This is a genomic window from Aporhodopirellula aestuarii (genome assembly GCF_023701485.1).
In the GTDB taxonomy this organism is placed as follows: domain Bacteria; phylum Planctomycetota; class Planctomycetia; order Pirellulales; family Pirellulaceae; genus Rhodopirellula; species Rhodopirellula aestuarii.
In genome coordinates this window covers 1-41,472 of sequence record NZ_JAMQBK010000097.1, presented here as the reverse complement: position 1 = coordinate 41,472, position 41,472 = coordinate 1, and the positions used below count along the sequence as shown (strand labels likewise).

Annotated in this window: 34 protein-coding genes; 8 read left to right on the top strand and 26 right to left on the bottom strand. The window is 56.9% G+C overall.

Annotated elements, in window-relative coordinates; translation table 11 throughout:
- Positions 1 to 241 precede the first annotated feature (241 nt).
- The 7 genes from NB063_RS29340 to NB063_RS29310 form a co-directional block, all read right to left on the bottom strand.
- Positions 242 to 406: a hypothetical protein gene (locus NB063_RS29340; protein WP_250932835.1), complete on the bottom strand. Its 165-nt coding sequence runs from the start codon at positions 404 to 406 to the stop codon at positions 242 to 244.
- A 226-nt stretch (positions 407 to 632) separates the two neighbouring features.
- Positions 633 to 2,105 (bottom strand): decarboxylating NADP(+)-dependent phosphogluconate dehydrogenase, encoded by a 1,473-nt coding sequence (gene gnd / locus NB063_RS29335; protein ID WP_250932833.1) that lies wholly within the window; start codon positions 2,103 to 2,105, stop codon positions 633 to 635.
- Between the two features lie 381 nt (positions 2,106 to 2,486).
- Positions 2,487 to 3,551, bottom strand: coding sequence for a helix-turn-helix transcriptional regulator (locus NB063_RS29330; protein WP_250932831.1), 1,065 nt, complete (start codon positions 3,549 to 3,551; stop codon positions 2,487 to 2,489).
- A gap of 108 nt (positions 3,552 to 3,659) precedes the next feature.
- The gene (locus tag NB063_RS29325; protein WP_250932829.1) at positions 3,660 to 5,678 is read right to left on the bottom strand and encodes a DUF4340 domain-containing protein; all 2,019 of its coding nucleotides are present in this window, start codon (positions 5,676 to 5,678) and stop codon (positions 3,660 to 3,662) included.
- Between the two features lie 138 nt (positions 5,679 to 5,816).
- The gene (locus tag NB063_RS29320) at positions 5,817 to 8,693 is read right to left on the bottom strand and encodes a Gldg family protein (protein WP_250932826.1); all 2,877 of its coding nucleotides are present in this window, start codon (positions 8,691 to 8,693) and stop codon (positions 5,817 to 5,819) included.
- A gap of 114 nt (positions 8,694 to 8,807) precedes the next feature.
- Positions 8,808 to 9,527: an ABC transporter ATP-binding protein gene (locus NB063_RS29315; RefSeq protein ID WP_250932886.1), complete on the bottom strand. Its 720-nt coding sequence runs from the start codon at positions 9,525 to 9,527 to the stop codon at positions 8,808 to 8,810.
- A gap of 267 nt (positions 9,528 to 9,794) precedes the next feature.
- Positions 9,795 to 9,971, bottom strand: a complete 177-nt coding sequence (locus NB063_RS29310; RefSeq protein ID WP_250932824.1) for a DUF6800 family protein — start codon at positions 9,969 to 9,971, stop codon at positions 9,795 to 9,797.
- A 72-nt stretch (positions 9,972 to 10,043) separates the two neighbouring features.
- On the opposite strand from NB063_RS29310, the gene NB063_RS29305 reads away from it, so the two are divergent.
- Together NB063_RS29305 and NB063_RS29300 are read left to right on the top strand one after the other, a co-directional pair.
- Complete coding sequence (locus NB063_RS29305; RefSeq protein ID WP_250932822.1) at positions 10,044 to 11,000, top strand: 3-keto-disaccharide hydrolase; 957 nt, start codon at positions 10,044 to 10,046, stop codon at positions 10,998 to 11,000.
- Between the two features lie 334 nt (positions 11,001 to 11,334).
- Positions 11,335 to 12,648: an Hpt domain-containing protein gene (locus tag NB063_RS29300; protein ID WP_250932820.1), complete on the top strand. Its 1,314-nt coding sequence runs from the start codon at positions 11,335 to 11,337 to the stop codon at positions 12,646 to 12,648.
- A gap of 15 nt (positions 12,649 to 12,663) precedes the next feature.
- Here NB063_RS29300 and NB063_RS29295 read toward each other — a convergent pair whose 3' ends face one another.
- Both NB063_RS29295 and NB063_RS29290 read right to left on the bottom strand, forming a co-directional pair.
- Positions 12,664 to 13,599 (bottom strand): serine/threonine-protein kinase, encoded by a 936-nt coding sequence (locus tag NB063_RS29295; protein WP_250932818.1) that lies wholly within the window; start codon positions 13,597 to 13,599, stop codon positions 12,664 to 12,666.
- A gap of 115 nt (positions 13,600 to 13,714) precedes the next feature.
- On the bottom strand, positions 13,715 to 15,886 hold the full coding sequence (locus tag NB063_RS29290) for an alpha-amylase/4-alpha-glucanotransferase domain-containing protein (protein WP_250932816.1): 2,172 nt from the start codon (positions 15,884 to 15,886) through the stop codon (positions 13,715 to 13,717).
- Between the two features lie 435 nt (positions 15,887 to 16,321).
- Between NB063_RS29290 and NB063_RS29285 the strand changes: the two genes are divergently transcribed.
- A complete protein-coding gene (locus tag NB063_RS29285) occupies positions 16,322 to 17,584 on the top strand; it encodes a DUF4013 domain-containing protein (protein ID WP_250932812.1) in 1,263 nt (420 codons plus the stop codon).
- 408 nt (positions 17,585 to 17,992) lie between these two features.
- Here the strand turns inward: NB063_RS29285 and NB063_RS29280 are convergent, their stop codons facing one another.
- Positions 17,993 to 19,393: a chromosome condensation protein gene (locus NB063_RS29280; protein WP_250932810.1), complete on the bottom strand. Its 1,401-nt coding sequence runs from the start codon at positions 19,391 to 19,393 to the stop codon at positions 17,993 to 17,995.
- A 226-nt stretch (positions 19,394 to 19,619) separates the two neighbouring features.
- On the opposite strand from NB063_RS29280, the gene NB063_RS29275 reads away from it, so the two are divergent.
- The 4 genes from NB063_RS29275 to NB063_RS29260 all read left to right on the top strand — a co-directional run bounded on the left by NB063_RS29275 (position 19,620) and on the right by NB063_RS29260 (position 25,888).
- Complete coding sequence (locus tag NB063_RS29275; protein ID WP_250932807.1) at positions 19,620 to 22,109, top strand: DUF1592 domain-containing protein; 2,490 nt, start codon at positions 19,620 to 19,622, stop codon at positions 22,107 to 22,109.
- A 28-nt stretch (positions 22,110 to 22,137) separates the two neighbouring features.
- Complete coding sequence (locus NB063_RS29270; protein ID WP_250932805.1) at positions 22,138 to 23,475, top strand: DUF1552 domain-containing protein; 1,338 nt, start codon at positions 22,138 to 22,140, stop codon at positions 23,473 to 23,475.
- Complete coding sequence (locus NB063_RS29265) at positions 23,468 to 25,012, top strand: ankyrin repeat domain-containing protein (RefSeq protein ID WP_250932803.1); 1,545 nt, start codon at positions 23,468 to 23,470, stop codon at positions 25,010 to 25,012. Before NB063_RS29270 ends, NB063_RS29265 begins: the two co-directional genes overlap by 8 nt.
- A 612-nt stretch (positions 25,013 to 25,624) precedes the next feature.
- On the top strand, positions 25,625 to 25,888 hold the full coding sequence (locus tag NB063_RS29260) for a hypothetical protein (protein ID WP_250932801.1): 264 nt from the start codon (positions 25,625 to 25,627) through the stop codon (positions 25,886 to 25,888).
- On the opposite strand, the gene fbaA is transcribed toward NB063_RS29260, so the two are convergent.
- From fbaA to NB063_RS29230, 6 genes are all read right to left on the bottom strand, one after another.
- Positions 25,885 to 26,967: a class II fructose-bisphosphate aldolase gene (fbaA, locus tag NB063_RS29255; protein WP_250932799.1), complete on the bottom strand. Its 1,083-nt coding sequence runs from the start codon at positions 26,965 to 26,967 to the stop codon at positions 25,885 to 25,887. The two genes, NB063_RS29260 and fbaA, sit on opposite strands and share 4 nt — an antisense overlap.
- Positions 26,968 to 27,503: 536 nt before the next feature.
- On the bottom strand, positions 27,504 to 28,229 hold the full coding sequence (locus NB063_RS29250; RefSeq protein ID WP_250932796.1) for an NYN domain-containing protein: 726 nt from the start codon (positions 28,227 to 28,229) through the stop codon (positions 27,504 to 27,506).
- 868 nt (positions 28,230 to 29,097) lie between these two features.
- Positions 29,098 to 29,559: a hypothetical protein gene (locus NB063_RS29245; protein WP_250932794.1), complete on the bottom strand. Its 462-nt coding sequence runs from the start codon at positions 29,557 to 29,559 to the stop codon at positions 29,098 to 29,100.
- A gap of 192 nt (positions 29,560 to 29,751) precedes the next feature.
- Entirely contained in the window at positions 29,752 to 30,282 is a 531-nt protein-coding gene (locus tag NB063_RS29240; protein WP_250932793.1) for a hypothetical protein, read from the bottom strand.
- A 376-nt stretch (positions 30,283 to 30,658) separates the two neighbouring features.
- Complete coding sequence (locus tag NB063_RS29235; protein ID WP_250932791.1) at positions 30,659 to 32,077, bottom strand: family 16 glycosylhydrolase; 1,419 nt, start codon at positions 32,075 to 32,077, stop codon at positions 30,659 to 30,661.
- A gap of 219 nt (positions 32,078 to 32,296) precedes the next feature.
- On the bottom strand, positions 32,297 to 32,515 hold the full coding sequence (locus NB063_RS29230) for a hypothetical protein (protein ID WP_250932789.1): 219 nt from the start codon (positions 32,513 to 32,515) through the stop codon (positions 32,297 to 32,299).
- Between the two features lie 39 nt (positions 32,516 to 32,554).
- Between NB063_RS29230 and NB063_RS29225 the strand changes: the two genes are divergently transcribed.
- Positions 32,555 to 34,120 carry a polysaccharide lyase 6 family protein gene (locus NB063_RS29225; RefSeq protein WP_250932787.1) on the top strand — a complete coding sequence of 522 codons (1,566 nt, stop codon included), beginning with the start codon at positions 32,555 to 32,557 and terminating at the stop codon, positions 34,118 to 34,120.
- 398 nt (positions 34,121 to 34,518) lie between these two features.
- On the opposite strand, the gene NB063_RS29220 is transcribed toward NB063_RS29225, so the two are convergent.
- From NB063_RS29220 to NB063_RS29175, 10 genes are all read right to left on the bottom strand, one after another.
- Positions 34,519 to 34,884 carry a hypothetical protein gene (locus NB063_RS29220; RefSeq protein ID WP_250932784.1) on the bottom strand — a complete coding sequence of 122 codons (366 nt, stop codon included), beginning with the start codon at positions 34,882 to 34,884 and terminating at the stop codon, positions 34,519 to 34,521.
- A gap of 199 nt (positions 34,885 to 35,083) precedes the next feature.
- Entirely contained in the window at positions 35,084 to 35,521 is a 438-nt protein-coding gene (locus tag NB063_RS29215) for a hypothetical protein (protein WP_250932782.1), read from the bottom strand.
- 120 nt (positions 35,522 to 35,641) lie between these two features.
- Positions 35,642 to 35,980, bottom strand: coding sequence for a hypothetical protein (locus NB063_RS29210; RefSeq protein WP_250932781.1), 339 nt, complete (start codon positions 35,978 to 35,980; stop codon positions 35,642 to 35,644).
- Between the two features lie 231 nt (positions 35,981 to 36,211).
- Positions 36,212 to 36,664 carry a hypothetical protein gene (locus tag NB063_RS29205; RefSeq protein ID WP_250932780.1) on the bottom strand — a complete coding sequence of 151 codons (453 nt, stop codon included), beginning with the start codon at positions 36,662 to 36,664 and terminating at the stop codon, positions 36,212 to 36,214.
- A 162-nt stretch (positions 36,665 to 36,826) separates the two neighbouring features.
- Positions 36,827 to 37,318, bottom strand: coding sequence for a DUF1569 domain-containing protein (locus NB063_RS29200; RefSeq protein WP_250932777.1), 492 nt, complete (start codon positions 37,316 to 37,318; stop codon positions 36,827 to 36,829).
- A 934-nt stretch (positions 37,319 to 38,252) separates the two neighbouring features.
- Positions 38,253 to 38,543, bottom strand: coding sequence for a hypothetical protein (locus NB063_RS29195; protein WP_250932775.1), 291 nt, complete (start codon positions 38,541 to 38,543; stop codon positions 38,253 to 38,255).
- A gap of 396 nt (positions 38,544 to 38,939) precedes the next feature.
- Positions 38,940 to 39,422 carry a hypothetical protein gene (locus tag NB063_RS29190; RefSeq protein ID WP_250932773.1) on the bottom strand — a complete coding sequence of 161 codons (483 nt, stop codon included), beginning with the start codon at positions 39,420 to 39,422 and terminating at the stop codon, positions 38,940 to 38,942.
- A 118-nt stretch (positions 39,423 to 39,540) separates the two neighbouring features.
- Complete coding sequence (locus tag NB063_RS29185) at positions 39,541 to 40,050, bottom strand: hypothetical protein (RefSeq protein ID WP_250932771.1); 510 nt, start codon at positions 40,048 to 40,050, stop codon at positions 39,541 to 39,543.
- Positions 40,051 to 40,354: 304 nt separating this feature from the next.
- A complete protein-coding gene (locus tag NB063_RS29180; protein WP_250932769.1) occupies positions 40,355 to 40,567 on the bottom strand; it encodes a hypothetical protein in 213 nt (70 codons plus the stop codon).
- Between the two features lie 502 nt (positions 40,568 to 41,069).
- Positions 41,070 to 41,324 carry a hypothetical protein gene (locus tag NB063_RS29175; RefSeq protein ID WP_250932767.1) on the bottom strand — a complete coding sequence of 85 codons (255 nt, stop codon included), beginning with the start codon at positions 41,322 to 41,324 and terminating at the stop codon, positions 41,070 to 41,072.
- Positions 41,325 to 41,472 lie beyond the last annotated feature (148 nt).

Sequence of the window (41,472 nt, the reverse complement as noted above, 5' to 3'; positions counted from 1 at the left end):
GCAAGTGAATGCCGGAACTCGCAACGCCTCGGTCCGGCCTACAGTTCTTAGCGGAACGGCGCGAGCCGTCCGGTTCCGCGTTACCGGACGGCTTGCGCCGTTCCGCTACATTTGAAATCCCGGCAGTAATTAAATCGATGCCCCAACGCATGACATGTGTCACCCCGGACCTGCGTCCGAGGCTCCTGCCCATCATCACTGTCGAAATGCTCTCACGGCGTGTCGACCCGCGGTCCCGTCTTCAACGCACCATGTGCGCCGTGATTTGAGGTTTCTCGATTTGTGCTTTGCTGCTCCGCCAGTGGGAACAGACGAGCGTGGAGGCGATCAGCAGCACCAGTGACAACAGCAGGGCGACTCCGGAAATCCACAGGTCGATCTGTGACAGTTGGGGAGTCCCTTTCATGCGACGGTCTCTGGCTTCGAGTGAGTGATGAAATGCTGGCACGTGGGGCGGGGTGCCCAATTAACGCGCCAGCGAGCAAGTTCACCATTAAAACGAAACACTCGGCCACGCCAAGCTGAGCCAAATTGACGCAGTCGGTCTTATGGTGCGAAACGCGGTGGTTTTGACATCGCCGTGCGACGATCCACCGCGTTTTTTCGTCCCGGTTGCCAAGGCAACCGTTGAATTAGGGTTGCTTACGCAAGTCGAGCCACTCGCTGTGGAAGGTACCCTCGCGGTCGACACGCTGGTACGTGTGGGCGCCAAAGTAATCTCGTTGGGCTTGCAACAGGTTTGCGGGCAAACGTTCGAGGCGGTACCCGTCGAAGTAGTTCAACGCCGCACTGAAGGCGGGAACCGGGATGCCGAGCAACGACGCCGCCGACACAACGGCACGCCATCCGGCTTGAGCGTTTTCGACGGCTTCTTCGAAGTACGGATAGAGCAGCAAGTTTTCGAGATCGGGCTGTTCGCCGAACGCTTCTTTGATGCGATCGAGGAACTGAGCACGGATGATACATCCGCCCCGCCACAACAAAGCGGCTTGCCCGTAGTCGAGTTTCCAATCGTGTTCTGCCGAAGCGGCTTGGAGTTGCACAAAGCCTTGGGCGTAGCTGACGATTTTGGACGCATACAATGCGTCATGAACGGCATCGATGAACGCTTGTTTGTCGCCAGTGAGTTTCTTGGCAAGTGCCGACATTTCAGGGTTGAGCGAATCCGAAGGTCCGTTGAGCGTTTTGCTCGCTCGGGTGCGGGCTTCTTTTTGTGCCGATAGGCCACGGGCGAAAACTGCCGTAGTGACCAGCGTGCTTGGCACACCGAGGTCGAGGGCGAGTTGGCTCATCCACTTGCCGGTACCCTTCGCACCGGCGACGTCGAGGATCTTGTCGACGAGATAGCCGTCGCCGCCTTGGTCGTCCTTGGCGCTAAAGATGTCCCGGGTGATTTCGATCAGATAGCTTTGCAGAACGCCTTCGTTCCACTTCGCGAACACGTCGTAGAGTTCTTCGTTGGACAACCCGCCGAGTTCGTGCAGCAATTGGTAGGCTTCGCAGATCAACTGCATGTCGCCGTACTCAATGCCGTTGTGAACCATTTTGACGTAGTGGCCTGCACCGCGAGGGCCGACCCATTCGCAACAAGGGATGTCGTCGTTGGGACCAACCTTGGCCGCGATGGCTTGGAACATGTCTTTGATGTGGGGCCAAGCGGCTTCGGTCCCGCCGGGCATCAGACTTGGACCCTTGAGGGCTCCCTCTTCACCGCCCGAAACACCGGCACCCACGTACAACAGTCCGGCGGCTTCGACGCGTTTGGTTCGTTCTTCGGTATCGACGTAATAGGTATTGCCACCGTCGATGAGGATGTCACCTTCGTCGCACAGCGGAATGAGCGAGTCGATCAGTGCGTCGACCGCCGGGCCGGCTTTGACGAGCATCATCAATTTGCGAGGACGGGCGACGGCGGCGACGAATTCTTCGAGGGTGTGGGTGCCGACAAAGTTCTTGCCTTTGGCACGGCCGGCGAGCAGTTCGTCGACCTTGCTCGTCGTACGGTTGTAAACGGCGACCTTGTAGCCGCGGCTTTCTACGTTGAGAGCCAGGTTTTCTCCCATCACGGCCAAACCAATCAGCCCGAAATCACAGTCACCGCTCATTGTTCAATTCCACCAAGTAGGTTGTCTAAATGTGTACCTTCTGAATAAGAATTGAGATTCTAAATGCAAAGGGACGGCCCGAGAAGGTGAGAGGCATTCATCACCCTCCCGTTCGCGTGTGCGAGTCCGCAGCGAACTCTATGGAGATGGGGCGGGCGGGGCCTCGACTGAGAGCTCGCGAGCTAGCCAGCGCCGCTTTCTGGCAGGCGTATGGGAGTGATCGCGTCTCACGTAGCTGAGCCTTTCCAAGGCTCCGGAAGCGGATGACGCCCGCAATTCTCGGTCTCGGAGAGACATCGATTTAATTACAGCGGGATTTCAAAAGTAGCGGAACGGCGCGAGCCATCCGGTAACGCATCGAGCTGTAACGCTGGCAAAGAACTAGCCTTCGCCGTAACGGCTCGCTAGTGTGCTGACGACCGCCGCTACCGCGTCTCGGTATTCGGCGGGCGACAAGACTTCCGCGTCAGCACCGAGGGCCAGCACCTTGGGTAGCAGTTCGCGGGGATGCGAAGCCGGGACGGTCAAAATGAAATCGGTATCCATTTCGTCGGCGTCCTCCACCGATCCGGCGGCGTTGTCACCCGATGGAGTCACCGGTTCGAGGACTTGATCAGGGTGCCAAGGGTCTTCCTTGACGTACGACGCCGACCGTGGGCCGAGCCGAATTTGCACCTGCGTGGAGGTTTCGCCTGAAAAAATTCCGATGCTTTTGCTCAGAAATTTTGCCAAATCGACCTTCGGATCCGGCTTGAAATACTCGTCCGTGACGCGAGCCAATTTGAACCGGTCCAACTTCCAGTTCCGCAATCGTTCCGATGCGTCGGTAACTTCCGGTGCCGCCGCGACGACGTAGATGCTGCTCTGGTGGACGGCGAGGGCGTAGGGTTCGATCTGGCGGCGAGTCGATGGCCGCCCGACCGATTTGTATTCGATCTCGACGACGCGGTGTTCCAGAATGCTGCGCGTGATCGTCTTGAGCATCCCGGCCTGGGCGGCGTACGTTTTGGCCGGTGTCCCGGACACGTACAGCACCTTGCGGTATCGTTGGTAGTGTTCGTAGACGCCTTCGGGAATCGCCTCTTGGACTTTGTTCCAGAACGTCTCGATCCCTTGCCAGTACTGGGTGCCCATCAGCGGCGTGAGCAGCTCGCGTCCGATCGCGAGGGCGATCAACTCCGTCGCCGAGAACGCGATTTCGTGGACCGCGGTATGGTTGCGACCGAGCCGATAAACCTTGCCGCGATCGACCATCTCGTTTTGGATGTCGTACCCTGCGGCCTGCAACGCTTCGATGTCTCGGCGAACCGTCCGGCCGTGCAGCGTCGTCAAACCGAGGTCCGCCACGAGGTCGTACTTCAGCTCATCGATCGTCCGTCCGAAACGTGAGTCTTCGAGCAGTTGCAGCAATTTGTGCTGGCGGATGAGCTGTTCGTTGCGTGCCACGTGGGGTCCGTCCGGAAAAGGGGGCCAAGCAATCAATCGGCAGGCTCCCGCGCCCGCCGTGGCGTGGAGGCCGGCTGATCAAAATCCAGTCGGCCTCCTCGATTGGGCTCAGCGAGGAGCGTTGAGACCAGGGATCTGCATCGGGCCGCCGGCACCAAAGCCCGCGTTTGGAGCCGGGGTGGCGTTATCCGATTCGGCTTCGGTCAGCAGTTCGGCGCGGTCGATGCGGAGTTCGCGATAGGTGGTTTCGGGAATCACGTAGTACCAATCGGCGAACCGAGCGTTGAGGTCACTGACACGGCGCTTCGCTTTGTTCAAACGATCCTTCCTCGCGTCGAGCATGCGAGTGTTCTGTTTGAGAATCTTCTCTTGCTCGGCTTCGAGTCGCTCTTGCTTTTCTTCGTCGCTGAGGTCGGCAAAGGCGATCTCGTCGGACTCTTCTTCTTCAACAACTTCTTCTTCGTCAGATTCCATTTCAGCGCCTTCGCTGTCGGCGTTTTCTGTTGCGTCAGCGTCAGCCTCAGCCGTTTCGTCTGCTTGGGCGCCTTGGCCGGTACCGGTCGCCTCGCCGCTGCCTTCCACTTCGACTTCGCCGACTTCGCTTTCGGAGGTCGCAGGAGTCTCTGTCGACTCAGGAGATTCGGTGTTGTCGGAAGTTTCTTCGGAGGCGGGTTCCGTCTCCTCGGTTGGCGTTTCTTCGGTCATTTCAGGTTCACCGGACTCCGGTTCGCCTTCTTCCGCTGCATTTTCTTCTGACGGGGAATCTTCGGCGGAGGTCTCTTCCGTTTTCATTTCCTCGGCGGGTTCTTCTGAAGCCGGTTCTTCCGTCGCCGGGGTTTCAGGCTCTTCGACTTTTGGTTCGTTGGTCGCTTCCACGCCGAGCATTGCGGCGAGTTCTTCGATCGTCTGTGGAACGACTCTCAGTTCCGGTGCGGGGAACTGCGATTCGTCCACCCGTGCGGTCACGAGTAGATAGCGGTTCACGGCGGTCGACGAGCTCGAGTCATCTGAATCGTCTTCATCCTCCTCGTCCGTCAGGCCCGAAACGTTGCCGAAGCGGAGGACGTACTCGACACCGTCGTTGAGCGTCACGTCGAGCTCACCGTTGGCCGACAGGACTTCGACGGGAGCATCGGGGCCGGCTTGAACAGGAAGGAAGCCTCGATCGACGAGAGACTGCACCGCTTCGTTATCCGAAACGAGGTCTTTGTCGGCGCGGAGGTTGGCACTCATTCCGTCGGGCTTGCGGACGACGTCGACAATCTTGAGGTCGTCGAGGGCGTTCTTGATGTCGTTGAGTTTGTCTTTGTTGACGACTTGAGTCGGATCAACTTTGACTTCCACAGGATCGGCGAGCGGGTTGTCCGAAGGGTATTCGAGCAGTTGTTCGAGCTTCCAATCGCTGCCATCGGCGGCGACAACGGCGGTGTAGTTTCGGTCGACCGAGAAACCACGCGTCGACATCGAGGCGGCATAGTCTTCGATCCGCATCGACTTGATATCAATGCTGCTGAGTTGCAACAGGTCGTCTTCGATCCAGTCTTGGAATTTGGTCGAGAGTGCGGACTCGTCGAGTTCGACCACGTACACCGGGTCCTGGCCTGGTTTGCGGACATAACGACGACCCTCTTCGCCTTTGACCGGGTTGCCGATGATCAACGACGCGAGGTCTTTTTGTGATTCATCGCGGAACGTCACGAGACGACCAACGCCGACATCGCCAACTTCAAGGATTTCGAGCTTGGGCTCGATCACGCCGAGGGCTTCGTGGTCTTCGGCGTTACGGGTTTGGACGTCGAGAATTTGCAAGCCGACCAACGCGTTGGCTGCGTTCTTCATCTGTTCGACCGCGTCGGCGGGATAGCCTTTGCGGGACGGGATCGTCCACGCACCGGTTTCGCGGTCACGCCGTACCTCGAACGTTTCGACTTGCCCTTGGACTTCGTCGAACGAAACCATCTTCAAACTGGCCGCGGCTAGCGGATCTTTGAAGTTCTCGAATAGCTCCTTGCCGGGCTGGAAGGACGTTTCTTCACGCTCCGAAGCGGGCCATGAAACGAATAGACCGACGGATAGCATGACCACGCCGATCACACAGAACAGTCCGGTTTTTTGTCCTTCGTTCACTTTTGATCGTCTTTATTGAGGGAGTTCAGATGAGGGAGGTCGCCAACATTGCGATTGGCCGTCGCCCTTCCGCGGAGCGACAGCCGGCTAGGAGCGGTCGCCACGATCGAGGTGACCGTGGCGACGCTTGGGGTTCCATTACTTCAATCGGCTCTTGCTGATGTTTTCGCGTTCACGCAAACGGCGTGAGGCGAACACCATGATTCCGACAATCAACGGTGGGAAACAAGGCAACGCGACGGCCAAGGTTTTGACTTGGTTTTGAATCGCCGTGACGTCTTGGTCGGCTTCCCGACGAACGTCACGGATCTTTTGATCGCGTTCACGTTCCATCCGCTCGCGCCGCACGGCGAGCATCCGCTGTTGGTTTTCTTGTTTGATCTGGAAGGCCGTCAGCTTCTCTTGCAGAACGCTCTGTGGGACTTCGCCGTCTTCGCGTTCTTCTTGGAGTTTTTCGACTTCCTCACGTAGCGATTGCAGCTCGGTGTCGATCTTTTCTTGAGCCTCTCGGATCGTTTGGTCGAATTCCGTTTGGAAGGCACGGCTGCGGCTTCGGACTTGGCTGTTGGCCTGCTCTTTCCGTGCGTCGATCATCTTCAAGCTGGCAAAGTTCAGCTCGTGATTCCGCACGTCGATGAAGCTCGTGTCGCCGGTCAACCAATCGATCGCGTTGAGTGCGAATGTGACGTTTTGCAACTGCAGTCGCAATTCCATCTGTTTCGGGTCAGCCCGGATGATCAAGAACTCAGGCAGGATCACGTCCGTGTCAGAGACATAAACGACTTTGATGCCGTTGTTGGCGTTGGAGCTTTCTTCCGAATCGCCTTCTTCGGAGGCCGCTGATTGGCCCTCGATCGCCATCGCGATCGGCATCCGCGGGTTGATGCCTTGGATCTCTTGAGCCAGCGTCGCGGAACCGCTCAGGATTTGCCGTACCGAGTTGGCATCGAGCGTTCCCGAAACGGGGCCGGTTTGCAGCAGCGGGGTGTGTTTGAGTTTGCCGCCCTCTTTCGCTTCGACGCCACCGGCGAAGATCGCGAGCACTTGGCTGAGTCCGGCGGTGATCGGGTTGGCATCGCTCAGTGATTCGCCGGGTTCCGTGGCGAGTGCTTCGTCGATGAACAACCACAGTTCGTTTGCCGATTCGAGAGCCGGGTATGGGTTGTGCTGTTGCCAAACGAGGTCGGGAGCATACATGCCTTGAGCGGCAGCCGAACCGGGCACGTTCAGTTCCAGGACACTCCACAGCGTTCGGATGTCACCCTTGGGTTGTGGCCCGCCACCGCCCATGCCCATGAATCCGCCTGCGGATTGTTTGGGATCGCCGGTCGCGGTGATGTACGAAGCACCCACGGGACGTGGATCTTCGAAGATCGCGGTCGGCACGCCGGCTTGGATCGCGGTGACCAGCCGATCGAATTGTTGCGGATCGAGCGACGAAGGCTGCACGGCGAGCAACGCGTCGAACATGTCGGGCGAGATCGGAGCGGTCAGATCCACCTCTTCGACTTCGTATTGTTTCGCAAGTTCGTCGATCAGCGGGTGCTTCTCAATCCGCTGCATCTGCATACCCGACATCGAAACGCCACCCATCAGGTTCGCGTCCGACTTGACGATGCCGAGACGTTTGCGATTGCCGCTGGCCACGGTATTGATCGAGCGGACGAGTTCGTACTCAACCGGGATCCCGTACTCGAAAATCGGCACGGTGACCTTCTCCAAACCGGATCGGAATGCGGCCCCGAGGATCAATTGTTTCTGGGTATAGGCACCTTTCTCGCGGAAGGTACGCGTGACCGGTTCGATCCCGAATCGCTCGGCCGCGAGCGCCGCGTCTTCGCTGAACAGATCGATGCCGTCGTACAGATTGACTTCGATCGTCCGGTTGCGTTTGGCCGCCTCGGCGCGGAATTCCTTGAGCAGGTTGATCAGCTCATAACGAGTTTGGGCGTAGAGTTCCGGGACTTCGTTGCTGATAAACGCGTCAATCACGATCGGACGATCGTCGTCCAAATTGCGGATCAAGTTCTTCGTTGCGTCGGCGAGCGAGCTGACCTTTCCTTCGGTCATGTCACGGCGGCCGATTTCGTGGTTGCGGAACAACATCACGCCGCCAACGGTGAACATGACCATCGCGAGTACTCGGACGACGTAGTGCCACGCCATTTGGTTGCCGTCTTTACCACCGGTCCAGTGACGGCGTCCGATTAAGACCATGCAAACGTACAGAGCAACCGAAGCGACGAGGATGAAGTAGATCACCGACGAGGAGCTGATCACACCGCGGCCGAAGTCATCGAACGGGCGAGCGATTCCGCTGCCTTGAACCCATTCGGCGAACTTCTTGCTCGGGCTGACCGCTTCGGCTAGCGATGCGAACGCGAGTGGTGCGTTGAACAGCGCCCCGAGGATAAAGCCGACGGTCAGGTTGCCGGTCAAAAACGACGCGATCATGCCGATCGCGATCATCGCCAAACCGACGAACCAGTATCCCAAGTAAGTCGTGAAGATCAGCCCGATGTCGAGCGACCCTTCGGTCAAAATCGCCAGCGTCGTGAAGGTGCTCAGTTGGCTAAAGAGCAGCGAGGCGGTGAAAATCGATGCCGCCGCCATGTACTTACCGATCACGATGTCGAAATCGCTCGCCGGCAGCGTCAGCAGCAATTCGTCGGTGCCCTGCCGTTTTTCCTCCGCCCAAATGCTCATCGTGATCGCCGGGATGAATACCAGCATGATCATCGGGAACCAATAGTTGAGTTGGTCGAGCGTCGCGAGGTTGGCGTTGAAAAACTCATACGGCCAAAACGCAGCCACCGACGTCAAGAAGACGAAGATGCACAAGAACACATAGCCCGTCGGGTTGCTGAAATAGCCGATGAAGTTTCGTTTCATCACCGCGAAAGCGGCCCGTTTGGTTCCCGCGAGCAGCAGGACGATGCCGAGCAACAACAACAGGAATACTGCGTCATAGACCAGTACACTGAGAAGGGCCATCGAAACGTAGTTAAGAGCCATGGACTAAGAGCTGAGTGAGGGCAGAGGAATAAGGATTGGGGAGAAGGGCAGATGCCTGAGTGAACGTCGAGGGCGAACATGAAACGGCGATGATGCCGTCGCCGCCCTCACGGCTCAGCCTTCTTTTTGGCCGGTGAGTTCGTGGAACGCTTCGTTCAAGTCACCGTGGCCGGTCGTACGCAAGCCTTCGACATCGCCATCGTAGACCTTGCGTCCTTCATTGATCAGGATGACGCGGTCCGCCATCGCTTCGACTTCTTGAAGGATGTGCGTCGACAGCAAAATCGTTTTCGTTTCGCTGAGTTTACGCATCGTGCGGCGAACGCCTCGGATCTGGTTGGGATCCAAACCGGCGGTCGGTTCGTCGAGGATCAAAACATCCGGTTCGTGCAACAACGCTTGGCTCATCCCGACACGCTGTTTGAAACCTTTGGATAGTTTGCTGATCGGTTTGTAGATCACCGAACTGAGGTCGCAGATGTCGATGACTTTGTCGATCTGGTCTTTCTTCTTCGCACTCGAAAGGCCCCGCGCGTCGGCAAAGAATTCGAGCATGCCCAGGGGCGTCATCTCGGGATAAAGAGGTCCGTTCTCGGGCAAATATCCCAACCGATGGCTGCCGGCGATGCGGTCGTCCATCATGTTGTGCCCGGCGATTTTCGCATAGCCTTCGCTGGGGGCGATGTATCCCGTGAGCATCTTCATCGTGGTGCTTTTGCCGGCACCGTTGGGGCCCAGGAATGCAACCAGTTCGCCTTTCTTGACCGAAAACGTGACGTCACGTGCGGCGGCGAACGGACCGTAGAATTTGCTCAGCCCGACGGCTTCGATCATCGTCGTTTGGGCATCTCGTTTGGCCGACGACGTGTTCTTGGAAAGCTCGATTGCGGCCGAATCGGTTTGGCTTGCAGGTTCTGCCATCGAGTCAAAATCCGGAATTCATGGGGAAATGGGAAATCAGCGGAGAATGTCCGTAAAGGTTTTTTGGCTCGTGCCTACGCCAGACACGCGCCGATGGTTCAACGAAAACGCCACACGGGCGAAAGAGCCCGGATGAATTGTCACCGGTGGATTCACCGGTGACAGCTCGTTCAAAACGGATTAGGCGAGGCCTTCTCGCTTGATGATGACGTCCGCACCTGGGGTCATCCGGCGGAATTTGCGGGCGGCTTCGGCCTTGTCGATCGTCCCTGCTTTCACGCGGTTGAGCAACTTGGTGGTCTTTTTGCGGCGGGCACGCAGGCGGCTGATTTCTCGACGTCGTTCTGTTCCAGGCATAGTCTTTAGATCGGTGGAAAGGAATGATGGGGGAGGTCGCAATGGTGCGATCTCGGTGAGGATTATCGCGCGATGGGCGAGTTGCGAAAGGGGGCGACGCGGCGGGAGCATCAGGGATGTGCTATTTTGCTGCAAATTCTCGCCACACTACCATTTCAACCCGCTGATCCGCTGATGAAACTGACTGCCTTGCTGACGTTGCCGATCCTTGTTTTGTTCGCCGGTCAGTGCGGTGGGGTGAACGCCCAAACGCAATCGCCCGCCGACTCGGCCCGCCCGGGCGACGAGGTCACCGTGAGTGACTCCCCTCCGAATGCTGGTGTCCCCTCAGGCAGTGAATCGTTGATAACCCCGGTCCTCGCCGACGGATGGACCGGATCGCTCTCCGATTGGCGGGTCGAGGACGGTGTCCTGATCGGGACCGCGGACGGTTCGCTCAAGCAAAACCGATTTATCGTTTCCAAAACTCCGCCCGTCGAAGATTTCGAGCTCAGCGTCGACGTTTGGGTCAGCGCGGCGGGAAACAGCGGGCTGCAATATCGCAGCGAAGTGCTCGACGAGATCGGTCCCGACGTCATGACCGGCTACCAATGCGACGTCGTCGCCGCGGTGCCGAAGTACAACGGGATGCTCTACGAAGAGCGGGGCCGCCGGATTTTGTGTCACACCGGCGAGAGTGTGATCACCGACGCGTCGGGGCAAGGCTGGGTGTTGCCCGACGCGACCTCGCCGCCGCCGGTTTTTCCCGCCGAGCAGTGGCATCGCTATCACGTGATTGTTCGTGGAAATCACCATCAACATTGGATCGACAATGTTTTGACCGCGGATCATCTCGACCTCGACCCGAAAGGTCGCAGGCTGTCGGGCAAAATCGGAGTTCAGGTCCACGTTGGGCCGGCGATGGAGGTCCGCTATCGCAATTTTTACTTGACGCGACTGACGCCCACGACGCCGCCGGACGAGGTTGCCGAAATCCCGAAGGACGCGGGCAAGATCGTCCCGCAAGGCGGTTGGAAGAAAAAGAAGTAGCCGTCTGTGCTCCGAAAATAGCGGATCTTCCAGATAATCCGATCGCGGGGTGATTATCGACCGACCGATCGTCGCCTCAGGGGCCTGTTCAGGCGTCCTCGTGCGTTTTGTGGGTTAAGTAACCCTACTGATTTCATCGCGGATGGGATTCACGTCGCGGAAAAACGGGGCGTGTGCACGACAGAACGCCGTCGCTCGGGCAGTCTCGCGTCGCGGTCAAGCGTCAGCTCTCCGCGTAACGCTACTCAGGAGGCGCCTTCCTCGCCATCGTCTGAGAACCGCGGGCGGCCCGCTCTCGGGTTGGTTACTCTGATAACAACGAAGAACTTGATCGATGGACGATTCGGAATTGCATGCGGTCTTGATCGAAGAGGCGCGTGAACATCTCAGCGACCTCGAAACGCGGTTGCTCGAAATCAAATCACCTCACTCGCACGACGCGGACGTGTCGGTGCAGGCCGGTTTGCGTGTCATCGGTTCGCTGCAAGACGTTGCCAGTTCGCTCGGGCTCAGGCAAATCAGCGAAGTCGCGTGCCGTCTCGAAAAAATCCTCACCCGCTACCGCGACAAAACGCTGCTGCCCGATTCGCTCTCGGTCAACGTGATGCTGGCCGCGGGCGATCATTTGAAAGAGGTGATCGATTGCGTCGAAACGGGTGACGACATCGACGGTTCCGTCGTTTGTCGGCGTCTCGATGCGATCTTGTTGCAGTCGTCTGCCGACCAGCTTACCCCGACCAGTCGTCGGGGATCGGCCGCCCAGCCCAAGACGCCGGCGCCGAAGGGCCGAAGCACGATTGAGCGAAAGCCGCCGGTCCAGCGAAAGCCTTCGCCGAGAAAAATCGATTTCGTGACCGATCGAGTCATCGATTCGCTCGATCGAGTTGATTCGCACGTGGGCGACGTTCTGATGGGCTGTGACGTGCCGCCTGCTCCAATACCGTCCGGTGTCGCTCCGGATCACCAGGGCTCGACCGGGCGAATCGGCTCCAAGGTTTGTGTCAACGCGGCGATGCTCGATCGTCTGACGCTCTTGGCTGGCGAACTCGCGACCAACCGCGATCAATGGATGGCCTTGCTCTCCGATGGGACGTTGCCAAACGCCATCGATTCGTGTTCCGCCGATGCTCGCGGCAGTCTGCCAGCGATTGCCGGCCAGCTTAATCGCGTGGCGGACGAACTGCATGACACGATCGCGCAGGTTCGCATGCAACCGATTGAAAACCTATTTGCGCGATTGAAGAACGAGGTCCGTGATCTGGGCGTTGCTCTGGGCAAGACCATCGAACTGAAAACCCAGGGCGGCGAAGTCGAGGTCGACAATGCGATTCTGCAAACGCTAGCCGATCCGCTAACGCATCTCGTGCGAAACGCGTGCGTCCACGGCGTGGAGTCCTCCGCAACACGTCAGGCGATCGGCAAACCCGCAGTCGGTACTGTGTCGCTGTGCGGTTATCAAGACGCCGGCAGTCTCACGGTCGAGGTCGCGGACGACGGTGCTGGATTCGATCCCGATGTTTTGCAAGCGAACGCCGTGGGGCGATTGCACAACGCAATGAAGATCGACGTGGTCTCCGCGATCGGTACCGGAACCACGGTTCGTGTCACCGTGCCCCTGACGCTTCGAAAAGGCGAGACCGCCTCTTAAACGATTGCGTTTGAGCTAGGCAGCGCGCCGCGTGGATCGGCGGGCTGATTTGGACGCGGTCGATTTGTCCGTGATCACGCTGCGGATTCGCTCGAGCGCGTTGTGCATCGCGACGCCATCACGGAACCGTTTGCTCGGCGTCGGGTGAATCGCTTTGCGAACCCAATCGACGAAATCTTGATTGAGTCCCTTGCGGAACTTTGCGTACGACGGAAGCGGTGGTTCGAACGGGTACTCGGGCAAAGCGCCTGCCAACATGCGGTAGACGATCAAACCGAGCGCGAATACGTCGCTGCGAAACGTCGGTTTCCCCATCGCTTGTTCGGGTGCGATGTATCCGAGCGTTCCCGACGCGGATACGGCGTGTCGCCGCGTTTGATTGCGGGCCAATCCGAAATCTGTCAAACAGATCCGGTTACCTGGGAACAGGATAAAGTTTTCGGGCTTGAGGTCCCGGTGCAGCACATTGTTCTCGTGTGCGTGAGCCAGCGAGGCGGTCATCTGCCGGATGTAATCGACTGCGGTCACTCGGGACAGCCGGCGGCAGAGGCGATCGTGTAGGCTTTCTTCGCCGAGCGGGAAGACCATCACGAATTGGCCGTCGATATAGCGAGCGTCCTTCAGTGGCAGGACGTTCGGGTGTGAGAGTCCCGCCATGATACGCACCTCACGCTGCACATCGTCGAACGATTGTGACAACGCGTCATTAGTGAGGTCAGGCAATTTCAATGCCACCGATCGGTCTTCGATCGTATCGTGAGCCTGAAAGACGACGGCAAATCCGCCCTCACCGAGTCGACGCACCAAACGATATTTGTCCAATCGCGTACCCGCACGCAAACGGCGTGAAGGCTCGTTGTCAGGCATCACCAATCGAAGCTTTGCGGTCACTCGCAGGTTCTCTGTCAAGAGTTCAGGGACGATCCTCGTCGCGCGGGCAGCCATCGTCATCCTGACGGTGGTCCATGTTCCCGGAAATGTTGCATTCCGCAATCCATGGCGAGGCTCTTATGTCGTTCCGAGCGGGCTTGGCGAGGTACCGCCTACGCGTCGTCGGAACGCGGAGTTAATTGTTGGTTTGCTCGGCAAACATCCGATGCGTTGCCAGCTCTTCTGACTTGCCGCAACGCGTGGACACATCGATCCGAACAGCCCATCGGCCTTCGGCGTCCGCTTGCACGATCCAGTGTGGCATTACGCAGACGCTTTGGTGGACAAGTTCGAAACCTGCTTCGCTCTGGCTGACCGTTTGGATGGGGAACGCCCAGATGCCGCTGTCGCGATCACACTTCAAATCCACGTCCACGTCGAGCCATCGGTCCGAAAGTGACAAGCCACGGGTGTTGGGCAAGTCAATGGTTTCGCCGAGTTGGCCGAGTTGGTTGCCGTCGGCGTCGCTGAAGTAACGGTCATCGGCGCCCGATGGCAAACCGGCAAAGTTCCATTCAATTGCGAAGTGCAGCGGTCGTCCTGGTGGGAGATTTTCGAGCAGATACGCGACCGACATCGTGTCGCTGTCTTGGCAAATCGTCACCGCTTTGGTGATCGTGATCGGAACACCCCAGGCGTTGCCGTCGCGTCGCATTTGCACCTGCACGCGATCACCGCCGCGACGCAGTTTTGCTTCGAACGGCAGTTCGACGAAATCACCTCGCTCGAGCGAATCACCCGACATCACCGACTCAAGAGTCGCTTCGTTGTCAAAGAAGTGATCCATCATGCTCTTGCGAGGGTAACGATCGTATTGCACGCATTCGTCGAGGCCCTCTTGTTTGAAGACCACGCGGTCGTGGATGCTGGCCACGTCTCCATCGCCGGCGCCGGGACCCGCCAACACTTTGCGGTGATAAGCTTCGGGGCGTCGTTGCAACGTGGCGAGTAAGTTGTGATTGAGATTGCGAAGGTCCCACTCGTACATCCGTCCGCCGCAGGCCGGGTCGAACCACAGCACCATATCTTCGTTCGACAATCGGACTTCTTGGTGGCCGTCGAAGTCATAATCCGCGGCTGTGGCGATCGCGCTGCTGGCGGTTCCTTCGAGTTGTTCGAGGATCGTGTCGGCGGCGATCAAGTGTTCGAAAACGGCGTTGCGAAGGTGTGGCAGATAAATGCCGCCGAACGCGCCGTGCCAATACGGGCAGTTGCACTGGCCGCGGTACAGATGATCGCGGGCTTCGGCGATCACGCCGGCGTCGAGACCCGCCTCTTCTGCCTTCGCCAATCGATCGCTGACATACATCATCCGTGCGTACATTTCGTTGGTCTCTTCGTACTTCGTTTTGAAGTTACGCCAGAAACCGCCCCGCACGAAAGTTTCCAAACGAGACCACTCGGGGCTCTTCTCGAGCGAGTGCGTGACGTCTTCGAGAGTTTCTTGGGCTTCGACCGGAAGCGACCATTCGGTCATCTCGCGGTAGCTGCAGTCGGGCAGATACGCTTTGCCGGCTGCGGGAACCCGGTGGATCGCTTCGGCAAGCGATACCGTGTGCAGCCATTCTTGGTTTTCGGTCAGTGCGTCAAAAAACGAACGCAACCAACCTTGATCGTAGACGTGGGCTTTGGTGTCGGGCCAAGTGCCGAATTTTTCGCCGTCGTCACCGAACGTCATGACCGCACCGGGGTGACGATTGGCGACGTCGTGCAAGTAAGAAATCGTTTCGTCCACCGGACGGAACGGGATCGTGTAACGCAAGTGTTCACTGCCGGGGAATATTCGCAGCAACCGGCCTTGGTCTTCGACGAGGTAGTAGCTCGTCAGGTCTTCGTTTTTGAGGCCGGCGGCTTTGAAGTGGTAATCGTCCAAGACGGTGTAGTGCATGCCGGCGTCGACCACGTCCGCAGTCAAGCTCGATTCCCACACCCGCTCCGGTGTCCACATTCCGCCAGGCGTGACACCGACGGTGCGTTGCAGCCAGCGACTATACGATTGGATTTGCCCGATCCGGTCACGGCTCGGCAGCATCGTCAAAATCGGCTCGTACTGCGGCCCGCCGATGATCTCGATCCGTCCGGCTTCGACGAGCAATCGAATGCGGTCGAGATACTCGGGGTGACGATCGGCCAGCCACATCATCAGCGGCCCGGACGTGTGCAAGGAGATCTGTAACGCTTCGTAAGGTTCAAATACCTCGAGAAACGGCAGGTAGCTATCTTGATAGGACTGCTCAAAGACGCCGTCGAAGTTGCCGATCGGTTGGTGATTGTGCAGAACCAAGCAGAGATGAACGTGCGGCGTCATGGCGTTTTGCAAAAACGTGGAAGGGGAGGTTTGAGGTCTCGATGGTGCGTATTCTAGGGTTACTTTCGTTCGTTCCGAATCCCATCGATGATCGGATTGGAACGAATGCTCCGGTTTTTTTACCCGGTAGCCCGGCTTTGCCCGGATATCCCGACAAACTTGGGTAATATCGAGAAACCACGCAATCACTAAACTCGCGTGACCATCAACGCTTGTATCGTCGTTTTCGACGGAAAAGTTGAACGATTGCCAAGATCCGCGACAGGTCGACGAATGTCACCTCGGTAGAATAAATGCTCCATCCTTTGCCGCTCCGGTGTGAAACGCCCACTGCCGGCCGAGAGCGTCAAAAGGATCCGGTCGGAATGATTCCGCCCGAGGTACGCGAACGAACCAGGCAATCGCCATCCAATCCTCTCCACCCCAAATAGCACGATGAGTTGGGCCAGCACCGCAGTGGAGCACGAGAGTGCCCCTCGCACGGAGTTTTTTCCTGAATTTCGGACCGCGGAGGCTGCGGAGTCGATCGGCTCAAACCATTGGATGAAACGGACGTGGGCGTTCGCGTCCGCCTCGGTATGGAACCTGTGGTGCCTCGCGAGTTTGATCGTATTGCTCGCGATCGTTACCGCGATCCCGCTGCTACAGCTGACCGTGCTCGGTTACCTGTTGCTGGTCGCAGGGCGATTGACCCGTGGCATGACGATCCGGCAGAGCGTTCCGGGGCTGGGTGCCGCGGGGCAAATGGGGATCGTGTTCGGGTCGCTCGGCCTCGCATCGTTGCCGATCCGCTTGTTCGTTCACTGGGAGTCGGTGGCTGCGATTATTGAGCCGGACTCGGCCCGGGCCAGCATTCTGTGGTCGGTCTCGATCGCGTTTTCAATCGCCGCCACGGTGTATCTGTGGTGGGCATGGGCCAGAGGCGGGCGAGTGCGGCATTTTCTATGGCCTGAACCGATCCGGTTCCTCCGTGAATCGTGGCGACCCTCGACGTGGTCGGACATTTCTGACCGGCTGTGGCGGTTCCTCGTTTCACTCAAACTGCCGATGTTGTTTTGGCTCGGAGTTCGTGGGGCCGTCGGCACGCTGATCTGGTTGTTCCCCGCGATGGTGATCATGAATGTGACGCGGGAAGGCGCCGCAGCGGCCGCGGGACTGCTCGGGGCGATCGCGTTTCTCGCTCTCGGGTACGTGATGTTGACGCTGCCGATGCTGCAGGCCCATTTCGCTGCTGAAAACCAGTTTCGAGCGATGTTCCATTGGCGACGTGTCAGGCAAGATCTCCGCTACGCGCCCTGGAGTTACGCTGCCGCGATGCTCGTCGCACTGGTCTTGTTACCCATTCCGCTGTACCTGCTCAAGATCGAAGCGACGCCGCAAGAGATCGCGTGGCTGCCGTGCCTCGTTTTCGTCGCCTTCATGTTGCCCGCCCACATCGCAACCGGGCTGGCGATGCGGCGATGCCGCCGGTTACACGCCATCGCCGATGCGTCTGCCGATGACGCACCCATTCCCGGAAACTTTCGTCGCCGATGGAACGCGTTTTCACGATTCGCAGTGCGTTTCCTCGTTGCCCCCGCAATCGTGATCGTCTATCTCGTCGTGCTGTTAGCGAGCCAGTACACGAGTTGGGACGGGGTCGACACCTGGATCCGCCAACACGCCCTCCTCGTCCCGGTGCCATTTGTGGGCATCTAAAAATGCCAGCTGTACGCCTCGCGATAACCGTGGACGCAAGTCATTAGGACAGGTGTGCGAACCAGTAGTGGTGGCTTCCAGCCGCCGTCGGTCCTGCATTGGCGGCTAGAAGCCACCACGACATCGAAAATGCAGATGCTCTTACTGGACACCGCAACTTTCTGGCACACGTATTGGCGTTTGTCTCTCACGTAGCTGAGCCTCTCGGGACGTCGATTGTATTACTGAAAGATTTCAAATGTAGCGGAACGGCGCGAGCCGTCTGGTGACTCGGGACCGGACGGCTCGCGCCGTTCCGCTAAAAAAGGCACTAAAACAATCAACGTCCCCCGAGGCTCAGAAAGTGGGTAACGCGCGCAATACTCGGTCTCGGAGAGCCCGAGCTAAGTGATTGGTGACGCTGTCCGTTTAAGCATCCGCGAGTAGATTTTCAATCGATGCCACGTAGTGGTTCAAGAAATCACGGCTGTCTTCGACAGAGAACCGCTGCGGATCGCAGCGCAAGCAGATCTTAAGCACACGACGATAGGTAAACACCGAAATCGTCAGACGTGTGCCGTTACGCATCGGAGGCACACCGTTGATGTCGGTCATCAACAGGTTGCCAGCCTTCAGCAAACCTTTCACGCTCGGGAACGAGACGCTGAACCGCTTCGTCGGATCACCCGTGTTCGAAACGATCGCCGTTGCCAATCGGCGGCGTCCGGCGAAGCCCCGTTTGAGCCACGTCGGCACGCGGGTTAAGAACGCCATCACGTTCATGAACGGGGTGGTGTGTCGCGTGTGTTTGAGTTTGAGTAGTTCTTGAGCGAGTGAATCGATCAACTGAGGTGTGTCAACACATTCGCTCCGCCGGCGACGAATCAATGCGTATGTGACCAAGTTCGCAGCCGTCGACAATCGCGTGTCGGCTTCCCGCAAGTCCATCGGCATCATGATGCAGTACTTGCCGCGATGTCGATCGCCTTGAAGATCGCTCCACGTGTTCAAGGAAACCAGCAGTTGTTGGATCAATAACTCGTTGGTTGCTTGGCCTCTCGCTTCGGCAACATGTCTGAGTTTTTTATAGCGAAGCTTATCAAATTCGAAGTCGCATAGACCGGGGAACAACGGCTCAGGTTTGTCTCCCGCGGGAGTTTCTCGCTTGCCACGTTTGGTCGACAGCGAATGCATTGTTTGAATGGCGAGTCTGTAAGCCTCTGGGCGATCAAACGTGATCTTGCCATTGGCGTCGCGATAACGCTCAACGTTGTACGACGCTTTGACTCGCATCCGTAATTGCAGCGGATCGAAGTCCGGTAACGGTGCATCGACGGGTTCACCAACCAAATCGGCATAGAACCACAACCAATCACCGAGCAGTTGGTAGGCACCGATGCCATCACAGGTGGCATGGTGAAACTGCGTCGTGATCACGCAGCGGCCCTCACCCGTTCGAATCCAAACTCGCAATCCGACTTCGCTGCGCAAGTCGATCGCTTCGCCTTTGGGGAGTTCCAATGGCTCGCCAATCTCGCCCCATGAGATCTCTACATGAGGATTCGGCGCCGCGACCCAACAATCGCGATTGCCTTTGGCCGGTTGCACGATCGCTTGTAACAACGGGTGGCGATCCAAGGCCAACGGCAAGGCGCGGGTGATCGCATGGCGATCGATTTCACCGTCGAACTCCATTTTGACAATAAATGTCATTGGATAGTCCACCCGGTCGTCCCATAACATATATTCTTCGAATGGCGTCAGATATAATGGGAACAATCGGGGCGATCGAACCGGGGTGGCGGCTTGAGTGGCTTGGGCTGTGGACATGGAATCTCTCCCGCGTTCATGCGGTGAGTTGGTTGAAACGGCTCGATTGATGCGAGCAACGGCGATAAGAAAATTGCCAACCCAGCCTGAAATTGAGGGGCGTTTTCAGAGCAAGAGGCGTGATCCAGTGCGTCGTTTGACGCAAAAACGTAGCTCGCCGAAAGATCTCGAACCTAAACAATAGTAAACTCGATATCAGATTTTATCGGTTTTTTGGCGGTTTTGTATGATTCAAAAGTTTTGGGGCACGTTTCCGCGGAGCCCGTACAGTCGTCTTCTACTGGGCTTTCTGCTGCTCGAGACGCTCACCGCGTTCTCGCCCACGTCGGTTATTGCGGCAGACCATACAGTCTCAAACGGTCTCATCGCCGACCAATCGGCGGTCGAGTCGTTCGTTGATCAATATTGTATGGATTGTCATAACCAAGCCGACGCGATCGCGGACTTTGACGTCGAATCGGTCCCGCTCTCGCAAGTCGATTGGTCGCCTCAACGAACGGCAACCGTAGCCTCCGATCCGCTCGCCGATTGGGAGACCGCGTTCAAACGGATCGCTTCGCGACAGATGCCGCCGGCCGACGCTGATCGACCCACCGATGACGAATATCACGCCGCCATCGAATCGCTCGGTCGTGTGCTCGATTCCGTCGCCGCCGACACGCCGCGAATTCCCAACGTCGATTCGCTCCGCCGGCTCACCCGCACCGAATATCAAAACAGCGTCCGCGATCTGTTGGGCATCGAAGTCGACATCACCGCGTGGTTACCCAAGGATGAATCCAGCGGCGGATTCGATAACATCACCGTCGGTGATCTGTCGCCATCCTTAATGAGTCGATACTTGACGGCGGCGGAACAAATCAGCCGTATCGCGATCGGACGGCAAGTCGGCACGCCGATGGGCATCAACGTTCGTTTGCCCGCCGACCTCACCCAAGAGCAACACATCGCAGGATTGCCGTTGGGCACGCGTGGCGGCACGAACATCCGGCACACGTTTGCGGAGTCCGGCGTTTATGAAATCGCCGTTCGATTAACCCGCGACCGGGATGAAATGATTGAAGGGCTATTCCGTCCCCATGACCTCGACGTGCTCATCGATCGCAAACCCACGCATCGCTGGACGCTCGAGCCGCCCAAGGGCAACCGCGACGACACGTTGATCGACGCGAACCTCAACGTGCGAGTCCCGATCACCGCGGGGCCGCACGACATCGCGGTCACCTTTGTTAGCCAAGGTGATTCGCTGCTCGAAATCAAACGTCAACCGTTCGATTCCGCCTACAACCGACACCGACACCCGCGACAACAACCGGCCCTGTTCGAAGTCGCCATCGTCGGACCGCTCTCGCTGCCTGAAAACGATACGGAGTTGCCCGCCGGCGCCGCCGACACTCCGAGTCGGCGTATCATTTTCGCCGAACGTCCACAGTCGTCGGACATCGAATCCCAACTCGCGGCCGCGGATTCCATTTTCCGTCGACTTTCACGGATCGCTTTTCGCCGGGACGTGACCGATGCCGACATCGCCACTGCGATGAACTTTTTCGAAGAAGCGATCCGTGAGGACAACGATCTCGACCCGAATGACCGATTCGAACTGGGCATCGAACGCGGCGTGGCGTCGATTCTCGTTAACCCCAACTTCCTCTTCCACGTCGAACGGCCCGTGGATCCCGGTTCCTCCGAGCCGATCGTTCGGATCAGTGAATTCGAACTCGCCTCGCGGATGGCGGCGTTCCTGTGGAGCAGTTTGCCGGACGAAGATCTCCTCGATCTCGCCGCCTCCGGATCGCTGTCGGATCCCGCGGTGATTCATGATCAAGTCGCACGGATGTTGGCGGATCAACGTTCTCAAAGTCTCGTCGATCACTTCGCCGCCCAGTGGTTGTACTTGCGAAACCTCGACGCGATCACGCCCGACCTGCGGTTGTTCCCCGACTTTGACGAGAACCTCCGGCGAGCCTTCCGTGGCGAAACGGCATCGGTGTTCGCTCACGTTTTGCAAACCGACGCCAGCATCTTGGCGATGATCGACAGCGACTTCACGTTCCTCAACGAACGACTCGCCCGACACTACGACATCCCCGGCGTCCTGGGTGACGAATTCCGCCAAGTCGCTTTGCCGGCGGACTCGCATCGCGGCGGGATCCTGCGTCACGGCAGCATCCTGTCGGTGACCTCGTATGCCACGCGAACCTCGCCCACGATTCGCGGCAACTGGATCTTGGAAAACATTGTCGGCACGCCCCCGCCGCCTCCGCCCCCGGACGTTCCCACGCTGAAGGAAAAATCGGCCCTGACGCCGACGACGTTCCGCGAGCGTCTCGCCCTGCATCGCCAGAACGACGCTTGTGCGTCCTGTCACGCCCTGATCGATCCGGTAGGTTTTTCTCTCGACCATTATGATGCGGTCGGCCGATGGAGAACGTATGATGGCGAATACCCGATCGATGCGTCTGGGACACTGCCTGACGGAACGGAAGTGGATGGTGTCGAAGACCTCGAAGCGAGCCTGCTCGAACATCCCGAAATGTTCGTCAGCTGTTTCGCTGAGAAACTGATGACCTTCGCACTCGGCCGGGTCGTCACGCACCACGACGCCGCCGCGATCCGCGGCATCGTTCGGCAAGCCGCGGAAGATGATTACCGAGTTTCGAACATCATCCAGGGCATCGTCGCGAGTCCCCAGTTCCAAAACCGATCCCGCCTTTAATCCCCACCACTCAGCCCAAGGCTTTTCCATGTTTCTGCAAAAGAAATCATTGCCGCGTCGCACCGTATTACGAGGCATGGGCACCGCCATCGCACTTCCGCTGCTCGACGCGATGGTCCCTTCGCTGACCGCAGAGGAACTGACGCCCGCGGCCGATACGAATCTTCGCCGGATCGGATACATCTACACGCCGATGGGTTACAACCCCGCGGAATGGACGCCCAAAGACGACACACTCGATCAGTTGCCGTCCAGCCTCGCGTCGCTCGAATCGGTCAAGCAACAACTGTGCGTGATCACGGGAATGGATCTGCAGAACGCCTATCCCGGGTCTCACGCCACGTCCAATGCCGCGTTCCTTAGCGCCGCGCAAGCCAAACTGACCGAGAGCAGCGACTATTACCTCGGCACCACCGTCGACCAAATCGCCGCCAAACATTTCGGTCACGAAACACAACTCCCTTCGCTTGAACTTGCGATGGATCTGTTGTCGACCGTCGGCCAGTGTGACAACGGTTACGCTTGCGTCTATCAAAACAATCTCTCGTGGTCCTCGCCAACGACGCCTTTGCCTTCGGAAGCTCACCCGCGGATCGTCTTTGAACAACTCTTTGGCGAAGGCGGCACTCCCGAACAACGCAGCGAAGCGATGCGTCGTCGAGCCAGCCTGCTCGACAGCGTCACGACGGAAATCAAACGTCTCAAACAACGGCTCGGTGGGGGCGATCGCAACAAGATCGATCAGTACGTCGAGAGCATCCGTGAAGTCGAACGTCGGATCGATCGTTCGCTCGCCACCGCCAAAGACAACCCGCTACCCGATCTCGATCGACCCGTGGGCGTGCCCGTCGCTTATGCCGATCACGCGCGGCTAATGTTCGATCTGCAACTGCTCGCGTTTCAGGGTGACATCACCCGGATTGTCACCTTCCAACTCGCCCGCGAAGCCAGCACGCGGACGTATCCCGAAATCGGCGTCCCCGATCCCCATCACCCAGTCACTCACCACGGCGGCAATCCGGAAAAGCTCGCGAAGGTTGCCAAGATCAACCAATTCCACGTTTCACTGTTCGCCGAATTCCTCGAAAAGATGGCCGCCATCCCCGAAGGCAATGGCACGCTGCTCGACCACTCCCTGTACATGTACGGCAGCGGGATGGGGGATCCCGACGCACACGATCACAAGAATCTGCCGATCCTCGTCGCCGGTGGCGCTGCCGGCTACATGCGGGGCGGACGGCATCTGCGTTACGACAAAGCCGAACCGTTGTCGAACCTGCACCTGACGTTGCTCAACAAAGTCGGCGTGCCGCTGGACAAATTCGCCGACAGCACCGGACAAGTGGACGCGCTATTCGATGTTTGAACGAGATCATTCTGCTATCACGCGAGCCGTTGCAACGCAGCCCGCTCGGACGCGTTTGGGCATGGCCGGCGTCGTTCGGATTGCCAGCGTCTTGAGTTGCGTCGGTGTTGTTGGTTGGATCGTCGCGCCTGTTTGCGAGGCCGCAGCACCGAACCTGAGTCTGGTCGAGGCGGTTGAACGCGAAGATTGGGCGACGTCCGAGTCGCTGCTCAAAACGCGAGCCGAAAGCGATGAGCGGGCCCACGAAAGTTTGGTCAATCAAGCCCGAGGCGATGGGATGACCCCATTGCACTGGGCCGTCCACCACGACAACGACGAGTGGGTGCAGCGTCTGCTCGACGAAGGCGCCGATCCCAATGCGGTCACGTACTTCGAAATCACACCGCTATCGATCGCATGCCGCATTGGCAACCTCGAAACCGCCACCTCGCTGCTGCAGCACGGCGCAAAAGTTGACATGCGCGGCCCCGGGAAAACGACACCGCTCATGTTGGCTGCTCGTACCGGTGAAGCTGAATTGTGTCGCTTGTTGATTGAGCATGGGGCTGAAGTCGAAGCGACCGAACGGGCGGGCCAGACGCCGCTGATGTTTGCGGCCGCCGAAGGGCACGTGGATGTCATTAACGCGCTGCTCGATGCCGGCGCCGATCTAAACCGCACACTGCGTTCGGGCTTCTCACCGTTATGTTTCGCCGCTCGCCAAGGCCACATCGCCGCGTCGATGACGCTGCTCGACCGCGGTGCCAGCGTCAACGAGATGATGGACCCCAAGAACACGAGCGGCCGCAATGCCCGCAAAGGCATGACGCCGCTGATGCTCGCCGTTGAGAGTGCCCACTATGAACTCGCGATGAAGTTCGTCGAACGCGGTGCCGATCCCAACGACGAGTCCAGCGAGTACGCGCCTTTGCATGTTCTGTGTTGGGTTCGGCGTCCCCAAAAAGGCGACAACCCGGCAGGTGACCCGGCGCCACGCGGCAGTGGCAATTTGACGTCGCTCGACTTTGTTCGTGCGATTGTGGATGCCGGGGCCGATGTCAACTTGCAACTCAGGCGAGGCAAAGCCGCGAAAGGGTTGATCGTTCCCCGCGGAGCGACACCGTTTTTGCTCGCCGCCCAGCGAGTCGACTTGCCGTTCATGGAATTGCTGTTGGAACTCGGCGCCGACCCGCACCTCACCAACGTCGACGGCGTCAACGCTTTGATGGCCGCTGCGGGAGTGGGAACCGACCACGTCGGAGAACACGAAGGCACGCCCGAGGAAGTTGAGCAAGCGGTGAGAATGTTGGTCGCCCAAGGCTTGGACATCAACGCGGTCTCGAGAACCAACGAGACTGCGATGCATGGCGCCGCGTACCGCTGTTTCCCCGAGACGGTGCGGCTCGTTGCCCAGCTAGGAGCGAAGCCCGAGACATGGAACCACAAAAACAAATTCGGCTGGACCCCGCTCGACATCGCCAAAGGTTACCGCCCCGGTTCCTTCAAACCCGATCCAGCCACGATCGCCGCCATCACCGAATTGCTCGGCAACGATTAGGCGTCCAGGTATCCCGCGGAAGCACCCACCCAGCCCAAAGCGTCCACAAGCGGCCTAGCAAACACCCTGCCTATCGCTGCGATTCCAGTGCCGAAGGACGTTGATTGTTTTAGTGCCTTTATTAGCGGAACGGCGCAAGCGGACTGTTGAGTTAGTCGTTTCGAAAATATGAGTGAGCCGACAGCGCTAGCTGCGGGCGTCCAATGCGCGCATCGTAGCCGTAAGGCCCGCGGCTAGCGCCGACGGCTCACTAAATCAACAGCTCGCAGGCCGTCCGGTCCCGAGTCACCGGACGGCTCGCGCCGTTCCGCTACATTTGAAATCCTTCAGTAATACAATCGACGTCCCAAGGCACGACAAGAGTTAGCCATGGACGCTAGTCCAAGGAGTAACCCCTGACCACGACCAGTGCCGAAGGCACGACATGAGCTAGCCATGTACGTCAGTCCATGGTCAACGGCAACACGGACCATCCCCAGTGCCGAAGGCATGGCATGTGTCGTCCCTACAGGACTTGGTGCCGTATTGCCCTCGCGTATCCCCCGGACTTGCATCTGGGGCTTATGTCTATCGTCACTTCGTGACTGCCAAGAACGCCCCTGACCACGACCAGTGCCAACGGCACGACACGAGCTAGCCATGGACGTCAGTCCATGGTCAACGGCAACACGGACCACCCCAAGTGCCGAAGGCATGACATGTGTCGTCCTGCCACGATCGGCACCGTATTCCAATCGCGTCTCCCTGGACTTCATCAATCAACAACCCGTTCCCAATTTCTGCGATCTCGATCCGGCGTCACCACAAAAAAACGGCCAACGTCTTGGGGACATTGGCCGTTTGGCTTGGGTGTCGATTGAGTGCGACGCGGTTTAGAGTAAACCTTCGCAGCGGTTGACGCAGTTGAGGTCTTCGAAAGCGACCTTGAGACGGTCGACAAACGAGACTTGGCCGGCACGCAACCAAACGCGTGGGTCGTAGTACTTCTTGTTCGGCTTGTCGTCGCCGTCTGGGTTGCCGAGTTGGGTTTGCAGGTAGCCTTCGTTCTTCTTGTAGTAGTCCAAGACGCCCTTCCAAGTTGCCCACTGCATGTCGGTGTCCAAGTTCATCTTGATGGCACCGTACTGGATCGCTTCGCGGATTTCTTCGCGTGACGAGCCCGATCCGCCGTGGAAGACGAAGTTGACTGGCAATTCGCCGGTACCGAACTTCTCGATGATGAAGTCTTGCGAGTTCTTCAGGATGATCGGCTGCAGGCTCACGTTACCTGGTTTGTAAACGCCGTGGACGTTTCCAAACGCGGCGGCGATCGTGAAACGAGGCGAAACCTTGCTCAGCTCTTCGTACACGTAGGCAACTTCCGAAGGTTGTGTGTACAGCTTGCTGCTGTCGACGTCCGAGTTATCCACGCCGTCTTCTTCACCACCGGTGATGCCCAATTCGACTTCGATCAGCATGTCCAGCTTGTTCATGCGTTCGAAGTACTTCTTGCTGGTCTCAACGTTCTCTTCGAGCGGCTCTTCGGAGAGGTCCAGCATGTGCGAGCTGTAGAGTGGCTTGCCGGTCGCGGCGTAGTGTTTTTCGCCGGCGTCGAGAAGTCCGTCGATCCAAGGCAACAATTTCTTGGCACAGTGGTCGGTGTGCAGAACAACGGGCACGCCGTAGTGTTCGGCCATCACGTGGACGTGTTGAGCGCCCGAGACGCAGCCCGCGATCGCAGCTTTTTGGTTCTCGTTGGATAGGCTTTTGCCAGCGTAAAAGACACCGCCACCATTGGAAAACTGCACCATCACGGGCGAGTTCACTGCCGCTGCCGTTTCCAGGACGGCGTTGACCGAATCGGTCCCGACGACGTTCACGGCAGGCAAGGCGTAGTTGTTCTCGTTTGCATGACGCAGCAAACGATCGAGGGCTTTCCCGGACACAACACCCGGCTTGATTTCTGAATCGCTCATGAGATTAAGTTCTGGTAGATGGCTACAAAAATTTTGCAAAGAAAAGTTGCGACTTCTGGAAAACCAAATTTCCAGGTCGGCATTGTCGTTTTGTTTGCGGAATTTTTCAACGGGCGGCAAGTTGAAGCAGACTGGTGCGGTGAGAATCACGCTGGGGCACACGGGAACGGAGCGTTTGTGTGAATGAGCCCCCTTCCGCTGGTGTGCGGCAGAAAACAGACGCATTGAGGCCGAGCGGAAGGACGCCTTTTATCTTCCGTGAAAAATCAAACTGAGCCTGTCAAGTTTTCGCGGCACCCGGAAATTGGGAAATCAGCGTCGAACAGCCAACGTCGCCATCATTCGCCCCCTCGCCGTTCTTCATTCACGTAACTAGCCCACGCAGCCAACCCACGTAGCCCCGTCTCTCCGAGACGGGGGCCCTCCAAGACTCATCCGACGGTAGTCGGATTACCCGTTGCTTCCAGCCGCAGCAATCTCTGGTCTGCGGCTAGAAGCCACAGCTACAAAAGAAACCCACCTACCCACACAACCCCTCATCTCCGCAACCGGACACGGATCGACGATCGACCAGCGTGTTTGGTCTTTTTGACCTCGAAGAGATCGATCGCTTCGAACAGGTCGCTGAGTTTGCGAAAACCGTAGGTGCGGTGATTGAACGGTCCTTGATTGGAAATGTGTGACCCGACAGGAGCGAGCGATGCCCAGCCGTCTTCGTCGCTGGCTTCTTTGACCGCCGTGCGAAGCGTGTTCATCAACTTGGTGTTCTGTTTGAGCGAGGAGACTGAGTTCTCTTTTTTGTTCTGTGGCGTTTTGCTGGTGTCCTCTTCATCGAGATAAATGAAATGGCTGCACGCCAGTACGAAGGGTTCGGGCGAGTTTTGGCGACCGAACCCGATCACCTGCTTGCCGTCTTCGCGGATCCGCAGAACCAACGGGGTGAAGTCACAATCGGAAGAAACGAGGCCGAAGGTGCTGACCTGTTTGGTGTAGAGGATGTCCATCGCGTCGATCAGCAACGCCATGTCGGTGGCGTTTTTTCCTTTCACCAAATCAAAACACTGTTTGGGTGTGATCGCATATTCATGCAGCACCTTGACCCAACCATCGAGCGGACGCTTGGTCCAGTTCCCGTAGGCTTTGCGAATATTCACGATACCGTAGGTGGCCAGTTCGGAGATGATAAAGTCGATCTTGGTCGCGGGTGCGTTGTCCGCATCAATCAATAACGCGATGCTGTCGTGAAGACTTTTGGTAGCCATGAAGGTCAGTCACTCAAGAGAACGATGAGCAAAGGGATGACGCAGGACTGGGGTGGGAACCGGATCAAGGAATCACACGTCCCCACCAACAATGAACGAATTTGATCACGTTTGTGCCCACCCAGAGTTCCATTATAAGCAGGTTTGCAGGGGGCATTGAGAAGATGGCTGATTTGGCTTTACCGGACTATGGGTATCATGAAAATACGAGATCCAAGAGTGGGCCGAGGGCTGTCAAACCATGGGCCGAGCCCACTTCCCTGCCGCCCGCAAGTCGGGGCCAACGATACCAAAGTTTGCGAGACGCTTTCATGCATAGTAGAAAGGGGGCAGGCGCATACGAATTGGCTCCGCTCCCCGTCGTCCTTACTCGGCCGCGGCAAAGAGTGCACCACCTTCTCACGTAGCTCGGTCTCTCGGGACATCGATTGTTTTAGTGCTTTTCTTAGCGGAACGGCGCAAGCCGTCCGGTCCAGCGTTACCGGACGGCTTTGTCCGTTCCGCTACATTTGAAATCACGCAGTAATGAAATCGACGCCCCCCCGAGACCGAGAGTTGCGGACGTAACCCGCTTCGCGAGACGCAGAGATGGGGAGTTGGGAGTTGGGAGTTGGGAGTTGATCCCTCTACTCCGTGTTTTGGTGCCTCCGTGAGAACCATTATTACCAACGTGTGATGAACTTCGATCACACATCCGATCACGCGATTCGAGAGAATGTCGTATTGCAACCTTCGTGCTCTTCAAGTTCAGCGTGGTTGTCGATTCCGAACGCAAAATCCACGTGTGGAACGGTGCGCTTCACCCGGTATGGGCGAAGGATTTTCTATTTCCTAACCGCCGGACGCCCAACTCGCATACACGCGATTGCTAGCCGGCGTCTGGGATGTCTCGGCGGCGAATCCACAACGCGTAGTAACCGCCGGCAATCCCGAGCGTCATCGCAACACAGAGGTGACCAAGCGGCATCGTATCGCGAACGCCACGAAGTTCGTTGGAGAAATCTTTCAGCTTCATGGTCTGGTCACTGTATTTGGACCTCGCCATTGACTGAAACAGTTGGGTCGTTGGCAAGCGTCCGTTTGAGGTCGCATATTCATGTTCGCTGACGACGAAAGTCAGCAGTAGGTATGCGGCCGATGGGATGAGCAATCCGATCGCGAAACTGCGCCGGTTGCCACTTCCGATGGCGGCATTGATAGCCTGCATTACAAAGGCGACGCCGAGAAGCGTCGCGGCAACCCAGGCAATCGGCGGACCGTTGAGAGCACCCGCAACGCAAATCGCGAGCATGGCAACGATGGCAAGCAGTATGCGAATCGATATTTGCACTGGTCGTTGCCTGTCCCTCAATAGTGGTCAGCGTCCGTCAAAAGTTTCGTTTGGTGTGGATTGGTCGTATGTTGTCGTCAGCAGCCATGCCCGTGTGCGGTCGAATCACTTCACACGTCACCGAGTCGGGGCAGTTGATGTCCCATCAGCGATTGACCGCAATCCCGGCTTCGGTGCATGTGATGGTTCTGATCACTCGGGATCGCTATCGGACGAACGAAACTGCCCGACGACCGGCTGAATGACGGCAATGCTCGTTCTCCCATCCGGCACTTTGGCTATCGAGATGGTAACGTCCTTCTTGCCGTCAAAACTGGGGCGATGCAAAAATGTTATGTGAACATGTTTCGCAGCAAGGAAAGCGACCATCGTCGTGTGGTCCTTGCGGTCGTCCGTGTCATGGCCGTACGCATTCTTGATTAGTCTTTGACTTTCAAGGTTCGAGAAACCCTTCTCTGCGGTCGTCACAAGACTGTGATCACTCGGTAGCCCCAGTCGCTTTGCGTACCATAATACGACTTTCTCCGGAGAGTCAGTCGTCGTGCATTCGTAAGTGCGGAACTTTCCTGCGCGTCCTGCGTGGGCTTCCGAGATACCCATGGAGCCATGATGCGTGTAGTCCCATTCCGAATCCGATCCACTGGTGACCGATATCGGGAACAGCGCGAGACATAACGAGATGCAACCCAGGCGAACGTGTGTCGACATGATTGACGTAGCCACCTTAGGTTTGGGAATTGACAGCAGAACCAATTACTTCTCACCGGCTGGCGGTGATGAATTGAGTCCGGGGGGCGCAGGGTGACCGACGATATCAACTCGGTTGCCGTCACGCTCACGCCCACTATTAGAGGACGTGAGCGTGACCGTGTCTACTCTCTTTCGGGTACGCACGGTTCGGCATGGCACCAACTGGCGGGCCGTGGGCGTAAGAGAGATCTGAACCCTTTGGGGCCTTAACAGGCTGTGATCGCGGGCCGGCGAAACCGTCCGTCCATGATTTACGCTCGCCCATCCGCGAAAACCATCTTTAATACGACGGCGTTTTCTTAAGTCCGCCCAAATCCGTTTGTCTCTCCCGGAAATGTTTTCATTCGTATCAACGGATCGAAAACGCGTCGATAAAGAGAGTGCTGCCTTCCTCACCAGCGTCGTCCGCGGTCACGACAATTCGAGGTCGGTCTTGGCTCCCGGACGCACCCTGACGTTGGAAGGTTTGCGACAACGTGATCCACTTTCCAGTCGCGAGACCGGTGAGATCGAACGGTTTGAGCTCCAGCCAGGGATCGTCCAGGATGACGTGAATTCGTTTGGTCGTACAGTTCGGTTCGAGCCAAACTTTCAGGGAGAGAACGTGTTCGCCCGCAGGTAATGTCAAGCAACCGTTGGGTGCGAACGCCACCGCTTTCTCGTTTAGTTGGCTGGTGTGGGAAAACTTGAGCGACCGAACTCCGGTCAATGGCTGCTCATTGCTGATTCGAAAGTAAGGACGCGAGTCTTCGGCAATCCACCAATCGTGCTGTTGCTCGCCCACACGGATCGGGCCCTCAAAGTCGAACGAAACTTCATTCGGTAAGGAGGCATGATCGGAGACAGCTGGCTCTTCTGACTCGACCTCGCGAGGTCTGACCTGGTAGTTCGGCTTTTGCCAGACTCGGATGTAGTCGATCTCGTAGTCGACTGGCAAATCTTCTTCGTCTGGGATGCCGTGCCACGGGAACGTCTCGGAGTCGACCCAGATGGCAATCGGTCCGGTGATCACCCACGCATCATCACCCATCTCTTGACGCAGCACCGTGCGGACCAGTTTGCCGTCGGCGTAGAACTTCAAGTATTCCGGATCCCAGTCGAGTCCGTAGACATGAAATCCCTCCGCCACTTTGAAATCCAACTGCAGTCGGTCGGTCCATGTTGTCGGTCCGCCCTTCTTCGACCAGTCGTGAATCGACGACCACAATTCCGACTCCAGATGCGATTTGTGTCTCTGTTTGGGGCGTCCCGAAAACTCGAACACGTCCAACTCCGTCTTGCTGCCCGTCGCCCAAAACGCGCTCGTGACGGAAGCGTCCGCAGCTTTGCATCGGATCTCCATGTAGCCATAGAGAAACTCGTTTTTGCAGATCACAGCGGCGGTGGTGATGTTTTCGTACGCGAGTCCCTCCTTCTTTTCCTTCCACGAGAAATCTCGCTTTTTCGAAAACTCGAAATCCGGTTCCCATCGCGCTTGCAACTTCAGCATCCCGTCTTCGATCCGCACGTTATCAGTCGAAAACTGAGACGGCGCACGCCCGATCCAGTTCGACTTCAGCACTCCGTCGGTGCCTTGAATCAACCACTTGTCCGCATCCAACGGCGCCGTCTCGAACTCGTCACTGACGTGAGGGTTCAAAACCCAACCACCTTGATTGGAGGGATCCGACGCAGGATATACGTTGGGAGACGATTCGTCGGCGGAAGCGATCGTCAACCACGCCAGCCCGATCACAAGCGACAGAAAATTCACACGATTGAGTGACATCACCACCGCATTCTCCAAAAGAATTGAATTGCACCGAAATGAAAGCGAACTTGGCCCCGGCCGCATAAGGACCCAGCGAACGGCATCGGAGCATCGATTCGATAATCACCTGCCGCGCCCACGCTCTATCGCTGAACCGCGATACGTCATATTGTAGTATTTATTGCGGCGGCTTGTAAAGAAGGGACAAACAAGAAAAGGGCATCGAAGTTTTGCGTTTCAGGTAGCTCCGATCGTCGGCGACAACGATCGGTTTCGGATTTCCTCCCCTGACTTTCGGATGTGCCACTCGTCAACGAGCTTGCTGATGTTTGACCGGCCAGTAATCTGCGATCGACGTTTGCGATCTCCACAAAAGACGCGGACATCGTCGGAGTCATTAAAATCGACGGTGTCCTGCTCGTCTAAAACATCAGCGGTCACCGCTCCCGATCGCATTCATACCTCCGGTCTACCCTCGCAACGATCAGCCACAGCATGAAAGTATCAAGCAGCAGAATTGGTCAAGACTTTGGTTCATCACCTAACAGATCGAAGCTGCCGAACCCATCAAAACTCCTGACGAGTACCGCTGCCTCGGCAGTTGTCGCGATCTTCTTGTTTCTGACCGCGATCCTATCGGCAGTCGGCAACGAACACCGCGTTGATTCAGCCGACGAGTTGGAATCGCTGATCGAATCGAATCGCGTCAAGCCGGGAGATACCATTGTCTGGGCTGACGGTGAGTACAAAGACGTGGAATTGAACATCGAAGGGGCGGATGGAACCGAGTCGTCTCCCATCGTGCTCGCCGCCGCCCATCCCGGTCAGGTTGTGTTTCGGGGCGAAAGCCAAATTCGGATTGGAACCCGGTGGTGGACGATCCAGGGGTTTCATTTTGCTGGCGGACCAGAAGACGTCACCAACGCGTACAACACGATTCAATTTCGCGGCAACTCAGGTCAGGCGGCTGAGTACGTCACTTTGCGGGATTGTGCACTAACGAATTTGCGCGGTGAAGATGACACGTCCAAGTGGGTCTTGATGTACGGGCGATTCAACACGATTGAGCGTTGTACGTTTTTGGGAAAGAAAAAGCGGGGCGCGTTGCTGACGGTCGAATTGGGCGAGCTGGCGGCGGATCAATCGGCTGAACACCTGATTCAGCACAACTATTTTTCCGATATCGCGTTTCAACCGGGAACCGACAACGAGACGATTCGGATCGGCTTCAGCGGAGATCAGAATAAGTCGGCTCGCTGCGTGGTGAAGAAGAATCTGTTTGTTCGCTGTGATGGCGAAAACGAAATCATCAGTTGCAAATCCAGTCACAACCGGTTCGAGGCCAATACGTTTTGCCAATGCAACGGCGCGTTAGTGTTGCGGCACGGCCATCACGCTCACGTGGAGGGAAACTACTTCTTTGGCGACGGAGCGACTGATAGTGGCGGAGTCCGCATCAGTGACAGTCATCATGTGATCGTCAATAACTACTTTCAAGATCTCACGGGCACCACCTGGAATGCGGCATTATCGATTTTGGGAGGCAAGGAACCAACGGGCGGTTCGGGAAACGGATATCAGGCAGTCGATGGGATCATCGTGGCCCACAACACGTTCGTGAACTGTCGTCGCAGCATTTTATTAAGCAGCGAAAAAGGCAACCGAGCTCCGCGAGGAATCTTTGCCAATAATCTCGTCGTCAGCTCAGTCGACGCCTTGGTCAAAGTGGACCTGCCGCCGGATAACCTCCACTGGACCGGAAATCTGATGTTCGGCGATCTTGCGCGTCCGCACTTTGCATCCTTGACAAACGATCCCGAATTGGAGCTGGTCGAGGGGCGTTATCGACCGAGCGAATTCGGTCCAGCAGCCGACCGTGCGGTAGCCATTGGGATGTCGGTTCAGTGGGATGTGGAAGGTAAACGACGACCGACGCGGGGAATGGACATTGGAGCCGACGAAGTTTCCGGCGCGTCTGGCACGGCCACGTCGCATCCTCTGACGTTAAAGGATGTCGGTGTCAGCTTCCCGCTGGCCGATGTGATCCCCGCAGCGAGATAAAGTCATCCTGCTTTGGCGGTAGTGCGGCGGCGGTTTCGCGATTCGTTTTACGTTTACTCAAATCCGGTGCTTCGCGAATCGGCCAGTCACGCTCGTGACGACATGGAAACGGGGCGGAAGTGATCTGTGGTTGGCAGTTGGGACTTGCTTCTCCACTCCGTGTCTGGGGGCATTCGTGAGAACGACTATTTCCGTTGTGGGGTGAACCTCAATTGCACATCCAATCACGCGGTGCGAAAGGTGATCAAATTCCATCTTGCGTGCTCTTCGCGTCCTGCGTGGTTGTCAAATCCCGACCGCAATCCATTCCGTTGTGGAGCGTCTGCAATTACCCGGTCGCGACGAGAGATTCTCCTTTATTAAAACACCCGACTTCGCGGCTGGAGCGAGTTTTCCTGTTATCCGCCGGGCTGGGGGTCTGTCCCCTCGGGGCGATCCCAAGTGACCCATGGTTCTTTCAATGCGAGCGATCGAAATCGCTCCAAGTCAAGCTCGGTCGGGAAGTGGTCGAGCGGTTCCCATATGGGTAAACGGGGATTTTCAGGCTGACGGTCCGGCCGAAAGACTTCATCCACCTTCCATCGGCCACGAATGTCCGTGTACTGCGGATTCCGGACGATACTACACAAAAGGTAATTTTCGCTAGATTCACCGACGACTAACAACCGCTCTTCGCCGTCAACTGATGTCGTCGGTTCCAGCGGCTCAGCTACTACATAGAACGTTCGGTATTCCATGTGAAGTTCGCGTGCGATAACTCGCATGCGGTTTCGGTATCGAGTGTATTGCGTTGCAACAAACGCAAACCAGCCGAACAAAAGCAGCAAAGCTGCGACGGTCAGGGGGCGGACGAATTTCATGCAACTTAAATCAGGGAACGCCCCGGATCAGCGGGTACCGGGAGTTGAGCATCCATTTGTGAAAGCTGACCACCGGACCTCCGTTGAATCCGATGGTTCGACGCTATTGCTTTCCACGTGTGTTCACCGTCGTTTGCCAACGTTCCGTTGCTAGATCATGCAACTTGGTAAAGACAGCTTCTCCGTGTTTCATTCTAATCTCCGCTTCCATAACTTCGTTCCAACATCTTACCTCTTGGATGAAATCGTTTTTGCTGACACCTTGCGGCACATCACTAACCACTTCGTACGTCACGTTGCATCGTTCACGAAGGAGTTGGATGTATTCATCGTGTCCGGGCGGCGCAGGCAGCGGTGGGTACTCTTTAAGCGTTATATATCCAGCAGCGATTGAGGCAGCGGCATCCTTGGTTGCGCGGTCGCACGCGGAGATGCCATTCGAGACGCTCTGACCTGCGGCTTTGTCCCGCTGGCACCCTGCCATTGTGATGAGTAACACGCAGGCGACCGACAGGCACACCGCAAGAGGCATTGTATTCATGAATGATTGGTCCATCGTCGAATGTTGGCCGTAACCGGGCGGCGACGAAACGTTGTCCATTGTAAAGCCGCTCGACTTCGCCGCTCCGGTTCAAGGCATGGCTCGGCGGCTCCTGGTCCGCTAGTCATCAAAAGACGACGGAGTCTCAACGGTAATCGCGAATGCCTCCTTGTATCCTAGCGGTTGAATGAACGGCCCATTCCGGATTTGACCGTAGTATTTACCGAATCCGTCATGGTTAAGCCGAAGATCCGAGTACCAAGTTTTGCCACTTGTCGAGTCAACCCATGAGAAGTTGACTTTGTATGCATCTGCTTCGAGCGAGTAGCGAACGTCTTTCACTGTGGTAGTAATCGGTCCGAGCGTTGCCCTCTTCTCGAATTGACGGGCAACTTCCTTGGGAGATAAGGGCTGTTGCGATGTTAGCTCTTGCTTCAACTGCGTGATCTGGCGGCTCATGATTATGGTATAAGTTGTGAGCACGCCGATCGCAATCCAGAGCAACAACGTGCCGATTGAAAATTGAAATCTCCGGGGCACTGGAGTTTGTGACGTGTTAGTCTCGCCGCTCATATGCTAAATCCTATGTGTCTGCCACGGTTGTCGGCGAAAGTCACCGATCACGGGGCGGCGACGAGAAACTCTCAATTGTTAAAAACGCGACTTCGCCGCTCCCGTGCATCGGAATGGTTATCCTTCTCCTTGGGATTCCAAGACATCGGGGGTTGTATCCCGGCCGGCCGATGCGGTGACAGCAGTGTAGCAGATCACGCCGTACACAGCAGCAAACGCGATCCCCCAGCCGAGCATAGCGACGGTGTCATTCCATGCGTTGGAGTAGATTTCAATCTGGTAGTCACGGCGAGGGTCAGGATCTTGAAGATTGTGAGCATTGATGGCAAAGTTCAGGCCAACCGCGTGCAGAAATGTCCATGCCGCACTTGCGACGTAATGAACGACGATGGCTGACGTAATCGTTAGCCGGAGGCGAAGATGCAGCAGGCATGTAAACGCAGTGGGAGTAAAATAGAGAAGCGCTGCTAAATCGGAGCCGCCGGTTGCGGCTTCGGCAGGTAACGCAGCAAGGTGCAGTGCAACCACTGCGGTGATCGCAAGAAGGTCGAGAATAGAGAATTGACGCAAGGGCTGCACCTTCCCTCGTGGAGGCAAGATCGTGGTTCAGTCGGACAACGCTGGAATTCACGCGGTGGCGGGAGTTGATCATCCACTTCGATCCGCACAGCCACCGCCACTCCCTTGCAATTCCTTAGTTATCCGTAGTAATGGGTGGGTATAAAATGCCTGTCAGGCGTGGGGTACGACGAAGCTTAAGTGATGGGCGGCGTGCCATTGTTGCATCAAAAGCCATTGTTCACGATTGAGTCGACCCAGCATCGGATAGTGCGTGACGAATGGAGTAGAGGGATCCATTAAGGTTTCCGCCAACGCGTAAAATCGGTTCGCACAGGCGTCTTCATCGAGATCGAAAGCGGGCTGAAGTTGCTTCGGGGCTTTGCCACGAAGCTTGGAAGGTTTTCCCTTCCGCATCGTAGGCATGAACATCAGTTTCATCACTGGTCGCAACAGGGCAGGAAATGTGAATTCCGCGCCGTCGATCGTCATTTGCATGGACATGTTCAGGTGATCGAGTATTTGGGCGAGGCTCCAAGTGCCAACCAGTTCGTAGCCGCCTTCACGCAATCGAATAATGTCGGCGCAAGCAGCGCCCAAATCAGGATAACGCAAATCCATTCGTCGTTCTGCGATTGTCGTTTTTGGATTGGTTTTCTGGAGCATGCTTATGGAGTACGCTTGGAGTTGGTGTGAACGGTTTAAGTCGGATAACGTCGGCAATCACCGAGAACGCGCGAAAGACTCACCATTGCCAAGTCGCTCGGTTCGCGTCCTTCGGTGCATTTCATTGTTCTGCGTTTAGTTTACCAGGATCCCAGGGAATGCATTTTACCAAAGTGAGCCATTCGTCATAGCGTGACGACAACCAGTCCGCTCCGACCTCACTAACGATGATGTGCCCCTTGTTGATCGACCGGAAAAAATGGTCACCTATCCAAGTATCGCCGTCAACCATCACGTTCCATCTTCCCTGACCTGGCTTTCGCCGTGCCGTTCGAGCAATGCGTACCCCGGCGGTATGAGCGCTCGCGGGCAATACAAGTTCCCAGATCTCTCCCATCTCGTTTGCGGCCGCGCGTGAGTGCCAGCCACCATAAATATATCCCTCCGGTTCCCCGCCACGCGGATATTTGGCGGGAACATCGGCTTTACGATCCCAGCATTCCCAGTGGAGCTTTCGTATTCGAAATTTCTGAATGTCACGAAACGTGATCTTGCCGAGATCTGATCTAGCGAGTTCAGCCCGAACTGCCTCGGTCACTACCACGTGTCGAAAAGGAAAAGAAATTGGCGGAATAAATGGTCCAGTCCTGAGCAACAGATTGGGTTGTAAGTCGATTTCGGGTCGTCGTACGATTCCGCCCGTAAGAATACGCCCGTAGTCACCCCAGAGTTTCGGTCCGTTTACGGTATAGAACAACATTGAGGGTCAGGTGGTAGTCATCGCAGAACGTCTAAAATCACCCGGCGGCGACGAGTGATGGTCCATTTTGAAAACGCCCGACTTCGCCGCTCGGGTGCAGCGTATTGTTATCCTAAGTCTGCACGACGATAAGTAATTGGACCACCTATAGCCGTGCCAGCAACTTCAGCGTTGTCACTCATTCGAAGCGACGTTCGCTGGTTCGATGTATTCGATCTTATTGCTGCCGGCCTTAGAGATGTCGATGCTCTTGAAAAGCTCGAGCGATTTGTCGTCCTTCGATTCCTTGTAAAGATGAGCTTTGTTGGATTCATAGTCTACGATGCACATGGTGAGCCCCATCATCTTAATGTCGTAATGCCCGCTGCTCTCGGCCGCGTGTTTTTGGCTTTGACCTGGCGCAAACGTAGACATTCCGACTGCGAGCATGGCAACGGAAAGGATTAGAAAAGCGTATTTTGACATAGTGTTTCTCTCACGGATTTAGTTGTGGTGGCAAAACAAAGGCACCAAATTGAGTGACGCCTACGATTGCTTGCCCGAATAACCAAGTGCTTCTCACCGGTTGGGGGCGGAAATGACTTGAATTCGGGATGTTATCGCCGGATGCCCAGCGATATCAGGCCGAACGCCATCCGCAGACGCTTTCTATTAGACGAAGTGGGCGCGGCGGTGTCCACTCTCGTGAAGCAGGTAAGCAGGTAAGCAGGAGTCTTTCGGTATAGCGGCCGTTTGACTCAAGCCACGGTTGCGATGTTCAACGAACGCTATCCACTCTGCGTGAGGTGTACCCATTGCAATTCCGCATTGAATTTCTCGGTGCTGCTCGTCCCACGCTCCGCGATGTCAAAGACTTAATTGCTATCCGTCGTTCTGCGTCGCCGCTGAACGCCGCGAATACCAATGCCAAACCCGATCCACGACCACAGCGAGCACGAGCAAAACAAGGGTGCCGACCAGTTGATAGATCGGAGCAAAGATCAAGTTGAGTCCACCTTGTGCGTCTTTGTTAACCGCGTTGAAAGCAACGCCGCCAAGCAAGCAGCAGCCGACCAACGCGATTGCGATCATGACGCGAGCGAACCAGAAACGAAGGCTGCGGCAAGCTAGCCAGATCAGCAAGTAGGGCACCGCGACTAAGCCACCGACCACGAGGACAAAAACCGAAACGCTGCTCGAAAGCAAGAGCATCCAGGAAACGAAACCGAGGGCCGCGGCCAATGATGCGACTCCGAGAACGCCCCCGAAACGACGACGGGCATGTTCATCGTCGGTTTGCCCCACGACCGTGCGTGGTGACGCCGATCCGCCCGGTGGATCATAAGGATTTATTTCGTGCGACATGCGAGCGTTTCGAGAACAGTGTTGTTGTGTCGGATTACGGCAGCGAAATGGGAGCGGCGGCGAACGACTCAACCAACGCCAAGGCGGCAGCCATCGCCGCTGCGTCACCATCGCATGGTTACCCGATCGTTTCTAGCCCCGGAAATTCGTCGTTTCGGAATGACGTCAACAAGGCGATCGCAAACGCCATCGCGACTGTCCCAGCAAGCACCAAGAACGGGTTGACTACACTGCGGTTCACCAGCGAGTAGTACGCGGCCCCGTATGCGATCAAAAAGGAAGTAATCGTTGCCGATACAAAATGAAGTCGTCGTCGAACATTGCGATTCAAGTGGTGGCAGACTAGCGACAGCAACAAAGCATAGAAAATTCCGAACACTGCCCCACCGAGTGAGAGCAGAGCGGTAACGGCCAAAGTGGATTCGGCGGATCGAATAAGGAAGTCAGGCCGATCGAATTGGGTCCAAGCGAGCAGGCTTGCGACACCATGCGTGAGACCAACCGAGGCACCAGTCATGGGGCCGACACTTGCGTACGGAAACGGCACCCTTGTCGGTTGTGCACGCAAGTTTGGGTGAGCGTCAGCAGGTGATTCGTAAGGATTCACGATCGAGTCTTCTTGTCGCACTTCAGTTGGATCATGTTACCCGTCACCGGGATGAGAAAGTTGGTTGCCTATTCGTAAAACCTCGCGGGCCCGGATCCGGTGCACGGGATCGTTAGCTGGGTTCTTGGGCAGGCCGGGGATGTGCGTTGCGTCGCGTTTGAGCTGAGCCGCAGGCTAAACACTCCTGGCTCTCATTGCCAATGTAAAAGGTATCGCAATCAATGCAACGTCGGGTCGTTGGCGATCGGTAACGAAGCGTTGGCGGGCCATCTGCACGGGCGTACTCGAATGACTCGCCGCAGTGAGGGCAGATCAGCGAAATATCTTAGTGTTGGTTGGGTGTGATGGTGCGATTGCCAGATTCCATCCCAGTAGGTGTGAATAGACGGTTGCAGTCAGGACAGTGAATGTCATGAGAACGCCAGTACCGCGAGTTTTCTGTGTTTCGACGCGAACCGCTCCAGTCGCCGATCCAGCCGAGAAACGCGGCCAGTGCGACAACGAGGCAAGTCGTCAGGATGAGACCACCGTAGTCCATCGCGGTTCTTTTTTCGGTCAGGTAACGGATACGGTCGCCGAGGACGAAGTGACCGGCAAACGCGTGATAAGGTGTTTGGGAAGCCTTCGGTGGACCGAATGGATTTGCTTACGCAGAGTTGGGGGGTGGGAGTTGGGAGTTGCCTCCTCCATCTCGTGTCTTGTTGCCTTCGTGTGAATAAATCTTTTCGTCATGCGCTGGACCTCAATCGCACATCTGATCACGCGATGGGAAGCACCATCGAATTCCATCCTTCGTGCTCTTGGTGTCCTTTGTGGTTGTCAAATTCCGACCGCAATCAATTCAATGGTGGAACGACAGCCGTCCCCGAGCCGAGAGAGTAACGTCAATCCTTGTCAAAACGCTCGCAAGCCCTGCTCCGGTGATTGCGACGGTCATCTGCAGTTGTGAATCCAAGAACACGACACCACGTACAAGGGACGAACGGTAGTGAGTCCCTGGCCAAGGAACAAGGACAGCCTGCAAGTCGAGTAGCGCAGAATCACGGGATGGGCGGGAGTTGCTCAATTGGAAGCTGCAATCCTCGACGAACACCTCCGCCAACGACAATCGTGAGGCTAAGCGCAGCTGAAACCAAGAGGGCGGACCAAGAGAACCAGTTGACAGCAACCATGAATGCAGCAGCGCCACTAATCGCAAGGCCAGCGACAATCAGTGAAGACGTGAACACGCCAAACCAGTTGATCGCTGCGTGCCCGCCTTGGTTTCGAACAAGTGCGATGTGCATGAACTTCATGTGAATCTCTTTAGGCTGTTTGACTAAGTTGGGACGTCGATTGTTTTAGTGCTCATTTTAGCGGAACGGCGCGAGCGGGCTGTCGATTTAGTTGCTTCGCAAAAATGAGTGAGCCGACAGCGCTAGCTCTTAGCTCGACTTTTTCCAC

Bases quoted from the DNA above. Each gene is read 5' to 3' on its own strand.
- NB063_RS29310 (WP_250932824.1), bottom strand. From the start codon at position 9,971: ATGCCTGGAACAGAACGACGTCGAGAAATCAGCCGCCTGCGTGCCCGC.
- NB063_RS29265 (WP_250932803.1), top strand. From the start codon at position 23,468: ATGTTTGAACGAGATCATTCTGCTATCACGCGAGCCGTTGCAACGCAG.
- NB063_RS29305 (WP_250932822.1), top strand. From the start codon at position 10,044: ATGGGCGAGTTGCGAAAGGGGGCGACGCGGCGGGAGCATCAGGGATGT.
- NB063_RS29195 (WP_250932775.1), bottom strand. From the start codon at position 38,543: ATGTCAAAATACGCTTTTCTAATCCTTTCCGTTGCCATGCTCGCAGTC.
- NB063_RS29280 (WP_250932810.1), bottom strand. From the start codon at position 19,393: ATGTCCACAGCCCAAGCCACTCAAGCCGCCACCCCGGTTCGATCGCCC.
- NB063_RS29295 (WP_250932818.1), bottom strand. From the start codon at position 13,599: ATGACGATGGCTGCCCGCGCGACGAGGATCGTCCCTGAACTCTTGACA.
- gnd (WP_250932833.1), bottom strand. From the start codon at position 2,105: ATGAGCGGTGACTGTGATTTCGGGCTGATTGGTTTGGCCGTGATGGGA.
- NB063_RS29230 (WP_250932789.1), bottom strand. From the start codon at position 32,515: ATGCGATCGGGAGCGGTGACCGCTGATGTTTTAGACGAGCAGGACACC.
- NB063_RS29210 (WP_250932781.1), bottom strand. From the start codon at position 35,980: ATGAGCCGCCAGATCACGCAGTTGAAGCAAGAGCTAACATCGCAACAG.
- fbaA (WP_250932799.1), bottom strand. From the start codon at position 26,967: ATGAGCGATTCAGAAATCAAGCCGGGTGTTGTGTCCGGGAAAGCCCTC.
- NB063_RS29180 (WP_250932769.1), bottom strand. From the start codon at position 40,567: ATGGACTACGGTGGTCTCATCCTGACGACTTGCCTCGTTGTCGCACTG.
- NB063_RS29220 (WP_250932784.1), bottom strand. From the start codon at position 34,884: ATGCGAGTTATCGCACGCGAACTTCACATGGAATACCGAACGTTCTAT.
- NB063_RS29315 (WP_250932886.1), bottom strand. From the start codon at position 9,527: ATGATCGAAGCCGTCGGGCTGAGCAAATTCTACGGTCCGTTCGCCGCC.
- NB063_RS29340 (WP_250932835.1), bottom strand. From the start codon at position 406: ATGAAAGGGACTCCCCAACTGTCACAGATCGACCTGTGGATTTCCGGA.
- NB063_RS29270 (WP_250932805.1), top strand. From the start codon at position 22,138: ATGTTTCTGCAAAAGAAATCATTGCCGCGTCGCACCGTATTACGAGGC.
- NB063_RS29225 (WP_250932787.1), top strand. From the start codon at position 32,555: ATGAAAGTATCAAGCAGCAGAATTGGTCAAGACTTTGGTTCATCACCT.
- NB063_RS29215 (WP_250932782.1), bottom strand. From the start codon at position 35,521: ATGAATACAATGCCTCTTGCGGTGTGCCTGTCGGTCGCCTGCGTGTTA.
- NB063_RS29235 (WP_250932791.1), bottom strand. From the start codon at position 32,077: ATGTCACTCAATCGTGTGAATTTTCTGTCGCTTGTGATCGGGCTGGCG.
- NB063_RS29290 (WP_250932816.1), bottom strand. From the start codon at position 15,886: ATGACGCCGCACGTTCATCTCTGCTTGGTTCTGCACAATCACCAACCG.
- NB063_RS29250 (WP_250932796.1), bottom strand. From the start codon at position 28,229: ATGGCTACCAAAAGTCTTCACGACAGCATCGCGTTATTGATTGATGCG.
- NB063_RS29175 (WP_250932767.1), bottom strand. From the start codon at position 41,324: ATGAAGTTCATGCACATCGCACTTGTTCGAAACCAAGGCGGGCACGCA.
- NB063_RS29320 (WP_250932826.1), bottom strand. From the start codon at position 8,693: ATGGCTCTTAACTACGTTTCGATGGCCCTTCTCAGTGTACTGGTCTAT.
- NB063_RS29275 (WP_250932807.1), top strand. From the start codon at position 19,620: ATGATTCAAAAGTTTTGGGGCACGTTTCCGCGGAGCCCGTACAGTCGT.
- NB063_RS29300 (WP_250932820.1), top strand. From the start codon at position 11,335: ATGGACGATTCGGAATTGCATGCGGTCTTGATCGAAGAGGCGCGTGAA.
- NB063_RS29200 (WP_250932777.1), bottom strand. From the start codon at position 37,318: ATGCTCCAGAAAACCAATCCAAAAACGACAATCGCAGAACGACGAATG.
- NB063_RS29190 (WP_250932773.1), bottom strand. From the start codon at position 39,422: ATGTCGCACGAAATAAATCCTTATGATCCACCGGGCGGATCGGCGTCA.
- NB063_RS29285 (WP_250932812.1), top strand. From the start codon at position 16,322: ATGAGTTGGGCCAGCACCGCAGTGGAGCACGAGAGTGCCCCTCGCACG.